The following is a 57,671-nucleotide window of genomic DNA, read 5'->3' as shown; positions in this document are numbered from 1 at the left end:
CGCGCAGCGGTGACATGAACGAATCCCGCTGGCGCAAGATGGGGCTGTGAGGCTGCTGCTGATTGCCGATACCCACATCCCCAAACGCGCCCGCGACCTGCCCGCCACGATCTGGGACGAGGTGGCCGAGGCCGACGTCGTCGTGCACGCCGGCGACTGGATAGCGGCGGAGTTCCTCGACGAGCTCGAGGGCCGGGCGGCCCGGCTGGTGGGCTGTTGGGGAAACAACGACGGCCCGGCCCTGCGGGCGCGACTGCCCGAACGCGCGGACGTGACGCTGGCGGGGGTGCGATTCACCGTCGTGCACGAGACCGGCGCCGCGACCGGACGCGACGCGCGGATGTCGCGGCTCTACCCCGACAGCCAGGTGCTCGTGTTCGGGCACAGCCACATCCCGTGGGACACCACCACCGGAACCGGATTGCGCTTGCTCAATCCCGGATCACCGACGGATCGCCGCCGCCAACCGTTCTGTACGTACATGACCGCGCGCGTCGAGGACGGCGCGTTGACCGACGTCGAGCTGCATCGTCTGCCCAGGTAACGGGTACATACCTGGCACATAGCTTCCCCACATAGATAGCTCGGTTACAGAGGTATTATGGGTGCATATGAAATCACGCACTGATGTGGCAGGCGAGCTGTTCGGTGTGGTCGGTAGGTTTCGCCGGCAACTCCGCAGGTCGGCCGGCCGTGGGTTCGATTCGTCGCGGCTTTCCGAGTCGCAGTCCGAGCTGTTGTGGCTGGTCGGGCGCCGCCCGGGGATCTCGGTCAGCGCCGCGGCCGCCGAGCTCGGGCTGGTGCCCAACACCGCCTCGACGCTGGTCACCAAGCTGGTATCCGGCGGCCTGCTGCTGCGTACGGCCGGCGACACCGACCGCCGGGTGTGCCAACTCCGGCTCGCCGAGCCCGCCCAGCAGGTCGTCGACGCGTCCCGCGCCACCCGGCGGGCGTTGCTGTCCGAGGTGATCGACGAGCTCGACGACGGCCAAATCGAGTCTTTGACAAAAGGATTGGAGGTCCTCGACACGATGACCCGAAAACTGCGAGAGCGGCGATCATGAGCGGATCGCTGCCGATGGCGGTCGACGGCCGCAACCTGACCTATCGCTATGGCCAGTTCACCGCCGTCGACGACGTGACACTGCAGGTACGGCCCGGTGAAACCATGGGCCTGCTGGGACCCAACGGCGCGGGGAAGACGACCCTGGTGCGCATGCTGACCACGCTGACTCCGGTGCAGCACGGCGAACTGCGCGTTTTCGGAATGGACGTGCGTCGCCGGACCACCGACATCAGAAGCAATATCGGCTATGTGCCGCAACAGCTTTCAATTGAGCCCGCACTGACCGGACGGCAGAATGTGCAGTGGTTCGCGCGGTTGTACGGAGTGCCCCGCAACGAGCGCGCCGACCGCGTCGATCAGGCGCTGGTCGCGATGGATCTCATCGACGTGGCCGACCGGCTGGCGTCGTCCTACTCCGGCGGCATGGTGCGCCGCCTCGAGGTGGCGCAGGCACTGGTCAACCGCCCTTCGCTGCTGGTGCTCGACGAACCAACCGTCGGCCTGGATCCCATCGCGCGCGACGGCGTGTGGGCGCAGGTGCAAAAGATGCAGGCGCAGTTCGGCATGACCGTGCTGCTGACCACCCACTACATGGAGGAGGCCGACGCGCTGTGCGACCGGGTCGCCCTGATGCACCGCGGTCAACTGCGGGCCGTCGGCACCCCCGACAGGTTGAAGGCGACCGTGTCGCCGTCGGCCACGCTCGAGGATGTGTTCCGCCACTACGCGGCATCCGGCCTGGACGACGAGGAAGATTCATCGGAAGCCAACGGGTCCATTCGCGAAATCCGTTCCAGCAGAAAGGTGGCGCGCCGTGTCGGCTGATAGCGCCGTGGCGGGCACCCTGATTCGCGCCCCGCGCGGCTGGCAACGAGTCGGCGCGCTGTCCAGTCGCATCGGAGCGTTCGCGATCGTCGAACTGCAGAAGCTGCAACACGACCGCACGGAGCTGGTCACCCGGATGGTGCAGCCCGCGCTGTGGCTGTTGATCTTCGGGACCACGTTCAGCCATCTCCATGTCATCCCCACCGGGTCGGTGTCGTATCTGGCGTTTCTGGCGCCGGGGATCATCGCCCAGTCGGCACTGTTCATCTCCATTTTCTATGGGATACAGATCATTTGGGACCGGGACGCCGGCGTGCTGGCCAAACTCATGGTGACGCCGGCTCCGGCGTCGGCGCTGATCACCGGCAAGGCGTTTGCCGCCGGGGTCCGTTCGGTGGCCCAGGTGGTCGGGGTGCTCGCACTGGCGTACGTGATGGGTGTCGGCCTGACTGTCAATCCGCTGCGGATCGTGGCGGCGATGGCCATCGTCATGCTCGGCGCCGCGTTCTTCGCCTGCCTGTCGATGACGCTGGCCGGCCTGGTGCGCAGCCGCGACCGCCTGATGGGCATCGGCCAGGCGATCACCATGCCGCTGTTCTTCGCGTCCAACGCGCTGTACCCGGTCGACGTCATGCCCGCTTGGCTGCACGTGCTGAGCAAGGTCAACCCACTCAGTTACGAGGTGAACGCGCTGCGGGCGCTGCTGATCGGCACGCCCTTCAACCCCGCGGACATCGTGGTGCTGGTGGTGGCCGCTGTGCTCGGAATCGTCACGGCATCAACGCTTTTGCGCCGCCTGGTCGCCTGATACGTCGCCGACGCGGTAGCGCATGCGCTACCACATCGCAAGACGGGCGTATCGTTCCGACAGCCGATCGTGATCCGACCGTGACGATTTCTGGGCGAGGCCCAATCGTTAGCTAACCGCGATCTGACATCCCGGCCGCGACAACCGAATTCGACCCTCTCGCTGTGTTTCACTGCCCGAGAACAGATTCGACCGCACCATGCGGCAGATGAAAGTTGGGATGGGTAGAGAGCTATGTCGTTCTTCGAAAAGTTGCGTGGCGCTGCGGCTACCATGCCGCGCCGACTGGCGATCGCGGCTATGGGGGCCTCCCTGCTGTCCGGTCTCGCCGTAGCCTCCGGCGGCTCCCCCGTCGCGGGGGCCTTCTCCAAGGCGGGACTTCCCGTGGAGTACCTCGAGGTGCCGTCGCCGTCGATGGGCCGCAACATCAAGGTCCAGTTCCAGGGCGGCGGATCGCACGCCGTGTACCTGCTCGACGGCCTGCGCGCGCAGGACGATTACAACGGCTGGGACATCAACACCCCCGCTTTCGAGGAGTTCTACCAGTCCGGCCTGTCGGTGATCATGCCGGTCGGTGGCCAGTCCAGCTTCTACAGCAACTGGTACCAGCCATCCTCGAGTAACGGGCAGAACTACACCTACAAGTGGGAGACCTTCCTGACCCAGGAGATGCCGCTGTGGATGCAGGCCAACAAGCAGGTTTCCCCGGCCGGCAACGCGGCGGTGGGCCTTTCGATGTCGGGCGGCTCCGCACTGATCCTCGCCGCCTACTACCCACAGCAGTTCCCGTACGCCGCCGCGCTGTCGGGCTTCCTCAACCCGTCCGAGGGCTGGTGGCCCACCCTGATCGGCCTCGCGATGAGCGACGCGGGTGGCTACAGCGCCAACAGCATGTGGGGTCCGTCCACCGATCCGGCGTGGAAGCGCAACGACCCGATGATCCAGATTCCGCGGTTGGTCGCCAACAACACCCGCATCTGGGTCTACTGCGGTAACGGCACCCCCTCCGACCTCGGCGGCGACAACATGCCGGCGAAATTCTTGGAGGGCATGACGCTGCGGACCAACCAGCAGTTCCAGAACACCTACGCGGCGGCGGGCGGACGCAACGGGGTGTTCAACTTCCCGGCCAACGGCACGCACTCGTGGCCCTACTGGAACCAGCAGTTGGTCGCGATGAAGCCCGACATCCTGCAAACGCTCAACACGGTCAACGCCGCACCGGTTAGCGCGCCCACCGCCAACCCCCCCGCGGCCTGAGGCCCAAGCCAGCATCGGCAGTAGCGCACCGGTCAGCGCTACTGCCGATGCTCTTTTTCACGCCTCGTCGAGCAGGGCCCGGCGATCGGAGTGGAAATACGTGTAGCCGGTGGTCAGTGCGCACCCGGCGGTGGCCACCACCAGCATCCACGTCCCGTTGACCAGCGTGCTGATGAAACCGCCCACCGTCGCGCCCACCGAGAAGCTGGCGAACAGCAGAAAGTAGCCCAGCCAGTCCGCCGCGGATCCGCCGGCGATGTGACGCTCGATCCCCTGGCCCATCTTCACCAGCGTGCCGGTCACGTAGCTCAAGGGGACCGACACCTCGCCGTCCTTGACGAACGACGTGTTCAACGCGCCAATCCCGAAGGCCACCAACATGATTGGCGCGAAGTCCAGCAGATTCTCTTCCCAGCCCTCGTCGACGACGTCGGCCACCGTGGCCGCCGCCAGGCTGAATGTCGTCAGCACCGTCGGGCCGTGCGGATGCGCCACCCAGAAATGCCGCCGGCAGACCGAGGCAACCACCACGCCCGCGACGAAGCAGACGATCAACACCCCCGCCGTGGCCGATAGCAGCACGTCGCCGCGGAAATACCCGAGCACCGCGCGCTGGGCGTTGCCGGTCATGAAGGTCACGAAGTAGCCGGCGGAGTGGGTGAAGGCGGTGGCCCCCAGCACACCCGCGAGCGCCGCCAGCACCCACGACAACCGCGACTCGCTGTTGTATATGTCCCTCAGCACACGCACATGCTTCCAGACGGCCGCGGCGCGCGCAGCGGACGCGAAGCTAGCCCGACAGACGAGCGATGGAGCGCAGCGGAATCGGCAGCCAGCCCGGCCGGTGGCGCGCCTCGTAGCCGGCCTCGTAGACGGCCTTGTCCAGCTCGTAGGCGGCCAGTAGCTGCGCCGAGTCGCGCGGATCGACCCCGGAGGCGGCCGCGTAGCCGTCGCAGAACGCCGTCCGGTTGCGCTCGACCCACTCGCGGGCGCGCGCCGCCAATTGCTTGTCGGCCCCCTGGTCCACCAGCGGCCCGTACGCGGCGTACTCGAACGACCGCAGCACGCCGGCCACGTCGCGCAACGGTGAATCGGGTGCGCGGCGCTCGTCGAGCGGCTGTCCCGGTTCGCCCTCGAAATCGATGAGCAGCCAGCGCTCCGGCGTGCGCAGCACCTGGCCCAGGTGCAGATCGCCGTGGATGCGCTGCACGGTGATCTGGTCGGTGACCAGCTTCTGGAAGCGCTCCTCTATCGTCGCCGCGTGCTCCTCGAGCTCGGGAACCAGGGCCACGGTCGCGGACAGCCGCGAGAGCACGTTGTCCACCGGGAAGGCGGCCTGCGCGGTTCCGAGGGTTTCGGCCAGGGTGGCGTGCACCGACGCCACCGCCTCGCCCAGGCGGTAGGACTCACCGGCGAAGTCGCCGCCGACCTCGTACGCGTACAGGTCGCCCTCGGCGAACAGGTCACGGACGCTGGCGGTGGCCATCGCCCAGCCTTCAGCGGAGTTGGCGGCGAATTCGGTCACCATGCCCAGCGGGCAGGCTGTGTCGGCGCTGCCGTCCGAACCCGTCATCTCGTAGGTCCCCAACAGCCGCGCGACGTGCGGGTTGCCGGCCCGGGCGAGCGCGCGGTTCAGCTCGATGTCGGGGTTGATGCCGCTGCTGACCCGACGGAAGACCTTGAAGATGGCGTCTCGATCGAAGATGACGCTGGTATTGGATTGCTCGGCATCCGATACGTGCGGCATCGCCTCCAACGGCAGCACCGCATCCGGTTCCTTGGCGAATTTCACCTCGGTGCCCGACGCGCTGCTGCGCGAGGCGGACGAGTCGATCAGCGAGAGCAGAAATTGCGGCGCTTGGGCGTCATACATCGCGTCGAAGGCGGTCCGGTCGTCGGCGGCGCCGATGGTCGCGACGCTGCTGTACTCGGAGACCGGTGCGGCGTCCCACCGCACGATCACCTGGTATTGGTGCCGGGAACCGTCGGCGTAGTCGGCGTCAACGAGCACCAGGTCGAGGCCGTCGTCGAGCGGGACGACCTCGCTTGCCTCCGCGCCGGTCAGTTCGCGGTTGCGCCCGGCGTACCAGCGTTGCTGTGGAAGCCACTCAGACCAGGGCAGCTTGGCCGGCTGTGTCATAAGCGCCACTCCTCATCATCGGCTCCGCTGCGCATCGTGGCGGCACGGGTGGAAATCATCCGTCCTCCTCGCATCCGGTCAGCTGGAACCAGTAGAACCCGTGTCCCGGCAGGGTGAGCAGGTAGGGCAGGTGACCGACGCGCGGGAACTCCACCTGCCCGGTCAGCTCGACCGGGATGCAACCGCTCCAATGCTGCAGATTCAGTTCGATCGGTTGGGGGAAACGCGACAGGTTGTTGACGCACAGCACAGTGTCACCGTCATCGGACACCTGCCGCACGAAGGCCAGCACGGACGGGTTTGAGCCGCCCAGCTCTTCGAAGGTGCCGATCGCGAAGGCCTCGTGACGGCGCCGTACGGCCAGCATCGTCCGGGTGAAGTTGAGCAGCGACGTGGAGGTGTCGCGCTGGGCCTCGACATTGACAGCCTGATAGCCGTAGACGGAGTCCTGGCTGGGCGGCAGGTAGAGCCGGCCGGGGTTGGCCTTGGAGAAGCCCGCGTTGCGGTCCGGCGTCCACTGCATCGGCGTGCGCACGCCGTCGCGGTCACCCAGCCAGATCACGTCGCCCATGCCGATCTCGTCACCGTAGTAGAGAACCGGCGAGCCGGGCAGCGACATCAGCAGCGCGGTGAACAGCTCGATTTGGTTGCGGTCGTTGTCCAGCAGCGGCGCCAGGCGGCGGCGGATGCCGACGTTGGCCTTCATCCGCGGGTCCTTGGCGTACTCGGAGTACATGTAGTCGCGTTCTTCGTCGGAGACCATCTCCAGCGTCAACTCGTCGTGATTACGCAGGAAGATTCCCCACTGCGCCATATCCGGAATCTCGGGCGTCTGGGCCAGGATCTCCGAAATCGGGAAGCGGGATTCCCGGCGCACCGCCATGAAGATGCGCGGCATCAGGGGGAAGTGAAATGCCATGTGGCATTCGTCGCCGCCGGTGGTGGCGTCGCCGAAGTACTCGACGACGTCGGCGGGCCACTGGTTGGCCTCGGCCAGCAGCACCCGGCCCGGGAATTCGTCGTCGATGACCTTGCGCACGCGCTTGAGGAAGGCGTGCGTCTCGGGCAGGTTCTCGCAGTTGGTGCCCTCGCGTTCGAACAGGTAGGGCACCGCGTCCAGCCGGAACCCGTCGATGCCCAGCTCGAGCCAGAAGCGGAGCACGTCGATCATGGCTTCCTGCACGGCCGGGTTTTCGTAGTTCAGGTCGGGCTGGTGGGAGAAGAACCGGTGCCAGTAGAACTGCTTGCGCACCGGGTCGAAGGTCCAGTTGGACTCCTCGGTGTCGATGAAGATGATCCGGGCGTCGGTGTACTTCTCGGCGGTGTCGCTCCACACGTAGTAGTCGCCGTACGGGCCGTCGGGGTCATGCCGCGATTCCTGAAACCAGGGATGCGAGTCCGAGGTGTGGTTCATCACCAGGTCGGTGATGACCCGGATCCCCCGCTCGTGCGCGGCGTTGAGCAGCGCGACGAAGTCCTCGACCGTCCCGAACTCGGGCAGCACCTTGTAGAAGTCCCGGATGTCATACCCGCCGTCGCGCAGGGGCGAGTCGTAGAAGGGCGGCAGCCAGATGCAGTCGATGCCCAGCCACTGCAGGTAGTCCAGGCGCCCCAACAGACCGCGCAGGTCACCGGCACCGTCGGCGTTGGCGTCGAAGAACGCACGGACCAGCACCTCGTAGAACACCGCGTGCTTGAACCACGTCGGGTCGGTGGGCAGCGCGGTGGCGTTGTTGAAGTCCTCGGCGTCTGGGTGCTCGACCACGCCGTCCTGGACGTGACTGCCACCTTCGGGATGGTGCTCGACAGCTTCTCTTGCGTCGTTCATCAAATCCACGATGCCACGGGTACCCTGGGCGCGACTTTCGGAATCACACCCCCACGTTTACGACGAAACACGCCCGCCAGCAAACGAATTCGCCACCGGTCGCGTCCCGTCGGCGCGGATATCAGGCCGGCGGTCCTTCCGCCAGGGTGATGTTGGCGATGCGGTCGCCACCGTCGTTGGACCGGAAATGCACCGCGATGGTGTCCCCGGGGTGGTGCGGGACGAGCACCTCGGTCATGGACGTCGCGCCGGTGATCGCGACGTTGTCGACACCGGTGATGAGGTCACCGGGCGCGATCCCGGCGGCGCCGGCGGGACCGGTGTTGACCACCCGTTGCACCCGCGCACCCGTGCCGTTGTTGTCCATCACACCCAGGCCGAGGAAGGCCGTCGGACCGATGTGCACCGTGTTCGAGCCGGCGCCCGAGCGGATCTGTCCGGCAACCCCCATCGCGCGCCCGATCGGGATGGCGAAGCCCTGCCCGCCCGACATCTTGTAGCTGTCGGTGGCGGCGGTGTCCACGCCGATCACCTGGCCGGCGTTGTTCACCATCGGCCCGCCTGAGTCGCCCGGCTTGATCGGGGCGTCCGCCTGGATCAGACCGCCCAGGCTCTCCTGTGCGCCGGTCAGCGTGTCGGTCGCCGAGACGCTCTGGTTGAGCGCGACGACCTTGCCCGTCACCGCGTTGGGCGTGCCGCCCTGGCCGTTGACGTTGCCGAGCGCGACGATGGGCTCGCCTATCGTGGCCTCGCCGCCGATCGCGACGGTGGGAAGGCCGGCCGCACCGCGCAGTTGCAGCACCGCGATGTCCTGCGTGCGGTCGTAGCCGACCACGTCAACGGCGTAGGTCTGCCCGTTGCCGACGTCGAATGCGCTGATGTCGGTGGCGCCGGAGATCACGTGGTTGTTGGTCAACACGACGCCGTTGGGATCGATCACGATGCCGGTTCCGGCGCCGACCGCGTTGTTGTAGCCGAATTTGGTGTCGATGTTGACCACCTGCGGCCCGACCTGGCCGACCATCGCCGACGGGTCGAGCGGCGCCTGGGGACGGTCGGTGAACCGGTCCAGCGCAAAATTCGACGGCGCCGCCGACGCCGGCGCGAGGCCCACCCCGGACCCCAGGCCGACGCCCAGTCCAACCACGGTCAGCACGCTGACCAACCATGACCACAAGACCGGGCGGTGCTGCGATTTGCTCATCGGTGTCACCCTCCTGCTTCGCGGTAAAGAACAAACTGTCCCGGCCTCAGGATCTTGGCGGCACATTTGTGTGTATATAACCGTAATGCAGGTAGCTATGCACGGCATGTGTCAGGTCTGGCGAGCCTCGTCGGCTTCCCGTCCCTATTTGCCGCTCGTTCTAAGCTGACCCGGTGGGCGAATTCGACCCCAAGGCCAGCTTCACCCGGTCGCCGGTAGCTCGGCTGGCCACGGTCGCGCCCGGTGGCCTGCCCCACCTGGTGCCGGTGGTCTTCGCGGTCGCCGCCGACACCGGCGACGTGGTCTACACGGCCGTCGACGCGAAACCGAAAACGACGCGGCGGCTGCGCCGTCTGGCCAACATCGACGACAACCCGCGGGTGAGCCTGCTCGTCGATCACTACGCCGAGGATTGGACCCAGCTGTGGTGGGTGCGCGCCGACGGTCTGGCCACCGTCCACACCGACGGCGACGCCGTTGATCTCGGCCGCCGCCTGCTGCGCGCGAAATACCCTCAATACCAATTGGTTTCGCTGGACGACGGACCGGTGATCGAGGTCGCGGTGCAGCGTTGGTCCAGCTGGCACTACTGAGCGGCGCCCGAAAGCCGCAGCGCGCCCCGCGCTCCTGATCTGTCCCGACGGTCTTGTGGTCAACCGAAGTTGGGTGAATGGTAGCTAGATAGGTGCTTGCTAGGTCAGCAACGGCGCGCCCTGGGCAACCTGGAGGAAAGGTCATGGCCGACAGGACAACTAGTTCCCAAGGAGCGGGCAGCGCTCCTACCGCCAACGGTCCGGACGAAATTCGCAACGTCGTGCTGGTGGGGCCGTCGGGTGGCGGCAAAACCACACTCGTAGAAGCCCTGTTGGTCGCCGCCGGTGTGCTCACCCGGAGCGGCTCGGTCGCCGACGGCAGCACAGTCTGCGACTACGACGATGCCGAGATCCGCCAACAGCGGTCGGTGGGCGTCGCCGTGGCGTCCCTGTCGCACGACGGCGTCAAGGTGAACCTGGTCGACACCCCCGGATACGCCGACTTCGTCGGCGAGTTGCGGGCCGGGCTGCGCGCCGCGGATTGCGCGCTGTTCGTCATCGCGGCCAATGAGGGCGTCGACGAGCCCACCAAATCGCTGTGGCAGGAATGCAACCAGGTCGGCATGCCCCGCGCCGTGGTGATCACCAAGCTCGACCACACCCGCGCGAATTACTCCGACGCGCTGGCCGCCGCGCAGAATGCGTTCGGCGACAAGGTGTTACCGCTCTACCTGCCCACCGACCTGCCGTCCTGCCACGGCCTGATCGGACTGCTGTCGCAGACCCGTTACGAATACACCGACGGCAAGCGCACCGTGCAGCCACCGAATCCCTCCGACGCCGAGCAGATCGAGGAGGCGCGCGGCGCCCTGATCGAGGGAATCATCGAGGAATCCGAGGACGAGTCCCTGATGGAGCGCTATCTCGGGGGCGAGGCCATCGACGAATCCGTGCTCATTCAGGACCTGGAGCGCGCCGTCGCCCGGGGGTCGTTCTTTCCAGTGATCCCGGTCTGCAGCAGCAGCGGCGTCGGCACCCTGGAATTGCTGGAGGTCGCGACGCGCGGCTTCCCGTCACCGATGGAACACCCACTGCCCGAGGTCTTCACACAGGTCGGTGCGCCGCACGCCAGCCTGAAGTGTGCCGCGGACGCACCGTTGCTCGCGGAGGTGGTGAAGACGACGTCGGACCCGTACGTGGGCAGGGTCAGCCTTGTCCGGGTGTTCTCCGGCACCATCAGGCCCGACGCGACGGTTCATGTGTCGGGCCATTTTGCGTCGTTCTTCGGCACGCCCAACGGCGATGGCCACGCGCACCCCGACCACGACGAGGACGAGCGCATCGGGGTGCTGTCCTTCCCGCTGGGCAAGCAGCAGCGCCCGGCGACGGCCGTGGTGGCGGGTGACATCTGCGCGATCGGCAAACTGAGCCGCGCCGAAACCGGTGACACGCTTTCGGACAAGTCGGAGCCGTTGGTGTTGAAGCCGTGGACCATGCCCGAGCCGCTGCTGCCGGTCGCGATTGCGGCGCACGCCAAGACCGACGAGGACAAGCTGTCGGTCGGACTGGGACGGCTGGCCGCCGAGGATCCGACGCTGCGGATCGAGCAGAATCCCGAAACCCACCAGGTCGTGCTGTGGTGCATGGGCGAGTCGCACGCGGGCGTCGTGCTCGACGCGCTGGCCAATCGGTACGGCGTCACCGTCGACACCGTGGAGCTGCGGGTCCCGCTGCGAGAAACGTTCGGCGGCAAGGCAAAAGGCCACGGCCGCCACGTCAAGCAGTCCGGCGGGCACGGCCAGTACGCGGTGTGCGACATCGAGGTGGAGCCCCTGCCGGAAGGCTCCGGGTTCGAATTCGTCGACAAGGTGGTCGGCGGAGCGGTGCCGCGGCAGTTCATTCCGAGCGTGGAGAAGGGCGTTCGGGCGCAGATGGAGAAGGGCGTGCATGCGGGCTATCCGGTGGTCGACATCCGCGTCACCCTGCTCGACGGCAAGGCGCACAGCGTCGACTCGTCGGACTTCGCGTTCCAGATGGCGGGCTCGCTGGCGCTGCGCGAGGCCGCCGCGGCGACCAAGGTAGCGCTGCTCGAGCCCATCGACGAGATCTCGGTGCTGGTGCCCGACCATTTCGTCGGTGCGGTGATGGGTGACCTGTCCAGCCGGCGCGGCCGGGTGCTCGGTTCCGACACCGCGGGCCACGAGCGCACCGTGGTCAAGGCCGAGGTACCGCAGGTGGAGCTGACCCGCTACGCGATCGACCTGCGGTCCCTGGCGCACGGCGCCGCCTCGTTCACCCGTTCGTTCGCCCGCTACGAACCCATGCCGGAATCCGCGGCCGCCCGGCTGAACGCCACCGTCTAGAACCCCGTCTTTCAGGCCTTGCGGCCGAACTGCTCGGCCACCGCGCGGCGGTCCAACGAGCCCTTGGCGGTATGCGGCAGCTCGCCGGCCTGCTGGAACTCGGCCGGCACCTCGAAGGGCGCCAGCCGGTCACGGCAGAACGCCGCCAATTCGTCGGCCGCCGGCGCGGCCGATCCGCGGGCGACGATCACCGCGGCCACGGTCTCGCCGTACAGCTTGTCCGGCATGCCGAACACGCCCGCCTCGAGCACGTCGGGGTGGGTGGCCAGGACGCCCTCGACGCGCTCCGGCGAGATCTTCTCCCCGCCCCGGTTGATGAGTTCCTTGATGCGGCCACGGATGACGAGGTCACCGGCCGGCGACAGGGTGCCCAGGTCGCCGGTGTGCAGCCAGCCCTGGGTGAAGTTGGCGGCGGTGATGGACGGGTCGCCGAGGTAGCCGCGCACCACGGTCGGGCCGTGCAGCCACACCTCGCCGACAGTCTCCGCGGGCAGCTTCTGACCGTCGGGCCCGACGATCCGGATTTCCGGTCCGGTCGAGCGGCCGACGAGACCGGGTGTGGCACCGGGGTTTTCGCTGCTGCCCGCGCCCCCGATGGCCGTCGTCGCCACCTGGTGGGTCGACTCGGTCATCCCGAACGCGCACACCACCGGTGCCGAGAACGTGTCGTGCAGCGCCTGCGCCGTTTCGGCGGTCAGCGGCGCGCTGCAACTGCGGATGAACCGCAGGGCGTGCGTCCCACCCGGCTGCTCCGTCCTGGCGCGCTCCAGCAAGATCTGATGGATCGTCGGGACGGCGGTGTACCAGGTGGCCCCGACGGCCTCGATGTCGTCCCAGAACGTGTGCGCCGAGAACTTTCCGCGCGCGGGCAGCAACACCGCTCCCCCGGACACCAGGGTGCCCAGCAGTGCGGCGAGCAGTCCGTGCCCGTGGTAGAGCGGCATCACCGCCACCGTCGCGTCCCGGGGACCGAGCCCGTAGCCGGCGATGATGGCCGCCACCGAGCGGGCGAGGTTGTGGCGCGTCCAGGGCACCATCTTTGGGACACCGGTGGTGCCGCCGGTGAACATGATCATGGCGTCGTCGTCGCGCAGCCCCTCCGGCGTGGACACGCCACGCGCGGGTGCCGCGGTGACATCCAGGCTCACCGCGGCGGGGGCGTCGGACCCGACGCTCACCGCGATCGGCCACCACGGCAAGCCATCTGGTGCAGCCGTGTCGCTGTCGGCGTCGGCGGCCTGGTCGACGAGCACCGCCCGGGCGCCCACCGCCGCGCTGCGGGCGCGTTGCTCGGCGACGGGCAGGGCCGGATCCAGCGGCACCACAATGAGATCCGCGCGCGACCCGGCCAGCAGCCCGATGACGAATTCGGCATTGCTGCCGGCGCGCAGCGCGACCCGGTCGCCCGGGAGCAGGCCGCCGGCCTTCAGCTGGGCGGCCAGATCGTCCACCAACCGGATCATCTCGCGGTAGTTGACCGATATGCGCCCGGCGGTGACGACCAGCGCCCGCGCCTCCGGCGACCGGCGTGCCGCCGCCTCGACCAGATCGGCGATGCCGGGGCTGGCGGATTCCGTGGACCCCTCGCCGGTGGTGATCGCGTCGGTTGTCATCGCCGCATTCCTTTCACTCTTGCTACCGATGCCACCCTGCCGGGCGGCCGTTCGGTGCGCCAATATCGATCCGCTCACGATTGATAACCGGCGGCTATTGATTCGCGCTAGCATCGCGCTGACCTGCCACGATAGACGATGTAAATCGCTGGATAGTGCCCTCGTCTTGGACACGTGGGGTGCGCTGGGGCCACAGTGATTGCCAAGGCAGTACCGCACAGCATCCGAGGAGTCGCCACATGTCCACCGCTTCGGCATCTCCGGACCCGACGGGCCTGACCGACGGCTTTCACCTTGTAGTGGACGCGCTGAAGGCCAACGGCGTCGAGACGATCTACGGCATCGTCGGCATCCCGATCACCGACCTCGCCCGCGTCGCGCAGGCGTCGGGAATCCGTTACATCGGTTTTCGGCAGGAGGCCTCGGCCGGCAACGCCGCGGCCGCCGCCGGATTCCTCACCCGGCGTCCCGGCGTCTGCCTCACCACGTCCGGGCCCGGCTTCCTCAATGCGCTGCCCGCGCTGGCGAACGCCACGACGAATTGCTTTCCGCTGATCCAGATTTCCGGCTCCAGTAATCGGGCGCTGGTGGATCTGCAGCGCGGCGATTATCAGGACATCGATCAGCTCAGCGCCGCAAAGCCGTTCGCCAAGGCGGCCTACCGGGTCGGCCGGATCGAGGACATCGGGCGCGGCGTCGCGCGCGCCATCCGTACCGCGGTCTCCGGCCGGCCCGGCGGCGTCTATCTGGACATCCCCGGTGAGATCCTGGGCCAGACGATGGACGCCGCCGCCGCGGCGCACACCGTCTGGCGGGTGATCGATCCCGCACCCCGGCAGCTGCCCGCGCCGGACGCGATCGACCGCGCGCTGGGTGTGCTGGCCCACGCGCGGCGGCCGTTGATCGTGCTCGGCAAGGGTGCGGCGTATGCCCAGGCCGACAACGTGATTCGGGAGTTCGTCGAAGCCACCGGGATTCCGTTCCTGCCGATGTCGATGGCCAAGGGCCTGCTGCCGGATTCACACCCGCAGTCCGCCGCGGCCGCCCGCTCGCTGGCGATCTCGCGCGCCGACGCTGTCCTGTTGGTCGGCGCCCGGCTGAATTGGCTTCTGGGCCATGGGGAGTCACCGCAATGGAACCAGGACGCCAAATTTGTGCAGGTGGACATCGCCGCGTCCGAGTTCGACAGCAACCAGCAGATCGATGCGCCGCTGGCCGGCGACATCGGCTCGGTGATGTCCGCGCTGTGTGACGGCGTGGCCGCGCGCCCGATCACCGCGCCGACGGACTGGGTCGGCGAACTGGCCGAGCGCACCGCGCGAAACGACGCCAAGATGAGCGAGCGGCTGGCCGAGGATCCGCACCCCATGCGGTTCTACAACGCCCTCGGCGCGATTCGCTCTGTGCTGCAGGACAACCGGGACGTGTATGTCGTCAACGAGGGAGCCAACGCGCTCGATCTTGCCCGCAATGTCATCGACATGGAGCTGCCGCGGCACCGGCTGGACACCGGAACCTGGGGCGTGATGGGCATCGGCATGGGCTACGCCGTCGGCGCCGCCGTCGAGACCGGCAAGCCGGTGGTTGCGATCGAGGGTGACAGCGCATTCGGCTTCAGCGGCATGGAGATCGAGACCATCTGCCGCTACCGGCTGCCGGTGACCGTCGTCATCCTCAACAACGGCGGCGTCTACCGCGGCGACGAGGCCACAGCCGGCGCGGCGGCAACGGGATCCGATCCGGCCCCGACCGTGCTGAGCGCCCGGGCACGCCACGAGCTGCTCGCGGAAGCATTCGGCGGCAACGGATATCATGTCACCACCCCGTCGGAGTTGCGCGCGGCGCTGACGGAGGCGATCGGCTCCGCGGCGCCGTCGCTCATCGACTGCGAACTCGACCCGGCGGCGGGCGTGGAGAGCGGGCACCTGTCCAACCTGAACCCGGCCAGCGCGGCCAGCCGACCGCCGGCCGCGGTCAGCGCCGGCGGGTAAGGCCCAACAGCTGAGCGTCGAAAAACTCGTTCAGCGAAAGCCGTCCGGCGGACGCGGCCAGCGCGCGGGCGATCGGCGACCCGGGTCCGCTCGAGTTGGTGGCCAGGGCGACATCGGCTTTGAGCACCGGATCGACCATCTCCACCGCCCGGATGTCCGGCCCCAGCGGCGACGTCCACAGCCACGTGTGGGGCACGATGGATGCCCAGTTGCCCGCCGATGCCTGCGCGAATAATGATGCGACGGAATCGGTTTCGACCTGTGGACTGACGGTGATGGAATGGTCGGCGAACGCCTTGTCGATGATCTGGCGATCGCGCATGTCGGGGGTGAGCAACGCCAGTGGGAGTTGCGCGGCCTCCGCCCAGGTCATCGTCGCCGCGCCGGATCCCACCATGTCCGCGGGCGCCAACAGCACGTAGCGCTCCTGGTACAGCGGAACCAGGTTCGCGTCGTGAGCCTCGTCGGGCGCCGCATGCACGATGGCGGCATCGATCTCGAACTCGCGCAGGCGCCGGTACAGTTCGGTGGCCGCCAGCCGGGACAGGATGTGCACCTTCACCAACGGATGCGCGGAACAGAACGCCGAGAGCACCAGTGACGCCGTCGTGGACGCGGTGGGAACGGTGCCCAGCCGCAGGGTTCCGGTGATGCCCGAGCGCACGGCGTCCACTTCGGACTTGAACGCGTCGTGCTCGGCGAGAATCCGCCTGGCCCACACCACCAACCGCTCGCCTTCGGGCGTGAGCCCCTCGAAGCTGTGCCCGCGGTTGATCAGCGTGACGTTCAGTTCTCGCTCCAGCTTGGCGATCGCGGCCGACAACGCCGGCTGCGAGACGAAGCATTTCTCGGCCGCCCGGGCGAAGTGCCGCTCGGAAGCGACGGCGACGAAATATTCCAGTTGACGGAAGAGCACCCGCACTCCTCGGGTTCGGGCTTCGGCCTTGGGGCGCCGATCCCGCTGAGGCTAACTCGTCGCCGGCGGGCGGGCCAAGCCGAACGTTTGGGCCACGACTTCGGCGGCTATCCCTATGAATTCGGTTGATTGGGCGGGCCGGAAGGCCGCAGCTGCGAAAACCGCAGTATCGGTGCCGGTTTCACGCGATCGCGGCCCGAGTTCGGTGCAATGGCCGCAGGCGGCATCACGCGCGGCACCACCCTCATTCCGCTGCGCCGGCGCGGTTGAACTCAATCGGTGCTCGAATCGTTACCGTGGCGGCGGGGCCGACCTGTCATTGTTTGCTGAAACCGGTGGTCAGTGGGTAACCAGTAGAATGTCGATGTGTTGATCGCACCATCTCGAAGGGTGGACGCTATGCGTCGGGGTGTTCGTTATCTATTTGTTATGGTCGCGATCACGGCTGTGGGCCTGGTGGCGCCGGTCGGTCGCAGCACCGCCGCCGTGCCGCTACCACAACCAGACGCCCAAGTCGCCTCGATTTTGCCCGCTGACGGCGCCGTGGTGGGGGTGGCCCACCCTGTCATGGTGACGTTCACCGCGCCGGTGGCCGATCGGGCCGCCGTCGAACGATCGATCCATGTCACGTCGCCCAGCGGCACCCCCGGGCACTTCGAGTGGATCCAGAACACCGTTGTGCAGTGGGTTCCCAACCAGTATTGGCCCGCCCACACCCACGTGTCGGTTGGCGTGCAGGCCCTGTCGACGGGCTTCGACACCGGCGATGCGCTACTCGGGGTCGCCAGCATCTCCGAGCACACCTTCACCGTCAGTAGGAACGGAGAGGTGCTGCGCACCATGCCCGCGTCAATGGGCAAGCCCAAGCGGCCGACCCCGATCGGCAGCTTCACCGCCCTGGAAAAGGAGCGCACCGTGGTGATGGACTCGCGGACCATCGGCATCCCGCTCAGTTCCCCCGAGGGATACAAGATCACCGCCCAATACGCCGTTCGCGTCACCTGGAGCGGCGTCTACGTGCACTCGGCTCCGTGGTCGGTTGATTCCCAGGGCAACGCCAACGTCAGTCATGGCTGCATCAACCTCAGCCCCGACAACGCCGCCTGGTACTTCAACCAGGTGAACGTCGGCGATCCCATTCAGGTCGTGGCCTGAGCGCCAACGCCACACCCCGGGCCCCGGCTCACCCGGCGCGGACCGACTACGGTGTGACAGTCGTCACAACGGTTGAACGGAAGCCTGACCCGCGGGGGTTCGTTCAGGTAGAGGACTGATCTGAACGAGAGGCGGGCCATGACCGATGAAGCGAAGCGCGCGAAAGTTAGCTCTACAGGCCCGATCAGCGCGGCGCGGCAACAGGTAGCCGAACGCATCCGCAACTTGGACGCCCACGACGAGGAGTTCCGCACCACCAAGCCCGACGCCGCGCTGCAGCGCGCGGCACGCCAACCCGACCTTCGGTTGCCGCAGATCCTGGAAATCTTCGCCGAGGGCTACGCCGACCGCCCCGCACTGGGCTGGCGGGCACGCTCGTTGAACACCGACCCCGCCACCGGCAGAACCAGCGCACAACTGCTGCCCCGGTTCGACACCATGACCTACCGCGAACTATGGGCCAACGTCCGCGCCATCGCCGGCGCATGGCGACACGACGCCGCCAATCCCGTTGCGCCCGGGGACTTCGTCGCCACCGTCGGCTTCGCGAGCGCCGAGTACCTCACCATCGATCTGGTGTGCGCCTACCTCGGGCTGGTGGCCGTGCCGCTGCAGCACAATACGACGGCATCCCGACTGAAGCCGATCGTCGAGGAGGTCGAACCATCCGTACTGGCCGCCGGAGTCGGCTATCTCGACCTCGCCATCGAAGCGGCGCTGGCCAGCTCATCGTTGCGGCGGGTCGTGGTTTTCGACTACCAGCCCGAGGTCGACGAGCAGCGCGAGGCCGTCGAACGCGCACAGGCGAGACTGGCGAGTACCGGAACGGCGGTGACCATCGAGACTCTCGACGACGTGATCGAACGCGGCCGAACCCTACCGCCGGAGCCGATGTTCACCGGCGGCACCGACGAGCGGCTGGCCATGATCATGTACACCTCGGGCAGCACCGGATTGCCCAAGGGTGCGATGTACACCGAGCGGATGCTCTGCAAGCTGTGGACCACCGAACTGATGCCCGACTTCACCGACACCCCGGTGATCAACGTGAACTTCATGCCGCTGAATCACCTGGGCGGCCGGATACCGCTGTCGACGGCGTTTCAGGCGGGCGGCACCAGCTACTTTGTCCCGGAGGCCGACCTGTCCACCCTGTTCGACGACTGGAACCTGGTGCGCCCCACCGAAATGGGGCTGGTACCACGCGTCGCGGAGATGCTATACCAGCGCTACCAGAGTGCGGTCGATCGATTCGAAGTTGCGGGCGCCGACACCGCCGCGGCACAGGCGCAGGCGCGGACCGAGCTGCGCGAGCAGGTCCTCGGTGGACGCATCGTGACCGCCTTCTGCGGCACGGCGCCGCTGGCGGCCGAGATGCGCGGCTTCATCGAAACCTGTTTGGACGTCCACGTTCTCGACGGCTACGGCCTGACCGAGGTCGGCATGGTGACCAAGGACGGCCGGATCAACCAACCGCCGGTGCAGGACTACAAGCTCATCGATGTTCCCGAGTTAGGCTACTTCCTCACCGACAAGCCTTATCCACGAGGCGAATTGCTGGTGAAGTCGCTGACCGCCACACCCGGGTACTTCAAACGGCCCGATGTCACCGCCACCGCCTTCGATCCCGAGGGCTACTACCGCACCGGTGACGTGATGGCTGAGCTGGAGCCGGGCCGGCTCGCCTACGTCGACCGCCGCAACAACGTGCTGAAGTTGGCCCAAGGCGAGTTCGTCGCCGTGGCGCGCCTGGAGGCGGTGTTCTCCAGCGCGGCGCTGGTGCGCCAGATCTTCGTGTACGGCAACAGCGAACGACCCTATCTGCTGGCCGTTGTCGTCCCGACCGACGACGCCGCGCAGAGGTTCGCCGGCAACGCCGACGGCCTGAAGGCCGCCCTGGGCGAATCCCTGCGCCAGTCGGCCAAACTCGCCGAGCTGCAGTCCTACGAGGTGCCCGTCGACCTCGTGGTCGAGACCGAGCCGTTCAGCGAGGACAACGGTCTGCTCTCCGGAGTGGGAAAGCTGCTGCGGCCCAAGCTCAAGGAGCACTACGGCGCCCGGCTCGAACAGCTATACGCGGAGCTGGCCGAAAATCGGGTAACCGAATTGCGCGCCTTGCGCGAAGGCGCGGCCGACCACCCGGTGATCTTCACCCTCAGCCGCGCCGCCGAGGCGCTGCTCGGCCTGCCCGGCGGGCCACCGGCGCCCGACGCGCTGTTCGTCGAGCTCGGCGGCGACTCCCTGTCGGCGTTGACGTTTTCCAACCTGCTGCGTGACATCTTCGACGTCGAGGTGCCCGTCGGAATGATCACCGGCCCGGCGACCGACCTGGGTCAGCTCGCGGAATACGTTGAATCCGAACGCGAATCCGGGTCGCGGCGGCCGACCTTCGCAACCGTGCACGGGCGCGGCGCAACGCAGGTCCGCGCCGCGGACCTCACCTTGGACAAGTTCATCGACGCGACCACCCTGGCCGAGGCCCCGGCCCTGCCGCGCGCGACCGGCACGCCGCACACCGTCCTGCTCACCGGCGCCAACGGCTACCTCGGCCGCTTCCTGATCCTGGAGTGGCTCGAACGGCTCGCCGAGACCGGCGGAACACTGATCTCCATCATCCGCGCCGCGGATGCCGCGGCCGCCGCCAAACGACTGGAGGCCGTCTTCGATAGCGGCGATCCGCAGTTGCTGGAGCGATTCCGCACGCTGGCCGCCGATCACCTCGAGGTCATCGTCGGCGATATCGGTGAGCCGAATCTTGGTCTGGAGCAAGCCACCTGGGAACGCCTCGCGCAGAGTGTCGATCTGATCGTGCATCCTGCCGCGCTGGTCAACCACGTGTTGCCCTACGACCAACTGTTCGGCCCCAACGTGGTGGGCACCGCCGAGTTGATTCGCCTGGCGATCACCACACGGATCAAGCCCGTCACGTACATGTCGACCGTCGCGGTGGCTCTGTCGGTCGATCCGGCCGCGTTCGCCGAGGACGGCGACATCCGCATCGTGAGCGCGCTGCGTCCGGTCGATGCCAGCTATGCGAACGGGTACGCGAACAGCAAGTGGGCCGGCGAGGTGTTGCTGCGCGAGGCACACGACCTGTGCGGCTTGCCGGTCGCGGTCTTCCGGTCCGACATGATCCTGGCGCACAGCCGGTATGCCGGACAGCTGAATGCTCCGGATGCGTTCACCCGCTTGGTATTCAGCCTGCTGACCACCGGTATCGCGCCGGCCTCCTTCTACCAGACCGATCCGCGGGGAAACCGGTCGGTCGCCCACTACGACGGGCTGCCTGCCGACTTCGTGGCCGAAGCGGTGACCACGCTCGGTGAACAGATCGCCTCGGCCGCCGAGGATTCCGGCGCCTATCGGTCTTTCGACGTGATGAACCCGCACGACGACGGCATCTCGCTGGATGTGTTCGTCGACTGGTTGATCGCCGCCGGGCACGACATCCGCCGCATCGACGACTACGACGAGTGGCTGGGCCGGTTCACGACCGCCCTTCGCGCCTTGCCCGACAAGCAGCGCCAACATTCGGTCCTGCCGTTGCTGGACGCCTACCGGAAACCGGAGACGCCGCTGCGCGGTGCCCCGGCCCCCACCGACGTGTTCCGCGGCGCCGTGCGGGCGTCGAAAATTGGTGCGGACAAAGACATTCCGCACCTGTCGGCGGCATTGATCGACAAGTACGTCGCGGATCTGCGCTTGCTCGGCCTGGTGTAACCCCTACCGGGCTAGCCGGGTAGCCCCGCCTTGACCGCGGCATCCTGCTTGCGGGCGATGTCGAGGGCGACAGCCGGATCGATCGGGTCGGTCGGCGCGCTGTCGAATTCCAGGCTGACCAGCGCCTTACCTTCGGTGAAGACCAAGACCGTCATCGCCTGGGAGTTGTCCGGTGAGGTGCCCGAGATCGTCACCCCGTGGGCGCCGACGGCGAGCGGCTGCCAACTCCCGTTCACCTTGCCGTTGTAACCGCCTTGGGTGGAGGCCAATTCGGTGGCGGCAGCCGCCGGATCCGCGGCGACCGTGATGGTGTCCCACAGCCGGCGGCTGCTGTCGGCGTTGGCGAACAGTTGGGCGACCCCCGGCGCGTTGTTGGGGTTGAGCATGGGCGACTGCGGCGCGGTGAGACCACCGCCGACGTCGTTCGGCTTGATCAGCAAGAAGCCGTAATCCGACGGTTGGCCCGAGGGCGGGCCGGTGACCGCGCTCGAACTGGTCGAAGCGGCGGTGCTCGACGCCGACGGGGGCGAGGCCTTGTCGGCGCTGCCGCACCCGGCGCTCGCGGCGCCGACCACGAGGATGGCAGCGGCCCAGCCGACGGTGCCGATCCGATCAACTTCCACGCACGTTCCTTCCACGTGTCATCGGTATCCGGCTTTCACCGCGGCTCCCGACGCCGCCGGCGAAATGCTGGTGTGAAACCAGGCTTGCTACGAACATATGCCCACTCGGCGCCCGGTGGGTAGCACTTCGGGTGCCTATGCTGGCGTGGGTAAGAGCATCCTCGCGCGGAAGGAGATCGGCATGACGGCTGCAGCGGCGCGCGCAGTACGGTTCGACCGCTACGGAGGACGCGAGGTGTTGTACGTCGCCGACATCGAGATGCCCTCCCCCGGGCTCGGCGAGGTCGTCGTCGAGGTTCGAGCCGCGGGGATAAACCCCGGCGAGGCCGGCATCCGGGTCGGGGCGATGCACGAGATGTTCCCGGCCACCTTCCCTTCCGGACAGGGCAGCGATCTGGCCGGCGTCGTCACCGCCGTGGGACCCGGGGTCACCGAGTTTTCCGTCGGCGACGAAGTACTGGGATTCAGCATGCGCCGGTCCAGCCACGCCACGCACACCGCGGTCCCGGTGAACCAGTTGATCCGCAAACCGGCCCAACTCAGTTGGGAGGCAGCGGGTTCGCTGTACGTGGTCGGGGTGACCGCCTATGCGGCCGTCCGTGCGGTTGCGCCTCAACCGGGTGAGACGATCGCGGTGTCGGCCGCCGCGGGCGGGGTGGGCAGTCTGGTCGTCCAGCTCTTGGTGCTGCGCGAGGCGCGGGTGCTCGGCATCGCCGGGCCCGGCAACGCCGACTGGTTGCGCGCGCATGGCGTCATACCGATCGCCTACGGTGACGGGCTGGCCGAGCGGCTGCGCGAGGCGGCGCCGGATGGCATCGACGCATTCATCGACCTGTTCGGCCCGGACTATGTCCAGCTCGCCGTCGATCTCGGCGTGGCGCCCGAGCGGATCGACACCATCATCTCGTTCCAGAAGGCGGGCGAAGTGGGCGCCAAGACCGAGGGCAGCATGGAGGCCTCGACGCCCGAGGTGCTCGCCGAGATGGCCGACCTGATCGTCTCCGGCGCCATCGAGTTGGACATCGCCGCGACCTACCCGCTGGACCGGGTGGCCGACGCGTATGCCGAGCTGGAGCAGCGGCACACCCACGGGAAAATCGTTCTGCTGCCCACTAACTCACAATGAGGCGGCCGGCCCGACCACACCGGCCTGCACGATCTTGATGATGACGAAGGCGACGGCCACCACCAGGTAGCCGCGCAGGGTGAACAGCCCCGCCCGGCGCATCGGTGACATCGTCGGCCGATCGAGCAGCGCGAGGTTGGGGGTCTGCCAGCCGGCCCGGTCCTGGCGACGAACGGCCCGCCGCTCGGCACGCGTCAGCGACGAGGCCTCGTCGAGTTCGTCGACCTCCTCCGGGTCCAGGCCGCCGCCGAGCGTGCGCACGATGGCTTCGGCGTCGGTCAGGTTGCGGTGCCGCCGGCCGGCGATGATCATCACCGCACCGCCGACGAGGCCCAGCACCGCTCCGCCGGCAAGGCCCTCCTCGAGCGTGGCGGTGGACAGGTGCGGGAAGAAGGTCGCGGCAGTCAACGCCAGCGACAGCAGTACCAGACACCACACGATGGTCCAGGCAATGATGTTCTGCCGCACCGTGTTCACCCACGGGCCCAGCACCGCCCGGTCGTTGCACAGCAGCACCAGAAAGACAGTGGCCGAGGGAAGCAGGACGCCGGCGAGCGCCTGGACGCCCTGCGTCACCAGGCCCAGGATGTGGTCGGGGCTGAAGGAGACCGCCGCGGAAGCCCCGAGCAGTATCGCGTAACCACCGTAGAACAGCGGGGCCTCGCTGATCTTCCAATGCAACGAGTGCCGCTTGCCTATGGCATCACCGACCGCATAGGTGGTCGCCAGGCCGACGGCGTTGGCGCCGATCAGCGACGCGTCCAACAGGATGATCGCGAACAACACGCCCAGCGCGCCGCCCAGATGCTTCGACAAGCCCGAGGCGACCGCGCCCGCATCGGTGAAGTGACCCGCATCGGCGGTGCCGGTCAATCCGAACGCCGCAACGGCCATCAACGCCGTCGCGCCGACCATGACCACGACGATTCCGATGGCCAAATCCGCTCGGCCGTAGGGGATCCAGCGGGCGGTGATGCGCTTGTCCACCACGTTGGACTGCTGGAAGAACAGCTGCCACGGCGCGACCGTGGTGCCAACGATCGCGACCACCAGCAGCAGCACCGTCGAGTTGAGCCCGCCCGGGAACTGCGGGATCAGGCCGGCCACCGTCGCTTTCGGGGTCGGATGCACCAGCCACACCATCGGGAAGATCAGCACGTTCACCGCGATCAGCAGGAACATCAGCCGCTCCCAGCGGCGGAACGATCCGCCGGCCACCACCGCGAACAGCAGCACAGCGGCGGCGGGGACGGCGACGATCCTTGGGCAACCCAGGAAGCCGAGAGCCAGTGAGACGCCGATGAATTCGGTCACGATCGTCAAGGCGTTCAGGACCAGCAGATCACCGACGCTGAAGGCGCCCCAGAACTTGCCGAACCGCTCGAATATCAAGCGAGCGTGCCCAACCCGGGCCACCGCACCCAGCCGCAGCACCATCTCCTGGTTCACGTACAGCACCGGAATCAGCAGCGCCAGCGTCCACAACAGGCCCATGCCGTAGTTCTGGCCGGCCTGCGCGTAGGTCGCGACGCCACCGGCGTCGTTGTCGCCCACCATGACGATCAGCCCAGGACCGGTGATGACGGCCAGTGTGCGCAGGCGGCGCCAACGTCCGCTGAATGCCCCGTAGCCGCCGTCCCCGTCGCGCCGGATACGCCCGAAAGCACCGACGATGTCGCCGACGTGCGCGGAATCCAGCACCGCCGGGCTTTGCGCCTCGCGGCGTGCGTCGGCCGGCGCGACAGCGGCGAACCCCGAGTCGCGGCGGTCGCCGCCGGTGTCGATCGAAGTCATCGAATCCTCGCTATCTCGAATGGTTCTCACCTCGCGGTGAGGCAGTCGTGGTTGCGGCACTCAACGCGCCTGCAGCGACGGGCGCCGCTGTGACGCCCGTCGCCGAGGCAATGGTTCAACGGTGGTTGCTGTCGGAACCCGAGGCGTGGCCACCCAGCGATGCGGTGACCATCGCGATCGGCATCCTCGACACGTACAGGTTGGCCCGCTCCTGCGGGGTCAGACCCACGTGCAGGTGAAACCTGTTGGCCAACAACCGGCCTGCGCGCAGCATCGAGCGTCCGCGCATCCGGGAAGCAGTGGAAAAACGGTGCGTGATAACAAAAGCCATGATGTTCTTCTCCTGACGGAGGCCCGATCGGCGTCGGCACGGCGTGTCAGCCGCGCAGCACCAGGCGAGGTCAGGCGGTGAACGAAATGCCGGAACCGGATCGGGACAAGACGGATTTCGGATAGGGACTATCGCCGGGACTCATCTCGCCCTCACCTCCTCACGGCCAAGACACACGCGGGTGTCACCACATTCACCTGAACGAAAGAGGCAGGAATGACCCGCGACACATGCCGCGGGTCGCACCCCTCTCGTCGGAGCTTCGGCACTGCACGGCGTATCCGGACATAGCCGATGGTCGCGACCCGCTGCGCCCGGCTTCGCCGCGCTTGCGATCGCTCCTAGTCCAGAAGCCACTTGGGCTCAACCCTTGGGTCCGGGAAGAGCTGTCCTGACCCGGGGCGTCTCTCGACGTTCGGGGTCAGTGGCCTGTATCCATGCAGACGCCTCACCTACCGAGGTGCTTGCGGGGTCCATAGTGACACCGTGGTCGCGGCCTCGTCAAACGCTTAACGGATCCCTGACGCCCTGCGCCGCTCTCCCAGCGCCCGCCCAGCCTGCGCGCCTAGGCTCGATGCCATGACCACAACGTTGCAGGATGCCCGGGTCGCTTCGACGCTCGACCGCATGTACGCCGAGTCGAAAAACCAGATGTCGCTGTTGCGCGAGCGGCGCGGCACGTTCGATCGGCCGATGACCGCACAGGAGCGGGCCGAGGCGATGAGCGAGTTCTACATCCCGGTGACACCGGAAGCCGGCCGGCTGCTGTATTCACTGGTGCGCGCCACCCGCCCGGCTACCATCGTCGAATTCGGGATGTCTTTCGGGATTTCCGCCGTGCACCTGGCCGCCGCGGTGCGCGACAACGGCACCGGCCGTGTGGTGACTACCGAACTCAGCGGAACCAAGATCGCCGCGGCCAAGCAGACGTTCGCCGAGACCGGCCTGGACGACGTCATCACCATCCTCGAAGGCGACGCGCTGTCCACGCTGGCGGACGTCGCGGGGCCGGTCGATTTCGTCTTGCTCGACGGCTGGAAGGACCTGTACCTGCCCGTGCTCGAGCTGCTGGAACCCCGCCTGTCACCCGGTGTGCTGGTCATCGCCGACAACGCCAGCTCGGCCGACATGGCGCCCTATCTGGACCGGGTGCGCAACCCCGAGAACGGCTACGTGAGCTTCAACTTCCAGGTTCGCGACAGCGACAGCATGGAGATCAGCTGCCGCACAAGCGATTAGAACTACCTCAGCGATTCCTCGAGCCACGGCGTCAGCCACTTCACCCCTTCGGGGGTGAGGTGCACGCCGTCGCTGCGCACCTTGATGCCGTCGACCTTGGCGGTGTAAACGCCGTCGGGGCACAGCTTCTTGTTCAGGTCGAGGATCGCGACGTTCGGGTGGTGGCTGACGGTCTTGCGCAACATGGTGTTCCACAGGTTGACCCGGTCCGGCTGGTCCTCCGGATACAGCCGGCCGTCCGGCTTTTCACCGCCCCGGCTGTAGGGGACGGTCGCGACCACCACGTGGACACCGGTGGCACCCACGATGGTCAGCGCCCGTTCGAGCTCACCGTTGAGGTACGCGTCGAAGGTCGGGTCGCCGATGTGGGTCCACTGGCCCTCGTTGACCCGGTCCACCGTTTCCCAGCGGCCGATGACCAGCAACGCGACGTCCGGCTGATCCTGGCTGACTTGCTTCGACCAGCGAATCGGCCAGCCGTCGCATTCGGATCGTTGCTCGAGAGTCTGACCGATGTAGCGGTACGGCGTGCCACGCACCAGGCTGCATCCGATGACGGTGTGGTCGAGGAACGTGAACCCTGGCGTCGGAGGCAGGTAGTGCATCCAGGTCCACCCGATCGAATCACCGAACACCGAAACGGTGAACGGCCGGTTGACATCTCGGGGCGCCGGCCGGCTACCCCCGGGCAGCGACGGCGAGACGGCCGCGACCGCCGAGACGTCGGGCGGTAGTCCGACCTCGCGTAGACCGGGCCCGGTGCCCACCGGAACCATGAACAACGTCACCGCCGCCGCGCTGGCCACGGTCGCTGCCGCCAGCGGCAGCAGCGCCACCCGCGCCGGTCGCCAGCGCCGGACCGGTTGTTCGAGCAGCCAATACGATGCCCCGGCCGCCGCCAGCGTGGCACCGCACCGAGCGGCGAACAACGGCAGCCCGGACCACCCGGTGCGTTCGCCGTTGAGCGCCAAGAAGATTGGCCAATGCCACAAGTAGACGCCGTAGGAGATGGTTCCCAGCCACACCAGCGGGCGCAACGCGAGCGCGCGGGCGACGAGGCCGCGCTGCTCCAGCGCGACGGGTGCGATCACGATCACCGCCGCGATCGCGACCCCGATCAGCAGGCCGTGCCGGAATTCGCCGCTGGCGCCGGTGGCGTAGTGCGTCGCCGCCGCCAGCCCGGCCAACCCGAGCAGTGGCAGAACGCGGGCGACCCGGCGCCCCCACCGGGTACGGATCATGCACCAACCGCGGTTCATCGACGGCCAGTCCCGAACCAGGAGGGCGGCCGACGCGGCGCCGACCAGCAACGCCTGCGCGCGGGTGTCGGTGCCGAAGTAGATCCGGTCGCGGGTCCCATCCGACGTCATGACGATGGCGAGCGCAGCCGAGGCCAGTGCGCCCACGGTGGCGATCAGGAACGTGGCGAACCGCACACCGCCGACGGTGGCGCGGGTCGAGCGGCGCCTGGCGCGGGCGGCGAGCAGCAGGGTGACCGCGATGAGCAGCACCGGCCAGACGAAGTAGTACTGCTCCTCCACCCCGAGTGACCAAGTGTGCTGTAGCGGCGAGGGCGGCGCACCCTGGGTGAAGTAGTCGGTCTTCTGGGCGACGAACCGCCAGTTCGCCAGCCACACGAAGGCCGCGATGGCGTCGTCGCGCAATCCGGTCAGCGACCGGTCGGGCAGCAGCTGGCGGGCCGCGGCCACGGTGAGCACCATCAGCACCAGCGCGGGCAGCAGTCGCCGCGCGCGCCGAATCCAGAAGCCGGTCAGCTCGATACGGCCGGTGCGGCCCAGCTCGTCCAGCAGCAGCGAGGTGATCAGGAATCCGCTGAGGACGAAAAAGACGTCGACGCCGATGAATCCGCCGCTGACGCCGGAGATGCCGCCGTGCTCGATGAGCACCAGCGCGACCGCGATCGCGCGCAGCCCGTCGAGTGCCGGAATCCCGCTGGCCCGCTCCGGCCGGTCCCAGATCGCCAGCCGGCCCACGCGGCGCATGGGGGCGACCCACCGGGGCCGAGTACGACGAGCCTGTGCGGGGTGAGACCCGCCCGGCTCGGTGCTTGCTGTCAGCGCGCCGTAACTACCATCTCGCCCGGCGCCATGGTTGATGCCGATACGTCGCTGCCCCTCCTGTTGAGTTCAGCAAGCCAGCCTAGAGGCGGGCGCGCGGGATCAGGTGGAGGACACGCGACCGTTTTTCGCCGCGCCGCGTTCGGATTTCGGCCCCGCCGCGTCAGGCCTTGTCAGGCGCGTAGCCCAGGGTGCTCTTGACTTCCAGGTACTCGTGGAAGCCGAATTCGCTCCATTCGCGACCGTTGCCGCTGCGCTTGTACCCGCCGAACGGCGCGTTCATGTCGAATGCGTGATTGATGGTCACCCATCCCGCGCGGATCTTGCGGGCGACGTCGCGTGCCGTGTCGAGGTCGGCCCCCGAAACGAAGCCGGCGAGGCCGTACTGGGTGTCGTTGGCGATCTCGACGGCGTGGTCGAGGTCGTCGTAGCCGAGGATGCACAGCACCGGCCCGAAGATCTCCTCCCGCGCGATCGTCATGTCGTTGGTGACGTGCGCGAAGACGGTCGGCTTGACGTAGTACCCCTTGTCCAGTCCGGCCGGCCGGCCGGCGCCTCCCGCGACCACGGTCGCGCCCTCGTCGATGCCCTGCTGGATCAGGCGCTGCACCTTCTCGAACTGCGTCCGGGACGCCACCGGTCCGATGGCCGTCGCGTCGTCGGTTCCCACCGCGACTTTCTCGGCGGTCTCCCGCGCGATGGCAATGGCCTCGTCCATCCGGGAATTCGGGACCAGCATGCGCGACGGCGCGTTACAGCTCTGCCCGGAATTGGGCATCATGTTGGCCACGCCGGCGCTGACGCCCGCGGCGAAGCCACTGTCGTCGAGGACGATGTTGGGGCTCTTGCCGCCGAGTTCCTGGGTCACTCGTTTCACGGTCGCGGCGGCATTGGCGGCCACCTCCACGCCGGCGCGGGTGGATCCGGTGAACGACACCATGTCGATGTCAGGATGGCTCGCCAGGGCCACACCGACGCCCGCGCCGTCGCCGTTGATCAGGTTGAACACCCCGGCCGGCACGCCCGCGGCATCCAGGATCTCGGCGAAGATGTAGGGCGAATACGGCGCCACCTCAGAGGGTTTCAGGATGACGGTGCAGCCGGTGGCCAGCGCCGGGTAGACCTTGACCGCGACCTGGTTGATCGGCCAGTTCCAGGGCGTGATCAGACCGCAGACGCCGATCGGCTCCTTGGCGATCAACGTCGCCCCTTTGCGTTCCTCGAATGCGAAGTTCTTCAGGGCGTCGATCGCGGTGGTGAGGTGACCGATCCCGAGAAAGACCTGCGGCCCCGCGGCCAGCGAGGGCGGCGCGCCGATCTCCTCGGTGACCGCCTCGGCGAGATCGTCCGCGCGCTTCTGGTATTCCGCGAGGATGGCCTGCAACAGGTCCAGGCGCTGCTCGCGGGTGCTCTGCGACCAGCCGGTAAAGGCTCGCCGGGCGGCGTTGACCGCCACGTCGACGTCGGCCGCCGACCCCAGCGAGATCTTCCCGGAAACCTGCTCGGTTGCCGGGTTTTCGACGTCGAAGGCGTTGGGGCGCACGGGGTCGACCCACTGTCCGTCGATGTAGAACTTCAGGTATTCGCGCATGACATCGATCCTCTTTCTTGCTGGGGGGCCTTACTGAGTGCCTTCGGCATACCAGGTCCGGAATCGGTCGTACTTGGGCATCTCCTCGGAGTTGGCCTTCGGATCGATGCACACGTGCACTACACCGACTTTGCCACTGGCGTAGGCACGAGCGATTGCCGGGCCGATCTCCTCTTCCTTCTCGACATACTCGCCGTGGCAACCGAAGCCCTCGGCAACCTTGTCCATCCGGACGTCCTTGCTCCAGTGCACACCTGGCTGCGGCGACGGCTGGGAGAACGTGCGCTTGTATACGCCCACTTCCAGGCCCCACTGGTGATCGACGCCCACCACGCACACCAGCGGAAGGTTTTGCCGCGCAGCGGTTTCCAACTCGGCGATGTGGAAGAGGAACGCCGAATCGCTGGTCAGCAGCATCACCGGGCGCTTTCCACCCTCGGCGACCGACGCCCCGACCGCGTACGGCAAGCCGGTGCCGAGGTGGCCGAAGTTCTGGTTCCAGATCACGTCACGCGGTTTGGCCTGCGAGTAGGTCCACTGGAAGATCACGGTCGCGCCGCCGTCGCGCACGAGAATGCCGTCCTCGAGTTCGTTGAACGCCTTTGTGGCCTCGACGACGTAGCGCGCCGGATGGATCGGCGAACATCCAGACGGCGCCGATTCCGCCATATCGGCAAGCTCTTTCGTGTCCTTTTCGATCAGGACCTGTAGCGCGGCCGCGGATTTGCGTGGGGAATCCTTGAGCGCGGAGACCAGCTGCGGCACCACGCCGCGCAGATCGCCGACCAGTGCCACGTCGACGGGGCGGTTGACACCGATGGCGGTCGGGTCCTGCTCGACCAGCACCCACTTGCGGTTCGCATTGTTGCCGGCCCAATGCTGGGTCCGGCCGTAGTGCATCGGCTCACCGAGTTCGGTACCCAGCGCGAGGCACAGGTCGGATTCCTCCACGGCCTCGTTGGCGGCCGGGGAGAACAAGTAGGGGAACGTCCGGTCCTGCAGTCCCGGGATGAACGAGGTGCCGCCGGAGGTCTGGATCACCGGGCAGGCCATCAGCTCGGCCAGCTCCTTGACCTGCTGTTGGGTGCGGGAGGTGTGCACGCCGTGGCCGACCAGCAGCACCGGGCTCTTGGCCTCGCGGATCAGCTTGACGGCCTCGGCCACCTCGCGGGTGCCCGCGCCCTGATTGACCAGCCGATAGCTGGACGGTGGCGGCGCGGCGTCGACGTCGAGCTCCTCCAGGATGACGTGCGACGGGTACTCGATGTAGGCCGGGCCCGGGGTGCCGGACATGGCGCGACGGATCGCCTCGTGGACGATCTCGTCGGTCTGGTCGGCGTACTCGATGGATGCGCTGTATTTGACGGACGACGCGAAAAGGGGTTCCTGGCGGACGAATTGGATGCGTCCACGCCGGACCCGGCGCTCGGTGATGCGGGCTCGCTGGCCGCCGAGGAAGATCACCGGCGAGTTCTCCACCAGCGCGCACTGGATCGCTCCGGCCATGTTGGCCATGCCCGGGCCGAGCGTGCCGATGCACAGGCCGGGCTTGCCCGTCATGCGCGACGCGGCCTCGGCCATGAATCCCGCGCTCAGTTCGTGGTGCGGCGCGACCACCGACCAGCCGCGCGCGTCCGCCTCGGCGAACATGTGCACGAAGTTCGGGTCAGGAATGCCGAACAGGGTATTGACGCCCTCGGCCTCGAACAGGTCGAGGATGCGTTTGTAGACGGGCACAGCCATCGTGGGAAACTCCTTCACTGACAATCTGTTTCGTTGAGCAAGCGTTATCCAGGGTTGGCGTCGACGGCCAGGCCCAGCTCGTCGAGAACCCCCGCGGTATCGGCGCCGAGCTCGGGCGCCGGTCCCGCGACGCGTCCCGGTGTCTGCGAGAACCAGGTGGGGACGCCCGGGAATCGCACCGGCCCGTGTGGGGTGTCCACCGTCTCGAACATGCCGACGGCGTTGAGGTGCGGATCGTCGAAGAGCGCGCCGGGCGTGTTCAGCGGCGCGGCCGGTATCTCGAGTTCACGCAGCAGCCGCAGCCACTCGGCGGTGGTCCGCTCTTTCATGGTTTCGGCGACCAGCCCGTAGATGGTGTCGATCTCGCGGGCGCGCTGTTCGAGCGTCGAATACAGCTCGCTGGCCCACGGTGGCTGAACGGCTTTCATGAAGGCGTTCCAGTGCTTGTCGTTGTAGATCAGCGCGGCGATGTAGCCGTCGCTGGTGCGGTACGGCCTGCGGTTGGGCGCCACGGTGCGCGGATACACCGCCGGCCCCAGCGGGGGGTCGAACAGGGCGCCGTTGGCGTGTTCGACGAGCATGAACGAGGCCATGGTCTCGAACATGGCGACCTCGACTTCCTGCCCCTGTCCGGTGCGCTCGCGGTGGAACAACGCCATCGTCGTCGCGTACAGGGCCGTCAGCCCGGCTATCTTGTCGGCCATGATGGTCCCGACGTAATCGGCCTCGCCGGTGAGTTGCTGTTGCACCGCCGGCAGGCCGCATTCGGCCTGGATCGTGTCGTCGTAGGCCGGACGGTCGTGGTCGGGCCCGCGCCGCCCGTATCCGTAGCAATTGGTGTAGACGACAGCGGGATTGATCGCGGCGACGTCGTCGTAGCCGAAGCCGAGCCTGGCGATCGCCTTGGCGCGCATCGAGTGGATGAACACGTCGGCGGTTTCGATGAGGGCGCGCAGCGCGCGCGTTCCGGCGTCGGTCTGCAGGTCCAGCACGATGCTGCGCTTGCCGCGGTTGACGTTGACGAACACCCCGCTCATGCCGGGCGCCGGTCCCACCGAGATGTAGCGGGTGTTATCCCCTTGCGGTGGTTCGACTTTGATCACGTCGGCGCCCATGTCGGCCATGATCTGCGTGCAGTACGGACCCATCACCATCGCGGTCAGGTCGATCACGCGCACACCGGCCATCGGGCCCGTCGGGCTAGCCATTGAGCGCTCCTTGATCGGTTGAGCGGTGAGCGAGTTCGAAGCTGTAGCGGATGTGCTCATTGTGGCCGTTCGGGACGACCGGAAAGATGAGTGGCGCCTCGACGTACCGGATCGCATCCAGGTGGCTGCCGACCTCCTCGATGGTCCACGACGGGCGGAAGACGCCCGGGCTCTCCACGATGACGGCCCGCGCCACGCGGCCCGCCAGCGCGATGAACAATTCGCCGGTCACCGAACAGGATTCGTGTGCGAGCCAGCCCACGACCGGCGCGACGAGGTCAGCGCCCATCGGCGGGTAGGCCGAGGTGTCGATGCCGTCGGCCATCCGCGTGACCGCGGCCGGCACGATCGCGTTGCACCGCACACCCTCGGCGGCGCCCTCGAGCGCGACGACGTTGGACAAGCCGATCACGCCCGCCTTGGCGGCCGCGTAGTTGGCCACGTGGTGGTTTCCGTACAGGCCGCCGATCGACGACGTCAGCACGACGCGGCCGTAGCCCGCCTCGCACATCAGCGGAAAGGCCGGCCGCACCACGTGGAAGGCGCCGCGCAGGTGCACGTCGAGCACGGCGTCGAAGTCCTCGTAGCTCATCTCCTTGAGCGAGCCGCGGCGGACGTTGCCGGCGTTGTGAATCAGGATGTCGATGCGACCGAAGTCGTCGACCGCCGTCTGGATGATTTCCTGACCGCCGTCGCGGGTGGCCACCGACGCGCTGCATGCGACGGCCTCTCCCCCGGCCGCGGTGATCTCGGCGACCACCTGCTGGGCGGGCCCGTCGTCGGCCCCGTCGCCGTCGAGGTTGCCGCCGGCGTCGTTGACGACCACCTTCGCCCCGCGCGAGGCGAGCAGGTGTGCGTAGGCGCGGCCCAGCCCGCGACCGGCTCCGGTCACCACGGCGACGCGGTCGTCGAATCGCAGTTGCGGGCCCAGGGTTTCGCTCAAGTGCCGAGCACCAACCCGTCCAGGTCGCCCTTGTCGCGCCACACCCGCAGCAGGTCTTCGAAGGCGTAGAATCCGGGACCGTAGGGCTCGCCCAGATGTGACCGGATTCCCTCTCCCCCGCCACCGCCTTCGTTGTTGTAGTAGCCGGGCGTGCATTGGGCGTCGAATGCCGAGTTGTCGACCGCGGTTTCGCGAATGGTCGCGCACCACTCCTCTTGCGCCGCCTGGCTGGGCTCCACGGTGGTCGCACCCCGTTTCAGCGCCTCGGCGATGATGTAGGCGATGTGCTCGCCCTGCAGCTCGTAGTTGGCGGCGATGTTGGCGGAGATGCCGACCTGGGTGAACCCGGTATAGAACTGGTTGGGGAAGCCACGGCTGGTCATCCCGTGCAGCGTCTTGTAGCCGTCGCCCCAGTAATCGAACAGCGACAGCCCGTCGCGTCCCTCGATCGTTTCGATCGAGTAGCGGCGGCTGATCTCGGTGGTGATTTCGAAGCCGCTGGCGTAGATGATGCAGTCGACTTCGTACTCGACACCATTTGCGACCAAACCCTTTTCGGTCGCACATTCGACGCCCTTGCTGGAGGACACGTCGACCAGCGTCACATTCGGCCGGTTGAAGCTGGCCAGGTAGTCGTCGTTGGAACACGGGCGCTTACACAGGAACCGGTAGTACGGCTTGAGGGCTTCGGCGGTCGCGCCGTCGTCGATCAGGCCGTCGATGCGGCGCCGCAGCCGCTCCATGATCTTGTAGTCCTCTTCCTCCCGGATCGCCATGAACTGCTCGGGGGTCAGCGACGCGGGATCGTCGAGGGCGAGCACCCGGGCGGCGGTGTTGCGCCCGAGCTCGGTCCAGAAGTCGCACACCAGATCCGGCTGGCCCAGCGCCATGCCCTCGAAGGTCCACGAGTGGAAGTTGCGCTGCCGCTCCCGTTGCCAGCCGGGTCGCAGCGTCTTCACCCATTCGGGATCGGTCGCGGTGTTGTTGCGCGCGTCGACGGTCGACGGCGTCCGCTGGAAGACGTAGAGATGCTTGGCGTCGCGGGCGAGGAAGGGCACGATCTGGATGCCCGTGGCGCCGGTGCCGACCACCGCGACGCGCTTGTCGGCCAGCTTGGCCAGATTGCCGCTGACGTCCCCGCCCGTGTAGTCGTAATCCCACCGCGACGAGTGAAAGCTGTGTCCGCCAAAGGCTTTGATGTCGGGGATGCCCGGGAGTTTCGGGCGGTGGAACGGGCCGGACGCCAGGACGACGAACCGGGCGCGGATATCGTCGTCGCGGTTGGTGCTGATCCGCCACCGCTTGATGTTTTCGTCCCACCTCAGGTCGTGCACCTGGGTGGAGAAGATCGCCGAATCGTAGAGGCCGAAGTGCTTGCCGATGTTGCGGCAGTGCTGGAAGATCTCGGCGCCGTCGGCGAATTTCTTCGACGGCATGAAGTCGAGCTCTTCGAGAAGCGGTATGTAGCAGTAGGATTCGTTGTCGCATTGGATGCCGGGGTACCGGTTCCAGTACCAGACGCCGCCGAAGTCGCCGCCGAGCTCGATGACGCGGACGTCGTCAACACCGGCCTTCTTCAGGTAGGCCGCCGACAGCAGGCCACCGAAGCCGCCGCCCAGGACCGCAACGTCGATGTCCTCGCAGATCGGCTCGCGCGGTGCCGCGGGCGTGTACGGGTCGACTTCGTAGTAGCCGGCGAAGTCGTCCTCCAACTCGATGTACTGCTTGGAACCCTCTTTGCGCAGCCGCTTTTCGCGTTCGTGAGCATATTTCTCGCGCAGCGCGGCGATGTCGAAGTCGTCGGGCGTCTGCGTGGGGCCGCATCCGTCTTGGTACATCGTCATGCCCCGGGGTGCTCCTTACCTGACAGTTCCTGGGGCTCACCGGCGCCCATATATCTCGACAATTGGTAGTGCAGGTTGACCGTGCTGCGTTCGCGGTACGGATTGGGCTTGGTGCCCGGGAAGCCCAGGGACTTCATCCCCTGCTGCACGGCGGCCATGTTGGAGAAGTCCTGCGGCAGTACCGAGCGCCAGCCGGGGTCGCCGACCGGCGTGTACTCCCACTCCGTCTGCGGCTCTTGGCTTTTCGGGTAAAGCTCGAAGACGGACACCTCGAAGAGGCACTTGTCCGGGTTGTAGCTGGGGTGGGGCCGCGCGCCGTAGCACAGGGCGCTGGTCAGGCCCTGGCCGATCTGGAAGTTCGGGAAGATCTGCCAGGCGGTGCCGGCCTGCCCGAGGATGTCGGCGGGGATTGTCGGCCAGATCACCCCGCGGGCCTCGTCATCGCGGCGCGCCGACGCCAGCCAGTGCTCGAGCACCTTGTCGGCCGGTGTCCCCTCGGGCAACTCGTCCACCAGCCGCTTGGCCGCGTTCACCAGCGTCTGGGTGGTGGTGGCGTTGGTCTCCTCCATCGTGTACACCTGCATCTCCGCGGTCGACACACGAGGATCGGCGCCGATGCCGAGGCGGATCTTGGACTTGGTGGCCTCCATGTCCTCGGGCGCGTCGTAGCCGATGTTGCTGTGCTTGCCTTGGGCTTTCGCCCAGCCCTTGAAGTCGCCGAACTTATTGAATTCCGGATGCGTGGTGTAGACGTGGTAGGTCTCGTTGAAGGCCTCCAGCGCGACCTTCCAGTTGCAGTCGAAGGACAGCCACTTGCGCCATTTGTAGCGCATGTTCTCCAGGCCGAACGGGTCGAGGATCTTCGCGGCGGGGAACAAGAAGTCGGCCAGCGGCTCGCAGTCCGGGTCCATGTTGATCCACAACCAGCCGCCCCAGGTGTCGACGCGGACCGGTCGCAGGTGGGTGTTGTCGGGCGTGAGCGCGTCCTGCCAGTCCTGCTGCTCGCGGATGTGGGTGCAGGCGCCGTCCAGGCCGTAGGTCCAGCCGTGAAAGCCGCAGACAAACGACTTTCGGGTTCGCGCGCAGGCGTTCTTGGCGCCCTCGGGGGTGTCGATCAGCCGGCGGCCGCGGTGCATGCACACGTTGTGGTGGGCGTGAAATTCGTGCTCGCCGGTGCGCACCACGATGATCGAGTCGTCGAGAATGTCGTAGGTCAGGTAACTACCCACCTCGGGCAACTCCTCGACGCGGCCGACCTGCTGCCAGACCTTGCGCCACAGCTTGTCGCGCTCGGCGCGGGCATAGTCCTCGGAGATGTACGCCTCGGCCCCGATCGTCATCGGCGTCGAGAGTTCCTCGGCTGCTTCGGGATTCGCGCCCTTCGCCACGTCGGTCATCACATCCTCCTAATCGCCGCACGGAAGGATTCGTCTTTGAGGAACAGCGAGGTGTTGTCGGCGCCGAGGTGGGTCCACTTGAGGTCCAGGCCGCCGTCGACCAGCAGCGTCTGGCCGGTGACGTAGCTCGACAGTTCCGAGAGCAGAAAGAGGATGGCGCCGGCCTGCTCCTCGGGCCGCCCGCGACGGCCCATCGCGATCGCCTGCCGGTCCCGCTCGGGGTCCTCGTCGACGTAGGTGCGCGAGGCCGCGGTCTCGGTGACGCCGGGCGCCACGGCGTTGACCCGAATTCCCGCCTGCGCCAACTCGACGGCCATCGTGCGCGTCATCGCCGTGATCGCGGCCTTGGCCGTCCCGTAGGCGATGTGGAACGGAGCGGTGTTCATGCCGCTGATCGAGGAGATCGACACGATCGACCCCGGCCGTTGCTGCGCGACGAGTTCAGCTGCGACGGCCTGGCTCATGAAGAATGCCGTTTCGAGGTTGTCGGCGAAGATCTTGCGCCAGTCGCCGCGCGACACCCGGGTGGACGGCATCCACGTCGACGGCTCCGCGCCGCCGGCGACGTTTACCAGCCCGTACAAGTCGCCGTCGGCGCGGCGCGCGTGGTCGAGCACCGCGGCGATGCCCTCGTCGGTCGACGCGTCGGCCGCGACGGGCACCACCGGCAGCCCCTGCTGCGCCAGCGGGGCGACGTGTTCGTCGAGGTTTTCCTTCGACCGGCTCACCGCGATCACGGTGGCCCCGGCCCGCGCGGTCATGGCGGTGACGGTCGTGCCGATGCCGCCCCCGCCGGCGCCGGAAACCACCACGACGCGGTCGTCGAGCCCTAGAAGTTCCTCGTGATCGGCCATGACCTGCTTTCCCCTGCCGCCATCGCGTCACGCGTCCGCAGCGGGATCAATCCCATTTTGTCCGGACAAAATATCGCATTCTGCCCGTTGGAGAACACTATTCCGATCGGTGGACTTCGCTGTCAAGGTCGGTTCGGCAGCCGTCGGCGGCTATTGTCTGGACTAGGCGGAGTTGATAGCGTCCAGCCCAAACGGCTGACGGAAGGACCTCGGCGAGCATGTCCACCTCAAGGGCCATCTCAACGCTGCCCTCGCGGTACGCGCTGTCGCACCCCATCGACGTCGCCGAGGGCTGGGAGTTGGAACGGGTCACCGCGCCCAGCCGGCTGTTCGGCGCCAACGGTCTGCGCACCGGCCCGGACGGTCGCATCTACATCGCCCAGGTGACCGGCAGCCAGATCAGCGCCCTGGATCACCGCACCGGCGAACTGGTGACCGCCAGCCCCAAGGGCGGCGACATCGTGGCGCCCGACGACGTCGCGTTCGACGCCGACGGCAACCTGTACGCGACCGAGGTGATGGACGGCCGGGTGAGCGTGCGCGACACCAGCGGCCGGACGCGGGTGCTGCGCGACGACGTGCCGTCGGCCAACGGCATCACCTTTCACCAGGGCCGGTTGTTCATCGGTGAATGCCGCGAGGGTGGGCGGCTGCTGGAATTCGACCTGGCGGGCGGTCCGCCGCGGGTGCTCCTGGAGAACGTGCCCTCGCCGAACGCGATGGAGGTCGGCCCGGACGGCCTGTTGTATTTCCCGGTGATGGGCGCCAACGAGATCTGGCGCATCGACCCCAACGGCGGCGAACCGCAGTGCGTGGCGGGCAATCTCGGTGTGCCCGACTCGGTCAAGTTCGACGCGCAGGGCTACATCGTCTCGACGCAGGTGGCCAGCGGGCAGGTGCTGCGCATCGATCCCCGCAGCGGCGAACAACGCCTGCTCGCCCAACTGACTCCGGGCCTGGACAACTGCACGTTCGTCGGCGACCGACTGTTCGTGTCCAACTTCACCGGCGAGATCACCGAGATATCGCCCGATGGCACAGCGCGATCCGTGCTGGCGGGTGGCCTCAACTGGCCGATGGACCTGGCCGTTGGCCACGACGGGCGGCTCTACATCGCCGACGGCACGTACTTCTATGTCGCCCTGCCCGATGGATCCCTGCACACCGCGGGCATGTTGTTCAGCCCGGGCTATCCCGGGTTCCTGCGCGGCGTCGCGGCGAGCGGACCAGGGGAATTCCTCGTCACCACATCCGGCGGCCAGGTCGCCCGTTACCGGCCGGAAGCGAGCGAAACCGAGGTGCTGGCAGACGGTTTCGACCAGCTCTACGGTGTCGCGCTGAGCGCGAGCGGTGTGGTGCTCGCGGAGCTGGGCACCGGGCGGGTGCTGTCGCTGCGATCGGATGGCGTCCAGGCGCTGGCGGCCGGGCTGCGTGAGCCGGTGGGTGTGGCGATCGACGCGGACGGGGCGTGTCTGGTGGCCGAGGCCGGGGCCGGCCGGGTGATCAGGGTGAGCGGTTCGGGGACCGACACCGTTGTCGCCGATCTGCAACGCCCGCAGGGCATTCTGGTGCGGGGCGGTGTCCTCTACGTCGTCGACGCCGGAGCCAAGGAGTTGATCGCGGTCGAGCTGGGCACCAACGCGCGGCGGACGATCGCCGCCGGGCTGCCGGTCGGCCCCCCGCCGGGTGTGACACCCAAGCCGCTGCGCGGCATGCCGCCGTTCTCCGGACCGCAGGGCCCCTTCGCCGGCATCGCCGCCGCGGCCGACGGGACGCTCTACCTGTCGGCCGATGGCGACGGTAGCGTGCTGGCGTTGCGCCCGACACCGGACGGACCGTGATGCCCCAGGCGATTGCTGGCGACCACCGCTACCTCCAGATCGCGCGCACGCTGCGTAAGGAGATCGTCGACGGCGTTTACCCGGTGGGTTCGCAGTTGCCCACCGAACACCAACTGTGCGAGCGCTTTGCGGTGAGCCGCTACACCATCCGCGAGGCGCTGCGCCGGTTGCGCGAGGACAACCTGGTGGCCTCCCGGCCGCGCGCGGGCACCCGGGTGGTTCCCCGGCCTGCGTCGAGTTCCTATGCCCAGGACGCGATGTCGATCGACGACCTGCTGGCGTTCGCGGCCGGCGCGCAGCTGACCATCGAGTCCAACGCGATGGTGACGATCGACGACGACCTCGCCGCCCGGACCGGCCTCGAGGTGGGCAGCCAGTGGCTGTCGGTGCGCGGCTACCGGCAGGCCGACGACGCGCCGGTCCCGTTGTGTCGCACGGAGTACTACATCAACCGGAGTTTCGCGGCGGTGGGCAGGCTGCTGCAACGCCACGCCGGCCCGATATTCCCGTTGATCGAGGACCTGTTCGGCGTGAGCGTCGCCCAGTTGCACCAAGAGATCGCCGCCGTCCTGCTGTCCCCGGAGCTGGCCGACGGCCTCGGAGTCGAAGCGGGCACGGCCGCGCTACAGATGCGGCGCACCTACACGACCTCCGACGGTGAGGTGGCCCAGGTGACGATCAACACCCACCTGTCGTCGAGGTTCCGATACGCGATGACCATGCGTCGCGTGGAAGAATAGGCCGCCCGAGATGAGGTCGCGGTGATCGTCCGGACCGCCCGGGATGCGGCGCACGCGGCGGAGGCATACCGGCGCGGGTTGTGGGTGCACACGACGCTGGCCGATGCGCTGCGCACCGCCGCGACGGACTGGCCGCGCCGAACCATTCTGGTGGACAAAGATATTCGGCTCGATTGCGCCGCGCTGCACGCTCAGGCCGGTGCGCTGGCCGGCGCCCTGTTGGCCCGCATACCCACGGGAAGCGTGGTGTCGTTCATGTTGCCGAACTGGCACGAGAGCGCCGTCATTTACCTGGCCGCGACGCTGGCCGGCATGGTGGTGAACCCGATCCTGCCGTCGCTGCGCGACCACGACCTGCGCTACATCCTCCAAGACGCCGGCACCGCAATGATTTTCGTCCCGCAGCAATACGGTGGGCATGACTACGCGGAGATGCTCGAGCGGGTGACCGCCGCGATGGACCGGGCGCCGGAGGTGGTGGTGCTACGCGGTGACGCAGGGCCGCACACACCGTATGCGGCCCTGCTGGAGCTGCCGCCGCAGGACGCGACCCTGCCTGCGCTGGATCCCGACGCCGTACGGATGATCCTGTACACCTCCGGCACCACGAGCCGGCCAAAAGGCGTGCTGCACACTCATAATTCGATGCACGCGCTCATCTGCCAGATCCGTGACCACTGGACGATCGCCCCGGGCGACACGTTCCTGGTGCCGTCGCCGGTCGCCCATATCGGCGGCTCGATATACGCCTTCGAGTGCCCGCTGCTGCTGGGCACCACGGCGGTGCTGATGGACCGCTGGGATGCGGACGCGGCGGTCGCACTGATGGACTCGCACCGGTGCACGCACATGGCGGGCGCCACACCGTTTCTGCAGCAGCTGTTGTCCGCCGCGCAGCGCGCAGGCACCCGCCTGCCCGACCTGAAGGTCTTCATCTGCGGGGGCGCGTCCGTGCCGCCGTCGTTGATCCGCCGCGCCGCTGAGTATTTCGATCGCGCGGCGGTGACCCGGGTGTACGGCTGCACGGAAGTGCCGGTCGCGACCGTCGGCGCTCCCCGGCCGGACGAAGCGGGTCGGGCGGCGGACACCGACGGCAGGCCGGGAATCGCCGAGATCAAACTGGTCGCGCACGACGCCGCGCCCGCCGGCGACGGGGAGATCAGTGTCCGGGGTCCGCAGATGCTGCTGGGCTACCGGCATCCCGAGGACGATTCCTTCGATGCCGCAGGTTTTTTCCGCACCGGGGATCTCGGCCGCTGGGTCTCAGCCGGTTCGCAAGACCAGTACCTCGTTGTGACGGGTCGGGCCAAGGACGTCATCATCCGCAGCGGCGAGAACATCTCGGCCAAGGAGGTCGAGGACCTGCTCGCCGACCATCCCGGCATCGCCGAGATCGCGGTCGTCGGGCTGCCCGACGAGCGCACCGGTGAGCGGGCTTGTGCGGTGATCGTCCCCGCGGGTGCCCAGACCCCGGATGTCGCGAGCCTGCTCGCCCTGCTGGTGAGCAAGGGCGTCGCCAAATTCAAGGCCCCGGAACAGGTTGTGCTCTGGGATGCCCTGCCGAAGAACGACGCGGGCAAGATACTCAAGCATCAGATCCGGGCGTCGCTGATGAAGGATGGGTGAGATGCAGGTCGCAATCGTCACGGGAGCAAGCAGCGGTATCGGCCTGGGGTGCGCCACGAAGCTCGCCGAGATGGGTATGGCCGTCGTCGGCACCGGCCGCGACGAGGCGCGGCTGGCCGAACTGGCAAGCGCGGTCGGCGATCCTGACCGCATCGCGACACTCGCCGTCGATCTCACCGACGATGACGCGCCGCGGCGCATCGTGGACCACGCGGTCAACCGGTGGGGCCACATCGACTTCCTGATCAACAACGCCGGAGTGGGCAGCCCCAAACCGCTGCACGAAACTGACGACGAGACCCTGGACTACTTTCTGGGGTTGATGCTGCGGGCCCCGTTTCGGCTCGCCCGCGACGTGTTGCCGCACATGCCGCCCGGGTCGGCGATCATCAACGTGACATCGACCTTCGCGGTCGTCGGTGGCCTGCGCGGTGGCGCCTACTCGGCCGCCAAGGGCGGGCTGACCGCGCTGACCACTCACATCGCCTGCCAGTACGGCGCGTCCGGCATCCGCTGCAACGCCGTCGCGCCCGGGGTGACCGTGACGCCGATGGTCGAAAAGCGCTTGGAAGACGAGCGATTCCGTAAAATCAACACCGAGATGACGCCGCATCAGCGACTGGGCCGCATCGACGACATCGCCAGCACCGTCGCGTTCCTGTGCTCGCCGGGCGGGAGTTTCATCAACGGCCAGACGATCGTCGTCGACGGCGGCTGGAGCTCGACGAAGTATCTTTCGGAGTCGGCGCTGGCGGCGCAATGGATCGAGCGATGAATCTGTTCGCGCTGCTCGATCAGGCCGCGAGCCGATTCCCCGACCGCGGTGCGGTGTATCAAGGGGATCGCCGCGTGTGCACCTGGAACGAGTTGCGCGACCGGGCCTTACGTCTGGCCGCGGCGGTCCGGCAACAGCACCATGCGGGTGCCCGGATCGCGATCGCGACGCACAACCGCCCCGAGATGATCGAGTTGATGTTCGCGACCTGGGCCGCCGAATGCGTCGTCGTCCCGATCAACTACAAGCTGCATCCGCGCGAGATGGCGCAGATCCTCGACGACGCGGGGACCGCACGGGTGTTCGCCTCGTCGGCGATCGGCGCCGAGCTCGCGCCACTTACCACGACGCCGACGGAAATCATTGACTCCGAGGACTATTCGCGGCGGTTCGCGACCGAGCCGTCGGCGCCCCCGCGCGGCGATCCGACGGCGCTGGCGTGGCTGTTCTACACCAGCGGCACCACCGGCCGGTCCAAGGGCGCGATGCTGACACACCGCAACCTCACGGCGATGACGGTCGCGCACCTGGCCGACATCGACGCGCCCGACGAGAACTGCAGCCTGGTGCACGCGGCACCGATGTCGCACGGCTCCGGCCTCTACATCCTGCCGTACGTGCTGCGCGGCGCCCGCCAAATACTGCCCACCTCAGGTGCATTCGATCCCGACGAATTCCTGGACCTCTGCGAGCACCACCCGACCGCCAGCGCCTTCTTGGCCCCGACGATGGTGCAACGGCTGGTCGATACGGGCCGCGCCCGTCCGGCCAATCTCACGACGATCGTCTACGGCGGCGGACCCATGTACGTCGAAAGTCTGCGCAAGGCGATCACGGCGTTCGGCCCGATCTTCGCGCAGATCTACGGGCAGGGCGAGTCACCGATGACCATCACCGGATTGCGGCGCGCCGATCACGAATCGGGCGACGACGCGATCCTGGGTTCGGTCGGTTACGCCCGGTCGGGGATGGAGGTCGCTGTCCTGGGTCCGGACGGCCGCCCGGCGCCGCCGGGCGAGATCGGCGAAATCGTTTGTCGCGGAGACGCGGTCATGGCCGGGTACTGGGAAAACCCCGAGGCCAGCCGCGCCGCGCTCAAGGACGGCTGGCTCTACACCGGCGACATGGGCTCGTTCGACGCGCGCGGTTTTCTCACGCTGCGGGACCGGTCGAAGGACGTCGTCATCAGCGGCGGGAGCAACATCTACCCCCGCGAGGTGGAGGAGGTCCTGCTCGAACACCCCGGCGTCGCCGAGGCGTGCGTGGTGGGCGCCCCCGACGCCGAGTGGGGTGAGGTCGTGGTCGCATTCATCGTCGGCACAGACGATCCCGTCGAACCCGCGGCGCTGGACGCGCATCTGCTGCGGCGCATCGCCCGCTTCAAACGGCCTAAGCGCTACGAATTCGTCGACGAGCTACCGAAAAACAGCTACGGCAAGGTGCTCAAGCGGGAACTGCGCGCCAGCCTGGCGCACTGAGCCCCGCAGGGCCGGCGCCGCAATGCCACTAGAAATCAAGGAGGTCGCAAATGAAATGTCGTGCCGCTGTCATCCGCGGGGTCGGCCAGGACTGGGAGATCCGCGAGATCGAGCTGGACCCGCCCCACGCGGGTGAAGTCATGGTGCGGATGGCCGTCGCCGGAATCTGCCACTCCGACGACCACCTGTTCACCGGCGACGTCGTACCGACGGCCGAGGCGGTCGCCGCCAGCGGCCAGCCGGCGCCGGACTGGTTCCCGCTGCTCGGTGGTCACGAAGGTGCCGGTGTCGTCGAAGAAGTCGGGCCCGGCGTGACGTCGGTGCAGCCGGGAGACCACGTGGCGCTGTCGTTCATTCCGGCATGCGGCAGTTGCCGCTTCTGCGTGAACGGGCAGAGCTATATCTGCGACATCGGCGCCAGCCTGTTCGTCCGGGAGATGCCCACCGACGGAACCTGCCGCCGGCACCTGGGCGACGAAGACCTGTTGGCCTACGGGCAACTCGGCACGTTCGCCGAATATGCGGTGCTGTCGGAGAGGTCGGTCATCAAGATCGACGACGCGATCCCGTTCCATGCCGCTTCGCTCGTCTCATGCGGCGTCAGCACCGGCTGGGGTTCCGCGACGATATCGGCGGGAACCGAACCCGGCGACACCGTCGTCGTCATCGGCGCCGGTGGTGTCGGGATGAACGCCCTGCAAGGAGCGCGCGCCGTCGGTGCGAAGTATGTCGTCGCAGTGGATCCGGTTGAGTCCAAGCGGGATTCGGCCAAGATCTTCGGCGCCACGCACACCGCCGCCTCCGCGCAGGAAGCGATACCGCTGGTCAATGAGATCACCGCCGGCCTGATGGCGGACCGCGTAGTGGTCTGCCCCGGCGTGGTGCACGTCGACTTGCTGCCGTTGGCGATGGCGCTGCTTCGCAAGGGCGGCGTCTGCGTGCTCACCGGCATCACCCCGTTCACCGAACCCCCGGTTCCACTGGTGCTGCAGGAAATGACGCTGTCGGCCAAACAACTGCGGGGAGCGCTGTACGGCGGGATGAATCCGCGTACCAGCGTGCCGATGCTGTTGTCGATGTACCAGGCCGGCGCGGTGAAACTCGACGAGTTGGTCACCCGCCACTATCAGCTCGACCAGATCAACGAGGCGATGACAGACCTGCGGGAAGGCCGCAACATTCGCGGCGTGATCGATTTCGCCGGCGCATGATCACGGGCGCAGTCCTCGCGCATTCGGTCAACCGGACTCGAAATGACTCCGGATGCCGGCCAGCATCTTGACGTGCGCCTTGACCCCTTCGCGGATGGTCACCCCGGCCAGTAGCCGCGGCGCCGTGATCGAAATCCGTTCGGTGATCCGGGTGCCGCCGTCGACGGGCTCGAAACTCACCGTGCCGCGCAGCCGCACCCCGGGTGATTGATCGGCCTCGGTCAGCACGTCGCCGTGGACGGGCACCCGCAGCCGGGCCTGATAGCTGGTTCGTATAGTCAACGGCCCCAGCGGAATTCGGTCGACCACGCGATAGGTCTGCTGGTAGCCGTCCGGGGTTTCGCTGCGGGACACCGTTTCCACCGACACGATCAGCGGGTGGACGAGCTTGATGTTGTTCAGGTCGACGTAGAAGTCGCGGACGGCGTCGGGTGGCGCGGGCACCTGTTCGCTCAGCGTCCGGTCGGCGTGGACGGTCCACCAGCTCACAGGAGAGAACCTAGCCCGGCGAGGGCGCCGCGCTTACCGTGGACCCACGAGCGAGGGAGAAGACATGGGCAGCCGAGGTCAAGTGGTGGAGCGTTACCTGGAATGCCTGGCCGCTCACGACTGGGACGGACTGGCCGACACCATCGCCGAGGAGGGCCTGACCCGGGAGGGGCCGTTCTGCGACGTGGTCGAGGGCAAGGCGCGCTATGTCGCCTTTCTGCGCAAGGTGTGCACCGAGCTGGAGGGCCATCGGTTGCACGTGCGGCGGGTCTCGCACGTGGACGGCCGGGTGTCCTATGCCGAGCTGTCGGAGACATTCGAGATAGACAGCGTCGCGACCACGTGGCCAGAATGCATTCTGTTCGAGCAAGACAGCGACGGATTGATCTCTCACGTCAGCGTGTTTTTCAAGCAGCGGCCCGCCGGCACCGGATAGCGGTCTATTCCCTCCCCCACGGAATTGACCTAACGTGTCATGGATGGAGGCAGATGCAACTCCGGAGTCGGTGCCGGTCGAGAAATTGCACTCGGGCGACCCGATCACCGATTGTGGTCAGCGGTACATAGTTCTCGAATCAAAAGCGCTCGGCGATAGCTGTGTGGTTCTCGAGCTGGAATCCAGGGTGGACCACCACCTGCAGGTCATCGAGAAGTCATTCCCGGCCGGGTACCAGGTCGACAGGGCACACCACCGAATTCTCTGACAAATTCCGGTCGCCCTGAATATTGCGCGAGTAGCCGCCCGACGGCTACCGCGCATTCGTGTTTTCCGGCCCAATTCTGTTCAATTCGGCCGACGCCGCTCAGTTCTCGCGCGGCGGCCGTTGGTCGTTGGGATCGTTCGGGTCGGGGTCACCGAACCAGCGTGACGGCTCGTGCTTGCCGTATGCGTCGTGCCAGTCCCACCACTCGTAGGGGGCGGTCTGCGGGTAGCCCTCGGGCGAATCCTCCCAGTTTTCCTGGCGGCCCAATGCGGTCATGTCCAGGAAGCTCCACGTGGTTCCGAGCGCCTCGTCACCGCGGTTGTTGATGAAGTAGGTGCGGAAGACCCGGTCGCCGTCGTGGATGAAGGCGTTGGTGCCGTGCCATTCGTCCACCCCGAAATCGGCGTCGAAGTCATCGGTGATGGTGTACCACGGCATCTTCCAGTCCATCCGCGCCTTGAGACGCTCGATGTCGGCCTGCGGGGCGCGCGAGGCGAACACCAGGGTGGTGTCGCGGGCGTTCAGGTGGGCCAGGTTGCCGACATGGTCGGCGATCATCGAGCAGCCCCGGCACGCGTGGTCGGGCCAGCCGTCGATGTCGGGTCCGTAGAAGGCGCGATAGACGACAAGCTGACGCCTGCCTTGGAACAGGCCCAACAGGTCGACCCTGCCCTCGGGTCCGTCGAACTCGTACCGCTTGTCCACGACCGTCCACGGCATCCGGCGCCGCATGGCCGCGAGGACGTCATGGGCCCGGGTGAGTTCCTTCTCCTTTGCCAGCAGTTGCTGGTGCGCGCTCGCCCACTGCTGGGCGGACACGATCGGCGGTGTGTTCATCGCTGGGTGCCTTTCGGTCTCGGATTGTTCAGGCCAGCGGCGAGAGGCCGGCGGCGGTGAGCAGGTAGGCGTCCTGGCCGGTGGCGTCGCCGGTGGCGATCTCGAGCACCGACTTGCCCACCTGCTCGGCGGTGAGCGCGGGCCCGCTGGCCTGCACGAAGGAGTCGACGTCGACACCTTGGCGGTCGGCGTAGGCCGCGACGGCGGCAGCCCCCAGGGCGGTGGCCGGCGTCAACCGCGGCAGGACGGCGGTGAACCCGATCCCGAGCCCAGCGCGCTGCGCTTCGATGCCGGCATAGCTGGTGATGAACCTGACGGTCGCCTTCGCGCCCGCATAGCCGCCCGACAGCGGCGACCCGTTCAGAGCGGCGCCGCTGGACATCACGATCACCGAGCTGCCCGGCGCCAGCGGGCGCAACAGCGTCTGGCGAACCCAGTGAAACGCCTGCGCGACGTCGGAGTTCCAGTTCTCGCTGAACGTCTCCCAGGTCTGTTCCTGTAGCGGCAGCATCGGCGGCGTCGCGCCGGCGCACAGCACCACGGTGCGCGGCCGGTACTCGTCGATCAGCCGTTCGGCCGTCGCCGGATCGGCGGCGTCGGCCACCACCGGTGTGAAGGCGTCGCCGAGTTGGGCGCGTACCTCCTCGAGTTGCGATCGGGTGCGTGCAACGCCGACGACGCGCACGCCCGCGGCCGGCAGCGCGGCGGCGATGGCACGGCCGAATCCGCGGCCGGCTCCGGTCACGATCGCGGTGGTGCCGGCGAGCCCGTCGGCGTGAGCGGTGCGGGGTTGGTTCATGGTCGTTCTCGCTCTCTGACGTGGTCTGCGGCCGTGGCCGCGTCTTCACTAGTTCAGATACGGCGCGACACCTGGATTCATCGCCCGCGGACCGATGAATTGCGCGGGCCGGACGTCTCTAAGGGAGTAGGTTCCCTCGCAGCCGAAAGGAGTGGGTCGTGCCGGCGCAGGAGGATTTCGTCGAGCAGGCGGCGCCGTTTCGGGCCGAGCTGATCGCCCATTGCTACCGCATGCTGGGCTCGGTGCACGACGCCGAGGATTTGGTCCAGGAGACGTATCTGCGGGGCTGGCGTGGCTATCCGGCATTCGAGGAACGCGCGGCGTTGAAGACGTGGCTGTATCGGATCGCGACGACCGCCTGCCTGCGGGCGCTGGAGAACCGCGCCCGCCGCGTGCTGCCGATGGGCGTGGGGGACGGCTCGATCGACCCGGACGCGGACTTCGACGCGAAGGCCGCCGCGCACGCCTGGCTGGAGCCCATTCCCGACGCGCTGATGTTCAAGAGCCCCGAAGACGACCTCGCCGCCAAGCAGAGCGTGCGGCTGGCCGTGATGACGGCGCTTCAGGAGCTTCCGGCGCGGCAGCGCGCGGTGTTGATCCTGCGCGACGTCGTGCAGTTCAGCGCCGCCGAGGTTGCCGAACTCCTCGAAACCACGCCCGCGGCGGTCAACAGTTCGCTGCAGCGCGCCCGGGCCCACCTCGCCGAACTGTCCCCCGCCGAGGAGAGCATGTCCGAGCCCGGCGATGCCGAGCGTCGCGAATTGCTCGACCGGTATTGCGCGGCATTCGAAAACGCGGACATGGCCGCGCTGACGGCGCTGCTGCAAGCCGACGTCAAACTCGAAATGCCGCCCATGCCAGTGTGGTTCACCGGCCGGGACGCCGTGCTGCGATTCCTTGCCGGACGCGCCCTGGCCGAGCCCGGCGACATTCTGATGGTCCCGACGGCCGCGAATTCGCAACCCGCCGTTGCCGAGTACCGGCGCGACCCCGGCGGAGCGATGCGGGCCCATTCCATCCACGTCTTGACCACCGGAGTTACCGGCATCGCGAGCATCACCGTCTTCCTCGACGCCGGGTTGTTCCCCACGTTTGGTTTGGCGGCAACCCGGTAACCTCTGAGCAGGGACGTAATCGCACCCCTTGCTCTCTAAGGGAGGCCCGACCTGCATCGTCATCGGTGTCGTCGCACGGTTTTACCTTCCCGCCCACGTGTGGACAGGTCCTCCACACGACAGGATCATTAGGCGCGGTAGACGAAGTTGAAGGGTGACGAGTGAAGATTCCCGGCGTTTCCAGCGTCGTCGCTGGCGTAGCTGGCGGAGCCGCACAGGTGGTGCGGGCCGGTGTGTCCACGGCGGCCGGGGCCGCGGGCGCGCTGCAGACGTTGGCCAGCCCGGTAGCCGAACTCGCCGGCCCGGTCATCCAGTCCGTCGCCCAGACGACGGGCCGCGCGATCGGGATGGACGGTTCATCCAACGGCTCCCCCGCCCTGCCGCCGGTGCGTTGGCACAGCGGGCACCGCGTGCACCTGGACTTGGATCCACTGCTTCCCTTCCCCCGCTGGCACGAGTACGCGCCCGCCGTGGAAGAGCCGGTGCGCCGCATCCCGGGCGTGACCAAGGCCCACGTCGAGGGCTCACTGGGCCGCCTGGTGGTCGAACTGTCCGACGACGCGGACAACGACGCGGTTCTGGACGAAGTGCGCGCGACGGTGTCCTCGATCGCCTCCGACATCACGTGGTCCAAGACTGAGTCGCCGCCGCTGTCCGCGCCGTTCGCCGACCCGGGCAACCCGCTGGCGATTCTGGTGCCGCTCACCGCCGCGGCAATGGATCTCGTCGCGATGGGTGCCGCGGTCACCGGATGGGTGACCCGGCTGCCCGCCGCGCCGCAGACCACCCGCGCCGCGGCCGCGCTGATCAATCACCAACCGCGCATGGTCTCGATCCTGGAGGCGCGGCTGGGCCGGGTGGGCACCGACATCGCCCTGGCCGCGACGACGGCGGCCGCGCACGGTCTGACCCAGTCGTTCGGCACGCCGATGCTCGACCTGACGCAACGCACCCTGCAGGTCTCCGAGGCGTCCGCGCACCGGCGCGTCTGGCGCGACCGCGAACCGCAGCTGGCATCCCCCGACCGGCCGCAGGCCCCGGTGGTCCCGGTCATTTCCTCGGCCAAGTCGGAGGTGCCCCGGCACAGCTGGGCCGCGGCGGCGGCAGGTGAGGCGTCGCACGTCGTGGTCGGCGGAACAATCGACGCCGCGATGGACAAGGCAAAAGGCTCGATGGCCGGGCCGGTGGAAAGATATGTCGATTCGGCGGCCAACGGCTCGCTGATCGCCGCGGTCAGCGCGCTGGTCGCCGGCGGCGGCACCGAAGACGCGGCCGCCGCCATCGAGGCCGGCGTGCCGCGCGCCGCGCACATGGGCCGCCAGGCGTTCGCCGCGATTCTCGGCCGCGGACTTGCCAATTCCGGACAACTGGTGCTCGACCCGGGCGCCCTGCGCCGCCTGGACCGGGTGAAGGTGGTCGTCATCGACGGCGCCGCGCTGCGCGGCGATCATCGCGCGGTCTTGCATGTCCGCGGAGACGCTCCCGGCTGGGACGACGACCGGGTCTACGAGGTGGCCGACGCGCTGCTGCACGGCGAGGAGGCGCCCGAGCCCGACCCGGATGAGTTGCCCGCGACCGGTGCACGACTGAAATGGGTTCGCAAACAAGGGTCGTCGGCGACACCCGCGCAGGGCCTGGAAAGCGCCGACCTGATCGTCGACGGCGAATGCGTCGGCAGTGTCGACGTGGGCTGGGAGGTCGACCCCTACGCCATTCCGCTGTTCCAGACCGCGAACCGCACCGGTGCGCGAGTGGTGTTGCGCCATGTCGCGGGCACCGAAGACCTCACCGCCAGCGTAGGCACCACGCATCCGCCCGGCACGCCGCTGCTGAATGTGGTCCGGGAGCTGCGCACCGATCGCGGACCGGTGCTGCTGATCACCGCGCTGCATCGGGATTTCGCCTCGACCGACACCCTGGCCGCGCTCGCCATCGCCGATGTCGGTGTCGCGCTTGACGATCCGCGTGCCGCGACGGCGTGGACCGCGGACATCATCACGGGCACCGATCTGGCCGACGCTGTGCGCATCCTGTCGGCGATCCCGGTGGCCCGGTCGGCCAGCGAGTCGGCGGTGCACCTGGCGCAGGGCGGCACCACGCTGGCCGGTCTGCTGCTCGTCACCGGTGAGCAGGAGGCAGGCACCAGCCCGGTGAGCTTCCGGCGCTGGCTCAACCCGGTCAATGCCGCCGCGGCCACCGCGCTGCTGGCCGGAACCTTCTCGGCCACCCGGGTGCTCCGGCTGCCCGACCCCACTCCCCAACCGCTGACCGCCTGGCACGCACTGGATCCCGAGATCGTGTACTCGCGGCTGGCCGGCGGCGCGCGGCCGATGGCCGTCGAAACCGAGCCGTCCTGGCGGCGCCGTCTCGACGACCTGTCGTACAGCCCTGCGCTGGAACCCCTGCGCAAGCCCCTGCACAGCGTGGCCCGGCTGGCGTCGGCAACCCGGACCGAACTCGCGGATCCGCTGACGCCCATCCTGGCCGTCGGCGCGGCGGCGTCGGCGATCGTCGGCAGCAACGTCGATGCGCTGCTGGTGGCCGGCGTCATGACCGTCAACGCGATAACCGGTGGGGCGCAACGCCTGCGGGCCGAGTCCGCCGCCGCCGAGCTGTTCGCCGAGCAGGACCAGCTGGTGCGCCGGGTGGTCGTGCCGGCCGTGGCGACGACGCGCCGCCGGCTCGAGGCCGCGCGGCACGCGACCCGCACCGCGACCGTGTCCGCGAAGTCCCTGCGGCCCGGCGATGTCATCGATTTGGCCGCACCCGAGGTGGTCCCGGCCGATGCCCGCCTGCTGGTCGCCGAGGACGTCGAGGTCGACGAGTCCCTGCTGACCGGCGAGTCGCTTCCGGTGGACAAGCAGGTGGACCCCGTCGCCGTCAACGACCCCGACCGCGCCAGCATGCTGTTCGAGGGAAGCACGATCGTCGCCGGGCATGCCCGGGCGATCGTCGTCGCCACCGGGGTCGGCACCGCCGCGCACCGCGCGATCTCGGCGGTCGCCGACGTCGAGACGTCAGCCGGAATCCAAGCCAGGCTGCGGGAACTGACCAGCAAGGTGCTGCCGCTGACGCTGGCGGGCGGCGCGACGGTATCGGCGTTGGCGCTGCTGCGCCAGGCGCCGCTGCGCCAGGCGGTGGCCGACGGTGTCGCGATCGCGGTGGCCGCCGTCCCCGAGGGCCTGCCGCTGGTGGCCACCCTGTCCCAGCTCTCCGCGGCCCAGCGGCTGACCGCGCGCGGGGCCCTGGTCCGCGCGCCGCGCACCATCGAGGCGCTGGGTCGCGTCGACACCATCTGCTTCGACAAGACCGGCACGCTCACCGAGAACCGGCTGCGCGTGGTGTGCGCCGTGCCCGACGACGTCGACCCGCACCAGCCCTTCCCGAAGCTGACCGACCCGGAATCGGCCGGCCTACTGCGAGCCGCCGCGCGCGCGTCCGCTCAGCCGCAGGAAGGCCAGGGGCACGCACACGCCACCGACGAGGCGATCCTCACCGCGGCGAGTTCGCTGAACGGCCAGGGTGATTCGGACTGGAAGATGCTCGCGGAGGTGCCGTTCGAGTCCAGCCGCGGCTTCGCCGCCGCGATCGGCACCGTGGGCCACGACAACGGCCACCCCGTGGACATGCCGGTGCTGGTCCTCAAGGGAGCACCCGAGGTCATCCTGCCGCGCTGCAAGTTCGCCGACCCGCAAGCCGACCAGGAGCGGGCCGAGGCGGTGGTGCACGGCCTGGCCGAACAGGGCCTGCGGGTGCTCGCGGTGGCGCAGCGCGGCTGGAAGCACGAGACCGACGACGACGACACCGACGCCGACGCCGTGGACGCCGCGGCGCAGAACCTCGAACTGCTCGGCTACGTCGGCCTGGCCGACACCGCCCGGGCATCGGCGCGACCGCTGATCGAGGCGCTGGTGGACGCCGACCGCACCGTCGTCCTGATCACCGGCGACCACCCGATCACCGCGCGAGCGATCGCCTGCCAGCTGGGCCTGCCCGAGGACGCGCGGGTGGTGACCGGCGCCGAGCTCGCCGGCCTCGACGAGGACGCGTGCGCCCGTCTGGTCGCCGACGTCCAGGTGTTCGCCCGGGTCAGCCCGGAGCAGAAGGTGCAGATCGTGGGCGCCCTGCAGCGCTGCGGGCGGGTGACCGCGATGGTCGGCGACGGCGCCAACGACGCCGCCGCCATCCGGATGGCCGACGTCGGCATCGGGGTCAGCGGTCGCGGTTCGTCGGCCGCCCGCGGCGCCGCCGACATCGTGTTGACCGACGAGGATCTGGGCGTGCTGATGGACGCCCTGGTCGAGGGCCGCAGCATGTGGAGCGGGGTTCGTGACGCCGTCACGATCCTGGTCGGCGGCAACGTCGGCGAGGTGTTGTTCACCATCATCGGGACCGCGTTCGGCCAAGGCCGCGCCCCGGTGGGGACGCGTCAGTTGCTGCTGGTCAACCTGCTCACCGACATGTTCCCCGCCCTCGCGGTCGCGGTCACCTCGCAATACGTCGAGCCCGACGAAAGCGAGTACGAATCCGCCGAAGCCGCCGACGAGGCGCGCCGCCTGCACCGTCTCGCGGTGCTGACCGGCCCCACGCCGTCGCTCGACGCCCCGCTGATGCGGCAGATCGTGACCCGCGGCGCCGTCACGGCCGCCGGGGCGACGGCCGCCTGGGCCATCGGGCGTTGGACGCCGGGCACCGAACGCCGCACGGCGACGATGGGTTTGACCGCGCTCGTGACGACGCAGCTGGCGCAGACGCTGCTGACCCGCAGGCACAGCCCGCTCGTGGTGGCGACCGCCCTGGGCAGCGCCGGCGTGCTGGTCGGCATCGTGCAGACGCCGGTGCTCAGTCAGTTCTTCGGGTGCACGCCGCTGGGGCCGGTGGCCTGGTCGGGTGTGCTGGGTTCGACGGCCGGTGCCACCGCGATCTCGGCGTTGGCACCCAACTGGCTGGCCAAGCAGGTCGCCGCCCTGGAGCCCGGCGAGGAGTGAGCCCTCAGCCGGACAGTTCTTTGCGCAGCACTTTGCCGGTGGGGTTGCGCGGGATGCTGTCGACGACGTTGATGTCGCGGGGCTGTTCGAAGCGGGAGACCCGGCCCTTCAGGTACTCGCGCAGCTCGGCCACGTCGATCTTGCCGCCCGGCTGCGCGACCACGAACGCCGCCAGGCGCTGACCGAACCGTTCGTCGGGGACGCCGATGACCGCGTTGTCGGCGACGGCGGGGTGCTGGGCGAGCGCGTTCTCGACCGCACGCGGGTACACGTTCTCGCCGCCGGAGATGATCATGTCGTCTTCGCGGCCGACGATGAAGAGCCGGCCCGCGTTGTCCAGATAGCCCATGTCACCGGTGCTGGTCATGCCGTCGACGACGGCCTTCGCCGCGCCATCGGTATAGCCCTCGCTGGTCAATTCGCCGCCGACGAAGATCCGCCCGGTGACCCGCGGCCCGACCGGCTTGTCGTTCTTGTTGAAGATGCGCACCGGGCACCCGACGACGGGCCGTCCGACGGTTTCGGGGGCTTCGCGCAGATCCGCCGGCGTGGCCAGCGCGCCGATGCCGACCTCGGTGGAGCCGTAGCCGTTGTAGAGGATGTCGCCGTAGGCGTCCATGAACCGCTGGCCCAGAGTGGGGTCGAGGCGGTCGCCGCTGGAGATCACCGTGCGCAAGTAGGGCAGCGGGTTTCGCTCCCGCACCTGCTCGGGCAGCTCCAGGATTCGCGCGAGCACGACCGGAACCGCGGTGAAGGCGTCGGCGCGGTGCAGCGACGCCTGGGCCAGCGCGGCCTCGGCGTCGAACTCACGGCGCGTCAGGAGGGTGCCCCCGAGGGCGAAGGTCAGCATCATCATGCCCAGCCCCAGCCCGTGAAACATGGGCATTGCCACCGAAACCCGCGAACCGGTGCGCAACCGGGTGCGATCGAGGATCGTCACCCACACGCCCACCGCGGAGCGCAGCTGTGGTGTGCGCGGCACACCCTTGGGCTTCCCGGTGGTGCCCGACGTCAGCAGCACGATGCGGCCGGGGGCGGCGACGTCCGGGCGAGCGCCCTCGTCGGTGCCGACCGTCGCCGGATCGACCGTGACGACCGATTCGTCCGCCCCCCGGACCCGCTCGGCGAATTCGGCGTCGACGACCACGGCCGAAATGCGGTGGGCCGCTACGGCGGCCGCCAGCGCATCGCTGCGGAACTCCGTGCTCATCGGCACGACGTCGGCGCCCAGCAGGGCCGCCGCGAAAACGCCCGCCACGAAACCGCGTCCGTTGCGGCACATCACCCCGACCGCCTGCCCGGGTGCAGCGCCGTCGGCAGCCAACCGCCGCGCCAGCGACTCGGTCGCTCGCTGCAGCTGGCGATAGGTCAGCGCGCCGTCGTCGTCGACGATCGCCGTCCGGTCGGGCCAACGGGCGGTGGTGACCGCCAGCAGCGTGTAGGGATTCGTGCCGCCCCGGCGGACCTCGCGAAGGAGCCGGAAACCCGCGAGCGGCGCCGGCGGACTGAGCAGACCGGAGCGCAGCAGGGCCCGGGCGGCGGTGGTGACCGCGCGGTCATTCGTCATCGTCGGCCTCGTCGGTGTCGGACTCGCTGAAGAACCGGCGATGCCACAGCCGCGCGGCGTAGTCGGCCGGCCCGGCCAGCAGCACCGAGGCCAGCTCGGCCGGCAGCACCCAGGGCGGCGCGATGGTGCGCGGCCGCTCGATGATCGCCTTGGCGATGGCGTCGGCGGCTTCGTCCGGCGACAGCCCGGGAAGGCTACCCAGCAGCGGGGTGGGCGCGATCATCCTGGTGCGGACCAGCGCGAAGTAGACGGTGGTGACGTCGACACCGTCGATATGCAGCTCCGGCGCCACGCTCCGCAGCCACCGGTCAAAGGCGCCCTTCGAGGCCTGGTAGGCACCCCATTGCGGACCCGGCGCCACCCGCACGGCGACGCTCGACACGTTCACGATGTGCCCGCTGCCCTTGCCGCGCATGGCCGGCAGCAGCCCCAGCAGCAGCCGCACCGGCCCCAGGTAGTTGATGTCGATGGTGCGCTGAAAGTCGTGCGGCCGGTCGTACTGGTCATGCAGCGAGCGGCGCAATGACTTGCCGGCGTTGCTCACCACGATGTCGAGCGGGCCGTGCTCCTCGGTGATCTGCTTCGTCAGGGTGCTCACCGCGGATTCGTCGGTGAGGTCGGTCGGGTAGGCGACCGCGCGACCCCCGCCGGCGTTGATCGACGCCGTCAGGTCGCAGAGCCGCTCCTCGGACCGGGCGACCACCAGGACGGTCGCCCCCGCGGCGGCCAGACTGCGCGCGGTGGCCTCACCGATGCCGTAGGAGGCTCCGGTCACCAACACGGTCTTGCCGAGGACGGTGCCCCGCAACTTGTCGGGGTCCGACACCCGCGCCGGGTTGGCCACGTGGTCCGTGACCGTGTTCAGGGCCTGCGCTATCGCGTTCAACTTCGCTGCCGCATTCACTCGAGCCGCTTGCCGGGGTCGGCGGTTGCTTCACCGTGCCGCCGGCTCGTAACTACAAGTAGCAGACCACATTGCTGTCCGGGTCCGCGCTCCGCCCCGGCCAAGATGGCTCCCGGCGAGCCCCCCGCGACGGGCGGTCGCGTGCCGCCCGAGCGCCCGCGCCGGATGAGCGCCGCGCACAACCAATCTCAGCCCGTCCGCATCAGCGGGCGGTGATTTTATGAGAACACGGTAATTTCGGTGTTTCCTGTGTTTAGCGAGCGTGTTGGCTGGGCACAATGGCGGCATGATTGCGCGTCAATTGGTTCGTTCCCTCGGTTCAGCAGCAGTTCTCGCAGCGTCGGGCGTGGCCGTGTCGGCCTTGTCCACTTCCGTTATCCCCTCCGCCTCGGCCCAGTGCCCGG

At 68.2% G+C, this 57,671-nt stretch carries 44 protein-coding genes, 2 pseudogenes and 1 riboswitch (1 of these 47 running past the window's edge); of the genes and pseudogenes, 24 read left to right on the top strand and 22 right to left on the bottom strand.

The features are described from left to right. From A5760_RS20450 to ag85C, 6 genes and pseudogenes are all read left to right on the top strand, one after another. Nucleotides 1–18: pseudogene (locus A5760_RS20450) on the top strand (MMPL family transporter) (its annotated part extends 347 nt beyond the left edge of the window); the annotation flags it as partial. A 28-nt stretch (nt 19–46) separates the two neighbouring features. Further along, nucleotides 47–544, top strand: a complete 498-nt coding sequence (locus A5760_RS20445; RefSeq protein WP_064884123.1) for a metallophosphoesterase family protein — start codon at nt 47–49, stop codon at nt 542–544. A gap of 67 nt (nt 545–611) precedes the next feature. Further along, the gene (locus tag A5760_RS20440; RefSeq protein ID WP_064884121.1) at nt 612–1,064 is read left to right on the top strand and encodes a MarR family winged helix-turn-helix transcriptional regulator; all 453 of its coding nucleotides are present in this window, start codon (nt 612–614) and stop codon (nt 1,062–1,064) included. Further along, nucleotides 1,061–1,891, top strand: a complete 831-nt coding sequence (locus tag A5760_RS20435) for an ATP-binding cassette domain-containing protein (RefSeq protein WP_064884119.1) — start codon at nt 1,061–1,063, stop codon at nt 1,889–1,891. Before A5760_RS20440 ends, A5760_RS20435 begins: the two co-directional genes overlap by 4 nt. After that, nucleotides 1,881–2,699: an ABC transporter permease gene (locus tag A5760_RS20430; RefSeq protein ID WP_064884117.1), complete on the top strand. Its 819-nt coding sequence runs from the start codon at nt 1,881–1,883 to the stop codon at nt 2,697–2,699. Before A5760_RS20435 ends, A5760_RS20430 begins: the two co-directional genes overlap by 11 nt. Before the next feature lie 234 nt (nt 2,700–2,933). After that, the gene (gene ag85C, locus A5760_RS20425) at nt 2,934–3,959 is read left to right on the top strand and encodes a diacylglycerol acyltransferase/mycolyltransferase Ag85C (RefSeq protein WP_064884115.1); all 1,026 of its coding nucleotides are present in this window, start codon (nt 2,934–2,936) and stop codon (nt 3,957–3,959) included. Nucleotides 3,960–4,016: 57 nt separating this feature from the next. Here ag85C and A5760_RS20420 read toward each other — a convergent pair whose 3' ends face one another. The 4 genes from A5760_RS20420 to A5760_RS20405 all read right to left on the bottom strand — a co-directional run bounded on the left by A5760_RS20420 (nt 4,017) and on the right by A5760_RS20405 (nt 9,131). After that, complete coding sequence (locus A5760_RS20420; protein WP_064884279.1) at nt 4,017–4,703, bottom strand: YoaK family protein; 687 nt, start codon at nt 4,701–4,703, stop codon at nt 4,017–4,019. 46 nt (nt 4,704–4,749) lie between these two features. Beyond that, the gene (locus A5760_RS20415) at nt 4,750–6,099 is read right to left on the bottom strand and encodes a maltokinase N-terminal cap-like domain-containing protein (RefSeq protein ID WP_064884113.1); all 1,350 of its coding nucleotides are present in this window, start codon (nt 6,097–6,099) and stop codon (nt 4,750–4,752) included. A gap of 55 nt (nt 6,100–6,154) precedes the next feature. Next, on the bottom strand, nt 6,155–7,927 hold the full coding sequence (treS, locus tag A5760_RS20410) for a maltose alpha-D-glucosyltransferase (protein ID WP_064884277.1): 1,773 nt from the start codon (nt 7,925–7,927) through the stop codon (nt 6,155–6,157). A 121-nt stretch (nt 7,928–8,048) separates the two neighbouring features. Then, on the bottom strand, nt 8,049–9,131 hold the full coding sequence (locus tag A5760_RS20405; RefSeq protein WP_064884111.1) for a S1C family serine protease: 1,083 nt from the start codon (nt 9,129–9,131) through the stop codon (nt 8,049–8,051). A gap of 173 nt (nt 9,132–9,304) precedes the next feature. Here A5760_RS20405 and A5760_RS20400 point away from each other — a divergent pair, with 173 nt between their 5' ends. Together A5760_RS20400 and A5760_RS20395 are read left to right on the top strand one after the other, a co-directional pair. Next, nucleotides 9,305–9,724 carry a TIGR03668 family PPOX class F420-dependent oxidoreductase gene (locus tag A5760_RS20400; RefSeq protein WP_064884109.1) on the top strand — a complete coding sequence of 140 codons (420 nt, stop codon included), beginning with the start codon at nt 9,305–9,307 and terminating at the stop codon, nt 9,722–9,724. 143 nt (nt 9,725–9,867) lie between these two features. Continuing rightward, entirely contained in the window at nt 9,868–12,027 is a 2,160-nt protein-coding gene (locus A5760_RS20395; RefSeq protein ID WP_064884107.1) for an elongation factor G-like protein EF-G2, read from the top strand. Between the two features lie 11 nt (nt 12,028–12,038). Here A5760_RS20395 and A5760_RS20390 read toward each other — a convergent pair whose 3' ends face one another. Beyond that, the gene (locus A5760_RS20390; protein WP_064884105.1) at nt 12,039–13,640 is read right to left on the bottom strand and encodes a FadD7 family fatty acid--CoA ligase; all 1,602 of its coding nucleotides are present in this window, start codon (nt 13,638–13,640) and stop codon (nt 12,039–12,041) included. Between the two features lie 239 nt (nt 13,641–13,879). Here A5760_RS20390 and oxc point away from each other — a divergent pair, with 239 nt between their 5' ends. Beyond that, nucleotides 13,880–15,631 carry an oxalyl-CoA decarboxylase gene (oxc, locus tag A5760_RS20385; protein WP_064884103.1) on the top strand — a complete coding sequence of 584 codons (1,752 nt, stop codon included), beginning with the start codon at nt 13,880–13,882 and terminating at the stop codon, nt 15,629–15,631. On the opposite strand, the gene A5760_RS20380 is transcribed toward oxc, so the two are convergent. Then, the gene (locus A5760_RS20380; protein ID WP_064884275.1) at nt 15,615–16,547 is read right to left on the bottom strand and encodes a LysR family transcriptional regulator; all 933 of its coding nucleotides are present in this window, start codon (nt 16,545–16,547) and stop codon (nt 15,615–15,617) included. The genes oxc and A5760_RS20380 overlap by 17 nt on opposite strands. 399 nt (nt 16,548–16,946) lie before the next feature. Between A5760_RS20380 and A5760_RS20375 the strand changes: the two genes are divergently transcribed. Further along, complete coding sequence (locus A5760_RS20375; protein ID WP_064884101.1) at nt 16,947–17,702, top strand: L,D-transpeptidase; 756 nt, start codon at nt 16,947–16,949, stop codon at nt 17,700–17,702. 138 nt (nt 17,703–17,840) lie between these two features. Then, on the top strand, nt 17,841–21,422 hold the full coding sequence (gene car, locus A5760_RS20370; RefSeq protein ID WP_231122687.1) for a carboxylic acid reductase: 3,582 nt from the start codon (nt 17,841–17,843) through the stop codon (nt 21,420–21,422). An 11-nt stretch (nt 21,423–21,433) separates the two neighbouring features. On the opposite strand, the gene A5760_RS20365 is transcribed toward car, so the two are convergent. Then, nucleotides 21,434–22,045, bottom strand: a complete 612-nt coding sequence (locus A5760_RS20365; RefSeq protein ID WP_064884099.1) for a hypothetical protein — start codon at nt 22,043–22,045, stop codon at nt 21,434–21,436. A gap of 181 nt (nt 22,046–22,226) precedes the next feature. Between A5760_RS20365 and A5760_RS20360 the strand changes: the two genes are divergently transcribed. Beyond that, nucleotides 22,227–23,171, top strand: a complete 945-nt coding sequence (locus A5760_RS20360; protein ID WP_064884272.1) for an NADP-dependent oxidoreductase — start codon at nt 22,227–22,229, stop codon at nt 23,169–23,171. On the opposite strand, the gene A5760_RS20355 is transcribed toward A5760_RS20360, so the two are convergent. Together A5760_RS20355 and A5760_RS26755 are read right to left on the bottom strand one after the other, a co-directional pair. Further along, the gene (locus tag A5760_RS20355; RefSeq protein ID WP_064884097.1) at nt 23,163–24,965 is read right to left on the bottom strand and encodes an NRAMP family divalent metal transporter; all 1,803 of its coding nucleotides are present in this window, start codon (nt 24,963–24,965) and stop codon (nt 23,163–23,165) included. The two genes, A5760_RS20360 and A5760_RS20355, sit on opposite strands and share 9 nt — an antisense overlap. A gap of 115 nt (nt 24,966–25,080) precedes the next feature. Next, nucleotides 25,081–25,296, bottom strand: a complete 216-nt coding sequence (locus tag A5760_RS26755) for a hypothetical protein (protein WP_155764396.1) — start codon at nt 25,294–25,296, stop codon at nt 25,081–25,083. Between the two features lie 239 nt (nt 25,297–25,535). Further along, nucleotides 25,536–25,763: riboswitch (M-box (ykoK) riboswitch) on the bottom strand. Between the two features lie 112 nt (nt 25,764–25,875). On the opposite strand from A5760_RS26755, the gene A5760_RS20350 reads away from it, so the two are divergent. Beyond that, nucleotides 25,876–26,535 (top strand): O-methyltransferase, encoded by a 660-nt coding sequence (locus tag A5760_RS20350; RefSeq protein ID WP_064884095.1) that lies wholly within the window; start codon nt 25,876–25,878, stop codon nt 26,533–26,535. 2 nt (nt 26,536–26,537) lie between these two features. Here A5760_RS20350 and A5760_RS20345 read toward each other — a convergent pair whose 3' ends face one another. From A5760_RS20345 to A5760_RS20310, 8 genes are all read right to left on the bottom strand, one after another. Then, a complete protein-coding gene (locus A5760_RS20345) occupies nt 26,538–28,538 on the bottom strand; it encodes an acyltransferase family protein (protein WP_064884093.1) in 2,001 nt (666 codons plus the stop codon). A gap of 238 nt (nt 28,539–28,776) precedes the next feature. Continuing rightward, nucleotides 28,777–30,204, bottom strand: coding sequence for an aldehyde dehydrogenase family protein (locus A5760_RS20340; protein WP_064884091.1), 1,428 nt, complete (start codon nt 30,202–30,204; stop codon nt 28,777–28,779). A 30-nt stretch (nt 30,205–30,234) separates the two neighbouring features. Continuing rightward, the gene (locus tag A5760_RS20335; RefSeq protein ID WP_064884271.1) at nt 30,235–31,947 is read right to left on the bottom strand and encodes a thiamine pyrophosphate-binding protein; all 1,713 of its coding nucleotides are present in this window, start codon (nt 31,945–31,947) and stop codon (nt 30,235–30,237) included. Nucleotides 31,948–31,991: 44 nt separating this feature from the next. Next, nucleotides 31,992–33,134: a CaiB/BaiF CoA transferase family protein gene (locus A5760_RS20330; RefSeq protein WP_064884090.1), complete on the bottom strand. Its 1,143-nt coding sequence runs from the start codon at nt 33,132–33,134 to the stop codon at nt 31,992–31,994. Between the two features lie 13 nt (nt 33,135–33,147). Next, nucleotides 33,148–34,098: an SDR family NAD(P)-dependent oxidoreductase gene (locus tag A5760_RS20325; protein WP_064884088.1), complete on the bottom strand. Its 951-nt coding sequence runs from the start codon at nt 34,096–34,098 to the stop codon at nt 33,148–33,150. After that, nucleotides 34,095–35,942 carry a flavin-containing monooxygenase gene (locus A5760_RS20320; protein WP_064884086.1) on the bottom strand — a complete coding sequence of 616 codons (1,848 nt, stop codon included), beginning with the start codon at nt 35,940–35,942 and terminating at the stop codon, nt 34,095–34,097. The genes A5760_RS20325 and A5760_RS20320 overlap by 4 nt, the downstream gene beginning before the upstream one ends. Then, the gene (locus tag A5760_RS20315; protein WP_064884084.1) at nt 35,939–37,339 is read right to left on the bottom strand and encodes an aromatic ring-hydroxylating oxygenase subunit alpha; all 1,401 of its coding nucleotides are present in this window, start codon (nt 37,337–37,339) and stop codon (nt 35,939–35,941) included. Before A5760_RS20315 ends, A5760_RS20320 begins: the two co-directional genes overlap by 4 nt. Continuing rightward, nucleotides 37,339–38,193 carry an SDR family NAD(P)-dependent oxidoreductase gene (locus tag A5760_RS20310; RefSeq protein WP_064884082.1) on the bottom strand — a complete coding sequence of 285 codons (855 nt, stop codon included), beginning with the start codon at nt 38,191–38,193 and terminating at the stop codon, nt 37,339–37,341. Before A5760_RS20310 ends, A5760_RS20315 begins: the two co-directional genes overlap by 1 nt. Before the next feature lie 218 nt (nt 38,194–38,411). Between A5760_RS20310 and A5760_RS20305 the strand changes: the two genes are divergently transcribed. The 6 genes from A5760_RS20305 to A5760_RS20280 are packed head-to-tail and all read left to right on the top strand — an operon-like array spanning nt 38,412 to nt 45,864. Next, nucleotides 38,412–40,034, top strand: coding sequence for an SMP-30/gluconolactonase/LRE family protein (locus tag A5760_RS20305; RefSeq protein WP_064884081.1), 1,623 nt, complete (start codon nt 38,412–38,414; stop codon nt 40,032–40,034). Next, nucleotides 40,034–40,774, top strand: coding sequence for a GntR family transcriptional regulator (locus tag A5760_RS20300; protein ID WP_064884079.1), 741 nt, complete (start codon nt 40,034–40,036; stop codon nt 40,772–40,774). The genes A5760_RS20305 and A5760_RS20300 overlap by 1 nt, the downstream gene beginning before the upstream one ends. Before the next feature lie 21 nt (nt 40,775–40,795). Beyond that, a complete protein-coding gene (locus A5760_RS20295; RefSeq protein ID WP_064884077.1) occupies nt 40,796–42,400 on the top strand; it encodes an AMP-binding protein in 1,605 nt (534 codons plus the stop codon). After that, a complete protein-coding gene (locus tag A5760_RS20290; RefSeq protein WP_082279545.1) occupies nt 42,393–43,175 on the top strand; it encodes an SDR family NAD(P)-dependent oxidoreductase in 783 nt (260 codons plus the stop codon). The genes A5760_RS20295 and A5760_RS20290 overlap by 8 nt, the downstream gene beginning before the upstream one ends. Continuing rightward, a complete protein-coding gene (locus A5760_RS20285; RefSeq protein ID WP_064884075.1) occupies nt 43,160–44,653 on the top strand; it encodes an acyl-CoA synthetase in 1,494 nt (497 codons plus the stop codon). The genes A5760_RS20290 and A5760_RS20285 overlap by 16 nt, the downstream gene beginning before the upstream one ends. Nucleotides 44,654–44,703: 50 nt before the next feature. Further along, nucleotides 44,704–45,864 carry an NDMA-dependent alcohol dehydrogenase gene (locus A5760_RS20280; RefSeq protein WP_064884070.1) on the top strand — a complete coding sequence of 387 codons (1,161 nt, stop codon included), beginning with the start codon at nt 44,704–44,706 and terminating at the stop codon, nt 45,862–45,864. A 27-nt stretch (nt 45,865–45,891) separates the two neighbouring features. Here the strand turns inward: A5760_RS20280 and A5760_RS20275 are convergent, their stop codons facing one another. Then, the gene (locus A5760_RS20275; protein ID WP_064884068.1) at nt 45,892–46,353 is read right to left on the bottom strand and encodes an SRPBCC family protein; all 462 of its coding nucleotides are present in this window, start codon (nt 46,351–46,353) and stop codon (nt 45,892–45,894) included. Between the two features lie 64 nt (nt 46,354–46,417). Here A5760_RS20275 and A5760_RS20270 point away from each other — a divergent pair, with 64 nt between their 5' ends. Beyond that, nucleotides 46,418–46,789 (top strand): nuclear transport factor 2 family protein, encoded by a 372-nt coding sequence (locus A5760_RS20270; protein ID WP_064884066.1) that lies wholly within the window; start codon nt 46,418–46,420, stop codon nt 46,787–46,789. A 43-nt stretch (nt 46,790–46,832) separates the two neighbouring features. Then, nucleotides 46,833–47,057 (top strand): hypothetical protein, encoded by a 225-nt coding sequence (locus tag A5760_RS20265; RefSeq protein ID WP_007769504.1) that lies wholly within the window; start codon nt 46,833–46,835, stop codon nt 47,055–47,057. 99 nt (nt 47,058–47,156) lie between these two features. Here the strand turns inward: A5760_RS20265 and A5760_RS20260 are convergent, their stop codons facing one another. Together A5760_RS20260 and A5760_RS20255 are read right to left on the bottom strand one after the other, a co-directional pair. After that, nucleotides 47,157–47,894, bottom strand: coding sequence for a DUF899 domain-containing protein (locus A5760_RS20260; protein ID WP_064884064.1), 738 nt, complete (start codon nt 47,892–47,894; stop codon nt 47,157–47,159). 28 nt (nt 47,895–47,922) lie between these two features. Further along, nucleotides 47,923–48,693, bottom strand: a complete 771-nt coding sequence (locus A5760_RS20255) for an SDR family oxidoreductase (RefSeq protein ID WP_064884062.1) — start codon at nt 48,691–48,693, stop codon at nt 47,923–47,925. Nucleotides 48,694–48,851: 158 nt separating this feature from the next. Here A5760_RS20255 and A5760_RS20250 point away from each other — a divergent pair, with 158 nt between their 5' ends. Both A5760_RS20250 and A5760_RS20245 read left to right on the top strand, forming a co-directional pair. Beyond that, nucleotides 48,852–49,808: a sigma-70 family RNA polymerase sigma factor gene (locus A5760_RS20250; protein ID WP_064884060.1), complete on the top strand. Its 957-nt coding sequence runs from the start codon at nt 48,852–48,854 to the stop codon at nt 49,806–49,808. Between the two features lie 161 nt (nt 49,809–49,969). Beyond that, complete coding sequence (locus tag A5760_RS20245) at nt 49,970–54,796, top strand: cation-translocating P-type ATPase (RefSeq protein WP_064884057.1); 4,827 nt, start codon at nt 49,970–49,972, stop codon at nt 54,794–54,796. A 4-nt stretch (nt 54,797–54,800) separates the two neighbouring features. Here the strand turns inward: A5760_RS20245 and A5760_RS20240 are convergent, their stop codons facing one another. Continuing rightward, nucleotides 54,801–56,363, bottom strand: coding sequence for an AMP-binding protein (locus tag A5760_RS20240; RefSeq protein WP_064884055.1), 1,563 nt, complete (start codon nt 56,361–56,363; stop codon nt 54,801–54,803). Beyond that, nucleotides 56,353–57,249: an SDR family NAD(P)-dependent oxidoreductase gene (locus tag A5760_RS20235; RefSeq protein WP_419538264.1), complete on the bottom strand. Its 897-nt coding sequence runs from the start codon at nt 57,247–57,249 to the stop codon at nt 56,353–56,355. Before A5760_RS20235 ends, A5760_RS20240 begins: the two co-directional genes overlap by 11 nt. Nucleotides 57,250–57,553: 304 nt before the next feature. Between A5760_RS20235 and A5760_RS27435 the strand changes: the two are divergent. Next, nucleotides 57,554–57,671, top strand: a pseudogene (locus A5760_RS27435) (cutinase family protein); the annotation flags it as partial.

Source organism: Mycobacterium colombiense (genome assembly GCF_001665835.1).
GTDB classification, from domain to species: Bacteria; Actinomycetota; Actinomycetes; order Mycobacteriales; family Mycobacteriaceae; genus Mycobacterium; species Mycobacterium colombiense_A.
The sequence above is the reverse complement of the archived record's forward strand: the minus strand, read 5'-3'. Positions and strand labels throughout refer to the sequence as shown.

Bases quoted from the DNA above. Each gene is read 5' to 3' on its own strand.
- A5760_RS20440 (WP_064884121.1), top strand. From the start codon at position 612: ATGAAATCACGCACTGATGTGGCAGGCGAGCTGTTCGGTGTGGTCGGT.
- A5760_RS20435 (WP_064884119.1), top strand. From the start codon at position 1,061: ATGAGCGGATCGCTGCCGATGGCGGTCGACGGCCGCAACCTGACCTAT.
- ag85C (WP_064884115.1), top strand. From the start codon at position 2,934: ATGTCGTTCTTCGAAAAGTTGCGTGGCGCTGCGGCTACCATGCCGCGC.
- A5760_RS20415 (WP_064884113.1), bottom strand. From the start codon at position 6,099: ATGACACAGCCGGCCAAGCTGCCCTGGTCTGAGTGGCTTCCACAGCAA.
- treS (WP_064884277.1), bottom strand. From the start codon at position 7,927: ATGAACGACGCAAGAGAAGCTGTCGAGCACCATCCCGAAGGTGGCAGT.
- A5760_RS20405 (WP_064884111.1), bottom strand. From the start codon at position 9,131: ATGAGCAAATCGCAGCACCGCCCGGTCTTGTGGTCATGGTTGGTCAGC.
- A5760_RS20395 (WP_064884107.1), top strand. From the start codon at position 9,868: ATGGCCGACAGGACAACTAGTTCCCAAGGAGCGGGCAGCGCTCCTACC.
- A5760_RS20390 (WP_064884105.1), bottom strand. From the start codon at position 13,640: ATGACAACCGACGCGATCACCACCGGCGAGGGGTCCACGGAATCCGCC.
- oxc (WP_064884103.1), top strand. From the start codon at position 13,880: ATGTCCACCGCTTCGGCATCTCCGGACCCGACGGGCCTGACCGACGGC.
- A5760_RS20375 (WP_064884101.1), top strand. From the start codon at position 16,947: ATGCGTCGGGGTGTTCGTTATCTATTTGTTATGGTCGCGATCACGGCT.
- car (WP_231122687.1), top strand. From the start codon at position 17,841: ATGACCGATGAAGCGAAGCGCGCGAAAGTTAGCTCTACAGGCCCGATC.
- A5760_RS20360 (WP_064884272.1), top strand. From the start codon at position 22,227: ATGACGGCTGCAGCGGCGCGCGCAGTACGGTTCGACCGCTACGGAGGA.
- A5760_RS20355 (WP_064884097.1), bottom strand. From the start codon at position 24,965: ATGACTTCGATCGACACCGGCGGCGACCGCCGCGACTCGGGGTTCGCC.
- A5760_RS26755 (WP_155764396.1), bottom strand. From the start codon at position 25,296: ATGGCTTTTGTTATCACGCACCGTTTTTCCACTGCTTCCCGGATGCGC.
- A5760_RS20350 (WP_064884095.1), top strand. From the start codon at position 25,876: ATGACCACAACGTTGCAGGATGCCCGGGTCGCTTCGACGCTCGACCGC.
- A5760_RS20345 (WP_064884093.1), bottom strand. From the start codon at position 28,538: ATGCGCCGCGTGGGCCGGCTGGCGATCTGGGACCGGCCGGAGCGGGCC.
- A5760_RS20340 (WP_064884091.1), bottom strand. From the start codon at position 30,204: ATGCGCGAATACCTGAAGTTCTACATCGACGGACAGTGGGTCGACCCC.
- A5760_RS20335 (WP_064884271.1), bottom strand. From the start codon at position 31,947: ATGGCTGTGCCCGTCTACAAACGCATCCTCGACCTGTTCGAGGCCGAG.
- A5760_RS20330 (WP_064884090.1), bottom strand. From the start codon at position 33,134: ATGGCCGGTGTGCGCGTGATCGACCTGACCGCGATGGTGATGGGTCCG.
- A5760_RS20320 (WP_064884086.1), bottom strand. From the start codon at position 35,942: ATGACGATGTACCAAGACGGATGCGGCCCCACGCAGACGCCCGACGAC.
- A5760_RS20315 (WP_064884084.1), bottom strand. From the start codon at position 37,339: ATGACCGACGTGGCGAAGGGCGCGAATCCCGAAGCAGCCGAGGAACTC.
- A5760_RS20310 (WP_064884082.1), bottom strand. From the start codon at position 38,193: ATGGCCGATCACGAGGAACTTCTAGGGCTCGACGACCGCGTCGTGGTG.
- A5760_RS20305 (WP_064884081.1), top strand. From the start codon at position 38,412: ATGTCCACCTCAAGGGCCATCTCAACGCTGCCCTCGCGGTACGCGCTG.
- A5760_RS20300 (WP_064884079.1), top strand. From the start codon at position 40,034: ATGCCCCAGGCGATTGCTGGCGACCACCGCTACCTCCAGATCGCGCGC.
- A5760_RS20290 (WP_082279545.1), top strand. From the start codon at position 42,393: ATGGGTGAGATGCAGGTCGCAATCGTCACGGGAGCAAGCAGCGGTATC.
- A5760_RS20285 (WP_064884075.1), top strand. From the start codon at position 43,160: ATGGATCGAGCGATGAATCTGTTCGCGCTGCTCGATCAGGCCGCGAGC.
- A5760_RS20280 (WP_064884070.1), top strand. From the start codon at position 44,704: ATGAAATGTCGTGCCGCTGTCATCCGCGGGGTCGGCCAGGACTGGGAG.
- A5760_RS20270 (WP_064884066.1), top strand. From the start codon at position 46,418: ATGGGCAGCCGAGGTCAAGTGGTGGAGCGTTACCTGGAATGCCTGGCC.
- A5760_RS20265 (WP_007769504.1), top strand. From the start codon at position 46,833: ATGGAGGCAGATGCAACTCCGGAGTCGGTGCCGGTCGAGAAATTGCAC.
- A5760_RS20260 (WP_064884064.1), bottom strand. From the start codon at position 47,894: ATGAACACACCGCCGATCGTGTCCGCCCAGCAGTGGGCGAGCGCGCAC.
- A5760_RS20255 (WP_064884062.1), bottom strand. From the start codon at position 48,693: ATGAACCAACCCCGCACCGCTCACGCCGACGGGCTCGCCGGCACCACC.
- A5760_RS20240 (WP_064884055.1), bottom strand. From the start codon at position 56,363: ATGACGAATGACCGCGCGGTCACCACCGCCGCCCGGGCCCTGCTGCGC.